This window comes from Myroides odoratimimus (assembly GCF_001485415.1).
In the GTDB taxonomy this organism is placed as follows: domain Bacteria; phylum Bacteroidota; class Bacteroidia; order Flavobacteriales; family Flavobacteriaceae; genus Flavobacterium; species Flavobacterium odoratimimum.
Window position 1 is genome coordinate 1 of sequence record NZ_BCMQ01000028.1, and the last position, 44,580, is coordinate 44,580.

At 34.6% G+C, this 44,580-nt stretch carries 33 protein-coding genes and 1 pseudogene; 25 read left to right on the forward strand and 9 right to left on the reverse strand.

The features are described from left to right. From MODO_RS16445 to capB, 6 genes are all read left to right on the forward strand, one after another. The coding region (locus MODO_RS16445) for an XAC2610-related protein (RefSeq protein WP_235811671.1) at window positions 1-903 on the forward strand (903 nt) is incomplete at its 5' end. Between the two features lie 89 nt (window positions 904-992). Continuing rightward, a complete protein-coding gene (locus tag MODO_RS16450; protein ID WP_059051428.1) occupies window positions 993-2,978 on the forward strand; it encodes an alpha-ketoacid dehydrogenase subunit alpha/beta in 1,986 nt (661 codons plus the stop codon). A 33-nt stretch (window positions 2,979-3,011) separates the two neighbouring features. Continuing rightward, window positions 3,012-3,965 carry a phosphoribosylaminoimidazolesuccinocarboxamide synthase gene (locus MODO_RS16455; RefSeq protein ID WP_006259386.1) on the forward strand — a complete coding sequence of 318 codons (954 nt, stop codon included), beginning with the start codon at window positions 3,012-3,014 and terminating at the stop codon, window positions 3,963-3,965. A 10-nt stretch (window positions 3,966-3,975) separates the two neighbouring features. Beyond that, entirely contained in the window at window positions 3,976-4,611 is a 636-nt protein-coding gene (locus tag MODO_RS16460; protein ID WP_006259384.1) for a nitroreductase family protein, read from the forward strand. Window positions 4,612-4,837: 226 nt separating this feature from the next. Beyond that, window positions 4,838-7,234: an alpha-ketoacid dehydrogenase subunit alpha/beta gene (locus MODO_RS16465; protein WP_006259383.1), complete on the forward strand. Its 2,397-nt coding sequence runs from the start codon at window positions 4,838-4,840 to the stop codon at window positions 7,232-7,234. A 238-nt stretch (window positions 7,235-7,472) separates the two neighbouring features. Further along, complete coding sequence (capB, locus tag MODO_RS16470; RefSeq protein ID WP_006259382.1) at window positions 7,473-8,738, forward strand: cysteate-C-fatty acyltransferase; 1,266 nt, start codon at window positions 7,473-7,475, stop codon at window positions 8,736-8,738. A 62-nt stretch (window positions 8,739-8,800) separates the two neighbouring features. Here the strand turns inward: capB and punC are convergent, their stop codons facing one another. The 4 genes from punC to MODO_RS16490 form a co-directional block, all read right to left on the reverse strand. Further along, on the reverse strand, window positions 8,801-9,976 hold the full coding sequence (gene punC / locus MODO_RS16475) for a purine nucleoside transporter PunC (protein ID WP_006259381.1): 1,176 nt from the start codon (window positions 9,974-9,976) through the stop codon (window positions 8,801-8,803). Between the two features lie 181 nt (window positions 9,977-10,157). Then, window positions 10,158-10,820: a chloramphenicol acetyltransferase gene (locus tag MODO_RS16480; RefSeq protein ID WP_006259380.1), complete on the reverse strand. Its 663-nt coding sequence runs from the start codon at window positions 10,818-10,820 to the stop codon at window positions 10,158-10,160. Window positions 10,821-10,826: 6 nt separating this feature from the next. Further along, window positions 10,827-11,606: an enhanced serine sensitivity protein SseB gene (locus tag MODO_RS16485; RefSeq protein ID WP_006259379.1), complete on the reverse strand. Its 780-nt coding sequence runs from the start codon at window positions 11,604-11,606 to the stop codon at window positions 10,827-10,829. 117 nt (window positions 11,607-11,723) lie between these two features. After that, a complete protein-coding gene (locus tag MODO_RS16490) occupies window positions 11,724-12,815 on the reverse strand; it encodes a M42 family metallopeptidase (protein WP_006259378.1) in 1,092 nt (363 codons plus the stop codon). A gap of 81 nt (window positions 12,816-12,896) precedes the next feature. Here MODO_RS16490 and MODO_RS16495 point away from each other — a divergent pair, with 81 nt between their 5' ends. From MODO_RS16495 to MODO_RS16515, 5 genes are all read left to right on the forward strand, one after another. Further along, complete coding sequence (locus MODO_RS16495) at window positions 12,897-13,592, forward strand: DUF4294 domain-containing protein (RefSeq protein WP_006259377.1); 696 nt, start codon at window positions 12,897-12,899, stop codon at window positions 13,590-13,592. A 47-nt stretch (window positions 13,593-13,639) separates the two neighbouring features. Continuing rightward, window positions 13,640-14,725, forward strand: a complete 1,086-nt coding sequence (dnaX, locus tag MODO_RS16500; RefSeq protein ID WP_006259376.1) for a DNA polymerase III subunit gamma/tau — start codon at window positions 13,640-13,642, stop codon at window positions 14,723-14,725. A gap of 71 nt (window positions 14,726-14,796) precedes the next feature. Beyond that, complete coding sequence (locus tag MODO_RS16505) at window positions 14,797-15,528, forward strand: DUF8439 domain-containing protein (protein ID WP_006259375.1); 732 nt, start codon at window positions 14,797-14,799, stop codon at window positions 15,526-15,528. Window positions 15,529-15,568: 40 nt separating this feature from the next. Further along, window positions 15,569-16,399: a CvfB family protein gene (locus MODO_RS16510; RefSeq protein ID WP_006259374.1), complete on the forward strand. Its 831-nt coding sequence runs from the start codon at window positions 15,569-15,571 to the stop codon at window positions 16,397-16,399. Window positions 16,400-17,041: 642 nt separating this feature from the next. After that, window positions 17,042-17,950 carry a helix-turn-helix transcriptional regulator gene (locus tag MODO_RS16515; RefSeq protein ID WP_006259373.1) on the forward strand — a complete coding sequence of 303 codons (909 nt, stop codon included), beginning with the start codon at window positions 17,042-17,044 and terminating at the stop codon, window positions 17,948-17,950. A 199-nt stretch (window positions 17,951-18,149) separates the two neighbouring features. Here MODO_RS16515 and MODO_RS16520 read toward each other — a convergent pair whose 3' ends face one another. From MODO_RS16520 to MODO_RS16535, 4 genes are all read right to left on the reverse strand, one after another. Next, on the reverse strand, window positions 18,150-19,526 hold the full coding sequence (locus tag MODO_RS16520) for a RagB/SusD family nutrient uptake outer membrane protein (RefSeq protein ID WP_230456713.1): 1,377 nt from the start codon (window positions 19,524-19,526) through the stop codon (window positions 18,150-18,152). 10 nt (window positions 19,527-19,536) lie between these two features. Continuing rightward, window positions 19,537-22,584, reverse strand: a complete 3,048-nt coding sequence (locus MODO_RS16525) for a SusC/RagA family TonB-linked outer membrane protein (RefSeq protein ID WP_006259371.1) — start codon at window positions 22,582-22,584, stop codon at window positions 19,537-19,539. 294 nt (window positions 22,585-22,878) lie between these two features. Then, window positions 22,879-24,240, reverse strand: a complete 1,362-nt coding sequence (locus tag MODO_RS16530; RefSeq protein ID WP_006259370.1) for a sensor histidine kinase — start codon at window positions 24,238-24,240, stop codon at window positions 22,879-22,881. A gap of 210 nt (window positions 24,241-24,450) precedes the next feature. Further along, a complete protein-coding gene (locus tag MODO_RS16535; protein WP_006259369.1) occupies window positions 24,451-25,125 on the reverse strand; it encodes a response regulator transcription factor in 675 nt (224 codons plus the stop codon). Window positions 25,126-26,249: 1,124 nt separating this feature from the next. Between MODO_RS16535 and MODO_RS16545 the strand changes: the two genes are divergently transcribed. From MODO_RS16545 to MODO_RS16560, 4 genes and pseudogenes are all read left to right on the forward strand, one after another. Further along, window positions 26,250-26,729, forward strand: a complete 480-nt coding sequence (locus MODO_RS16545) for a hypothetical protein (RefSeq protein ID WP_006259367.1) — start codon at window positions 26,250-26,252, stop codon at window positions 26,727-26,729. Window positions 26,730-27,142: 413 nt separating this feature from the next. Then, a complete protein-coding gene (locus MODO_RS16550) occupies window positions 27,143-27,829 on the forward strand; it encodes an RHS repeat domain-containing protein (RefSeq protein ID WP_230456714.1) in 687 nt (228 codons plus the stop codon). A 64-nt stretch (window positions 27,830-27,893) separates the two neighbouring features. After that, window positions 27,894-28,208, forward strand: a pseudogene (locus tag MODO_RS16555) (endonuclease toxin domain-containing protein); the annotation flags it as partial. Next, window positions 28,208-28,654 (forward strand): contact-dependent growth inhibition system immunity protein, encoded by a 447-nt coding sequence (locus MODO_RS16560; RefSeq protein ID WP_006259364.1) that lies wholly within the window; start codon window positions 28,208-28,210, stop codon window positions 28,652-28,654. The pseudogene MODO_RS16555 and the gene MODO_RS16560, both read left to right, overlap by 1 nt. Window positions 28,655-28,736: 82 nt before the next feature. On the opposite strand, the gene MODO_RS16565 is transcribed toward MODO_RS16560, so the two are convergent. After that, complete coding sequence (locus tag MODO_RS16565; protein WP_006259363.1) at window positions 28,737-28,961, reverse strand: hypothetical protein; 225 nt, start codon at window positions 28,959-28,961, stop codon at window positions 28,737-28,739. Window positions 28,962-29,070: 109 nt separating this feature from the next. On the opposite strand from MODO_RS16565, the gene MODO_RS16570 reads away from it, so the two are divergent. The 10 genes from MODO_RS16570 to MODO_RS16615 all read left to right on the forward strand — a co-directional run bounded on the left by MODO_RS16570 (window position 29,071) and on the right by MODO_RS16615 (window position 44,395). After that, window positions 29,071-29,601 (forward strand): hypothetical protein, encoded by a 531-nt coding sequence (locus MODO_RS16570; protein WP_006259362.1) that lies wholly within the window; start codon window positions 29,071-29,073, stop codon window positions 29,599-29,601. Between the two features lie 329 nt (window positions 29,602-29,930). Next, window positions 29,931-31,040 (forward strand): sensor histidine kinase, encoded by a 1,110-nt coding sequence (locus MODO_RS16575; protein WP_006259361.1) that lies wholly within the window; start codon window positions 29,931-29,933, stop codon window positions 31,038-31,040. A gap of 32 nt (window positions 31,041-31,072) precedes the next feature. Beyond that, window positions 31,073-31,834, forward strand: a complete 762-nt coding sequence (locus MODO_RS16580) for a LytR/AlgR family response regulator transcription factor (RefSeq protein WP_006259360.1) — start codon at window positions 31,073-31,075, stop codon at window positions 31,832-31,834. 166 nt (window positions 31,835-32,000) lie between these two features. Continuing rightward, window positions 32,001-33,182 (forward strand): efflux RND transporter periplasmic adaptor subunit, encoded by a 1,182-nt coding sequence (locus tag MODO_RS16585; RefSeq protein ID WP_006259359.1) that lies wholly within the window; start codon window positions 32,001-32,003, stop codon window positions 33,180-33,182. A 43-nt stretch (window positions 33,183-33,225) separates the two neighbouring features. Beyond that, the gene (locus tag MODO_RS16590; protein ID WP_006259358.1) at window positions 33,226-36,387 is read left to right on the forward strand and encodes an efflux RND transporter permease subunit; all 3,162 of its coding nucleotides are present in this window, start codon (window positions 33,226-33,228) and stop codon (window positions 36,385-36,387) included. A 7-nt stretch (window positions 36,388-36,394) separates the two neighbouring features. Continuing rightward, the gene (locus MODO_RS16595; RefSeq protein ID WP_006259357.1) at window positions 36,395-37,810 is read left to right on the forward strand and encodes an efflux transporter outer membrane subunit; all 1,416 of its coding nucleotides are present in this window, start codon (window positions 36,395-36,397) and stop codon (window positions 37,808-37,810) included. Between the two features lie 142 nt (window positions 37,811-37,952). Beyond that, the gene (locus tag MODO_RS16600; protein WP_006259356.1) at window positions 37,953-39,101 is read left to right on the forward strand and encodes an efflux RND transporter periplasmic adaptor subunit; all 1,149 of its coding nucleotides are present in this window, start codon (window positions 37,953-37,955) and stop codon (window positions 39,099-39,101) included. Window positions 39,102-39,415: 314 nt separating this feature from the next. After that, window positions 39,416-42,253, forward strand: coding sequence for a TonB-dependent receptor (locus MODO_RS16605; RefSeq protein ID WP_036471185.1), 2,838 nt, complete (start codon window positions 39,416-39,418; stop codon window positions 42,251-42,253). A 64-nt stretch (window positions 42,254-42,317) separates the two neighbouring features. Continuing rightward, a complete protein-coding gene (locus MODO_RS16610) occupies window positions 42,318-43,310 on the forward strand; it encodes a metallophosphoesterase (RefSeq protein ID WP_006259354.1) in 993 nt (330 codons plus the stop codon). Window positions 43,311-43,315: 5 nt separating this feature from the next. Beyond that, window positions 43,316-44,395, forward strand: coding sequence for a phytase (locus MODO_RS16615; RefSeq protein WP_006259353.1), 1,080 nt, complete (start codon window positions 43,316-43,318; stop codon window positions 44,393-44,395). Window positions 44,396-44,580: the final 185 nt, after the last annotated feature.

Consider the following 44,580-nt stretch of genomic DNA (forward strand, 5'->3'; position numbering starts at 1 on the left):
CAAATAATCCTTTCCTTTATTTCTCTTAAAATCAACTGTTTAATAATTTTGTCGTGTACTAAGGCTTTTGATATGTATTTAAAAGTATTTGAAGACGAGATATCAGGATATTACTATTATCTAAATAATGGAACTTTTATTGATATTAATGGAACTGTGAGTCATGGAATTTTAGAGTTTAAAGAAGAGTTTGGTAATACATTCAGAGGGCACTTTGATTATGATAAAGGAGAGGTAGTAGGTGAATGGACTAATGTGAGCAATGGTGCTGTAATGCCTTTTGTAATGGCTAACCCTAAAGGTAAGGGGTACCCTCAGAAACAGTATAAAGCGTTTTTAAATAAAACTGATTATTCGAACGATACTTATAATGTAACTGAGATAGCTGAAATAAGTGATAAACATGAGGTTAAACGAATAGAAATTGAGTCTGTATTTTGGTATTATAAGGACGAACCTAATTTTAAGATTTATTTACAAGATTATAATTTTGATGGTTATTTAGATATTTCAGCATTTCATTTTTTACCAGCGTATCCACCAGTCAAATTTCAATTCTTATTGTATAATTCCAATAGTAAAGAGTATGTTTTTGATGAAGTATATAATGATTCTATTTATACCTCTGTACCTGGAACAGATTTTAGAAAGAAGTTATTATACGAATATGGAGAAGGTAGAGGAGGAACTGAAAAAGTTTATAAGTTACATGAGAATAAGCTCTATGCTGTTTTTGGAACCTATATTGGAACAAGAGAAATAGATGATTCTTTTAATCCGCCAACATGGTATTATAAGATAAAGAATGGGAAAGAAATAGAAATAACAGAAGAAGAGTTTAATCAAGTTTATGGTAAGAATGTTTTAAAGTTTTTTGAAAGTAAGTATTGTTATGAGTTGTAAAAGTGATTATAGAATAATGTAATTACTTGTTTAGAATTAATTTGTTTAGTAGGGGCAAATGCTTATTTTTAGAGTCTATTAAACCAATTATGAAACAATTACATTACGACCGAAAAAACTTAACAGACCAAGAGTTACTTGGACTTTATAAAAAATTACTCAAACCTAGAATGGTAGAGGAAAAGATGCTTATCCTGATCAGACAGGGCAAAGTATCTAAATGGTTCTCCGGAATAGGGCAAGAGGCTATCAGTGTAGGAGTGACTGCTAGTTTAGAGCAGGACGAATACATTCTGCCTATGCACCGAAACTTAGGGGTGTTTACCTCTAGAGATATTCCTTTACACCGCTTGTTCTCTCAATGGCAAGGAAAGGCAAATGGGTTCACTAAGGGACGTGAGCGCTCTTTTCACTTCGGTACTCAAGAGTATCATATCGTGGGGATGATTTCTCATCTAGGGCCTCAGTTGGGTGTAGCAGATGGTATTGCCCTAGCGCATACCTTGAGAAATGAGAATAAGATAACAGCAGTATTTACAGGTGAAGGAGCTACTTCTGAAGGAGACTTCCACGAGGCGCTGAATATTGCTTCTGTGTGGGACTTACCTGTTCTTTTTGTAATCGAGAATAATGGTTATGGACTGTCGACTCCTACGAATGAGCAGTATAGATGTGAGCATCTAGCAGATCGTGCGATAGGATATGGGATGGAAAGTCATATTATAGATGGGAATAATATCTTAGAAGTATACCAGCGGATCAGTGCACTGGCACAATCTATGCGTGAGAATCCTCGTCCTGTATTGATAGAGTTCTTGACCTTTAGAATGCGTGGGCACGAAGAAGCTAGTGGTACAAAGTATGTGCCTCAAGAACTGATGGATATGTGGCAACTAAAAGACCCTGTGGAGAATTACAGAGCTTATCTAAAAGAAATAGGCGTACTGACAGATGCTTTAGACGAACAGATTAGAGAAGAGTTTAAACAAGAGATAGACAAGGACTGGAAGGCAACACAAGAAGAGCCTGCTATAGTAGCGGACTTGGCTACAGAGCTGAATGATATGTATGCTCCTTATCAGTATGAAGATATACAACCAACAGCAGAAGTAGCTAATATTCGACTGATAGATGCGATATCAGAAGGGTTAAAACAATCTTTTGAACGCCATGATAACTTAATCATCATGGGGCAAGATATTGCAGAATACGGAGGTGCATTTAAAGTAACAGATGGTTTCGTAGAGCAGTTTGGCAAAGGGCGTATTCGCAATACACCTATCTGTGAGAGCGCAGTAGTCTCTGCCGCGATGGGGTATTCTATCAATGGAGGAAAAGCGATTATGGAGATGCAGTTTGGCGATTTTGTATCTACTGGGTTTAATCCGATTGTAAACTATTTGGCAAAGATACATTACAGATGGAATGAGAAGGCAGATGTGGTCGTGCGTATGCCGTGTGGTGGTGGTACACAAGCAGGCCCATTCCACTCACAGACCAATGAAGCTTGGTTTACAAAAACACCAGGACTTAAGGTAGTGTACCCTGCTTTTCCGTATGATGCAAAAGGGCTAATGGCTACTGCTATTAATGACCCTAATCCTGTGATCTTCTTTGAGCACAAACTGTTGTATAGGAGTATTTATCAGGATGTACCTAAGGATTATTATACACTGCCGTTTGGAAAGGCGAGTGTGTTGAGAGAAGGGGCAGATGTGACCGTAGTGACCTTTGGAGCAGGAGTGCATTGGGCGATGGAAGTGCTAGACAAGCACTCTGATATTAAGGCTGATTTGATAGATTTACGAACTTTACAACCTTTAGATGAGGAAACTGTATTTAAATCAGTGAAAAAAACAAATAAAGTTATAATTTTGCAGGAAGATTCCTTATTCGGAGGAATTGCAAGTGATATGTCGGCGATGATTATGGAGAATTGTTTTGAAGACTTAGATGCACCTGTAAGAAGGGTAGCCAGTTTAGAGACAGCCATACCATTTGTGAAAGCTTTAGAAGATCAATATCTGCCTAAGGACAGATTTGAAACAGCGCTATTAGATTTGATAGCCTACTAGAATAGAAAAGAACTACACAACTATAACAAGAATATGAATAACACAATCACAAAAACGGGTTTTGAGTTTCCAAATCAAAAGTCAGTTTACCGCGGAAAAGTAAGAGAAGTTTATAATATAGCAGACGACTTATTAGTTATGGTTGCTACAGATAGATTATCGGCTTTTGACGTTATTATGCCTAAGGGAATTCCCTTTAAAGGACAAATCCTAAATCAGATAGCAACCAAGTTTATGGAGATGACAAGTGACATCGTTCCTAACTGGTTAGTAGCTACACCTGATCCTAATGTAGCGGTGGGGCATGTATGTGAGCCGTTTAAGGTGGAGATGGTGATCAGAGGTTATCTAGCTGGGCATGCTGCTCGTGAGTATGCAGAAGGAAAGAGAGTGTTATGCGGAGTGACCTTGCCTGAAGGGGTAAAAGAGAATGATCAATTGCCATCACCTATTATCACTCCATCTACTAAAGAAGATTTAGGAGCTCATGATGTAGATATCTCGAGAGAAGATATCTTGGCAAGAGGGATTGTCTCTGAAGAAGATTATTTGGTATTAGAGCAATACACACACGCACTGTATCAGAGAGGAAGTGAGATAGCAGCAGAGCGCGGTTTGATCTTAGTGGATACTAAATATGAATTTGGGAAGACTAAAGACGGAAAGATTGTGTTAATCGATGAGATACATACGCCAGATTCTTCTAGATACTTCTATGCAGAGGGCTATGAAGAAAGACAAGCAAAAGGGGAGGCTCAAAAGCAATTGTCTAAAGAGTTCGTCAGACAATGGTTAATCAGCAATGGCTTTCAAGGAAAAGAAGGACAGGCAATACCAGAGATGACGGATGAGTATATCAATAGTGTATCAGATAGATATATAGAGCTATATGAGAAGATTATAGGAGAACCATTTGTGAAGGCTGATATCTCTAATATTAATGAACGTATAGAGAATAATGTTTTAGCTTTTTTGGCTAAGAGATAATTAATAAATTATGGAGTTACTAAAGAGTTTACAGTGGCGTTATGCTACTAAGAAATATAATAGTTCAGTTAAGATAGCAGACGAAAAAGTAATGCAGATCATCGAGGCAGCTCGTATGGCACCTACTTCTTCTGGGTTACAACCTTTCGAGATGATCTTAATCAAGAATCAAGAGTTAAAAGAGAAGCTATTACCTGTGATTATGAATCAAAGTCAGGTGGTGGATAGTTCACATGTTTTGGTTTTTGCTGCTTGGGATGCTTATACAGAAGAGCGCATTGATGCTGTATTCGATAATGTAGAGAAGACGAGAGAGTTAGCTCCTGGTGCTATGAATGATTATAAAGGATTTATCAAAGGTAACTTTGCAGCAATGTCACAAGAGAAGCAAGCAGAGCATGCAGCTCGTCAGGCTTATATTGCTTTTGGTATGGCTATTGCAGCTGCGGCTGAGTTAAGAGTAGATGCTTCACCTATGGAGGGCTTCTATAATGATCAGTTAGATGAGGCATTAGGTTTAGATAAGAAAGGACTGAGAAGTGTAACTATTTTAGCGATAGGAGAAAGAGATCATGAAAATGATTGGTTATTACCTATGAAGAAAGTACGTTTTGCACTAGAAGATATTTTAACAATTATCGAATAATAGATATCCCCTCTTTGTAGGGGATATTTTTTTATATGTGATTACGAAATTCATAATATCGTTTTGTTAAAAATACTTTAATTTTTACTTAGTGTAATTTTTTTACTGTTTTTTTGATTGATTATCAAAAGATGTATGTATTAATTCAATATAATGAAGAAGTATGTACTAGCTTTTTTAGTGATATTATTTTATATTCGTAACAAGTAAATTAGTGTATTTTACAATGAGTCAAAAAGAAACAAAAACGGCTCTTTCTTACGATGATTTTAAGAAAGAAGTAATTCAAGATTATAAGATTGCGAAACTAAGTAGAGAATGTAGTTTACTTGGTAGACGTGAAGTGCTTACTGGAAAAGCGAAGTTTGGAATTTTTGGAGATGGAAAAGAGGTGCCACAGCTTGCTATGGCGAAGGCTTTTCAGAATGGAGACTTTAGATCTGGATATTACCGCGATCAGACTTTTATGATGGCGATAGGACAATTGACAGTAGAACAATTTTTTGCAGGACTTTTTGGACATGCTGATTTAGAGAATGATCCGATGTCTGGAGGTCGTCAGATGGGAGGGCACTTCGCTACTCACAGCTTAGACGAGAACGGAAATTGGAAAAAATTAGTTGACCAAAAAAACTCAAGTGCAGATATATCACCTACAGCTGGGCAAATGCCTAGATTATTAGGATTAGCTCAAGCTTCTAAATTTTATAGAGAGTTTGCAGATGCTGATAAGGAAGGAAACTTTTCTGTAAATGGTAATGAGGTAGCATGGGGTACGATAGGTAATGCTTCTACTTCAGAAGGATTATTCTTCGAGACTATCAATGCTGCTGGGGTATTACAAGTACCTATGGTAATGAATGTGTGGGATGACCAATACGGTATCTCTGTACACGCAAAATACCAAACTACAAAAGAGAATATCTCTGAGATATTAAAAGGATTCCAAAGAGATGAGCATGGTAATGGATATGAAATCTTACGTGTGAAAGGATGGGATTATGTAGCTTTAGTAGATACTTATAACCAAGCTTCTAAAATAGCTAGAGAAGAGCACGTACCTGTATTAGTACACGTACAAGAGTTAACTCAACCTCAAGGACACTCTACATCGGGTTCTCATGAGAGATATAAGAGTCCAGAGCGTTTAGCTTGGGAAGTAGAGCACGATTGTATCGTTCAGATGAGAAACTGGATGATTACTTCTGATATTGCTACTGCGGAAGAGTTAGATGAGCTAGATAAACAACTTAAAAAAGAAGTACTAGAAGGCAAAAAAGCTGCTTGGAAAGCTTATGTAGATCCAATCATCGCTGAGCGTAATGAATTAGTAGCTTTATTAGGTACTGTAGCTGCATCTAGTGCAAATAGAGTATTTATAGAGAAGATGGCTAATGATTTAGCTGGTATTAAAGAGCCAATCAGAAGAGATGTAATCACTACAGCTCGTAAGGTACTGAGAATGGTGATTAAAGAATCAGGTAAAGGTGCATTAGTGCAGTATATCGATGATTTCTTCGCTAAGAACCAACCTAGATATAGCTCTCACCTAATGACGGGTACAGCTACAGCTATTGAAGAGGTACTGCCTACTTATGATGCAGATGCTACAGAAGTAGATGCTCGTGTAGTACTAAGAGATAACTTCGATACTATCTTAGAAAATCATAAAAATGTGATGATCTTCGGAGAGGATTCTGGTAATATCGGTGACGTAAACCAAGGATTAGAAGGACTTCAAGAGAAACATGGATTAAATAGAGTAACAGATACTGGTATTAGAGAGGCTACTATCTTAGGTCAAGGTATCGGTATGGCAATGCGTGGGCTAAGACCTATCGCTGAGATTCAGTACTTAGATTACTTATTATATGCTATCCAAATCATGAGTGATGATTTAGCTACTCTTCAATATAGAACAGTAGGTCGCCAAAAAGCTCCATTGATTGTTAGAACACGTGGTCATAGATTAGAAGGTATCTGGCATTCAGGATCTCCTATGGGGATGATTATAAATGCAATCAGAGGAATGCATGTATTAGTTCCAAGAGATATGACAAAAGCAGCAGGATTCTACAATACTTTATTAGAGAGTGATGAGCCTGCTTTATTAATCGAGTGTCTTAATGGATACCGCTTAAAAGAGAAAATGCCTAATAACTTAGGGCAGTTTAAAACTCCTATCGGTGTAGTAGAGACAATCAAAGAAGGAAAAGATATGACAATCGTATCTTATGGTTCTACCTTAAGAATTATAGAGCAAGCTGCAAAAGAGTTGTTAGAAGTAGGAATAGATGTTGAGATTATAGATGCTCAGTCTTTATTGCCATTTGACTTGAACCACGATATCGTGAAGAGTCTTGCTAAAACAAATCGCCTGTTAGTTATCGATGAAGATGTGCCAGGTGGTGCTTCTGCTTATATCCTTCAAAAAGTGTTAGAAGAACAAAAAGGATACCGTCACTTAGATAGCGATCCTCAAACATTGACTTCTAAAGCACACAGACCTGCTTATGGTACAGACGGAGATTACTTCTCTAAGCCATCATCAGAAGATGTTTTTGAAAAAGTTTATGCAATGATGAATGAGGTAAATCCTAATTTATACCCTGCATTATATTAAAAATATGAAGTAAAAACCTCCCATATTGGGAGGTTTTTATTTTAAAAACACTTTTCATTAGATGTTTTGTGAAAAAAATGGTCATTTTGTTCGCGTTTTTATATTGAGATATTATATGTAAAATGCATTTAATACTATCACAGTTAGAGGGGTTTCGGTTCAAATAGTTCCCTATTTATTATGAAAGCATACAAAATATCATTATTTTTGCAATTGTTTTTTTAAACATAGTTATATTATGGTAAACGATTTATTTGACAGAATACAGAAAAATAAAGGGCCTTTAGGAAAATGGGCATCTCAAGCGGAAGGATATTATGTGTTTCCTAAGCTAGAGGGACCTTTGTCAAATCGTATGATGTTTCATGGAAAAGAAGTTATTAACTGGAGTATCAATGATTATTTAGGTTTATCTAATCACCCAGAAGTTAGAAAAGTAGATGCTGAAGCAGCTGCTGAATATGGAGCAGCTTATCCAATGGGTGCTCGTATGATGTCTGGACATACTACAATGCACGAGCAATTACAAAATGAATTAGCAGCATTCGTACAAAAAGAAGCAGCTTATTTATTAAACTTTGGTTACCAAGGGATGGTTTCTATCATCGACGCTTTAGTAACGAAGAATGATGTAATCGTATACGATGTAGATTCTCACGCTTGTATTATTGATGGTGTTCGTTTACATATGGGTAAACGTTTTACTTATAAACACAATGATATCGAAAGTATCGAAAAGAACTTAGAGAGAGCAACTAAAATGGCTGAAACTACAGGTGGAGGTATCTTAGTGATCACTGAGGGGGTATTCGGTATGAGAGGTCAACAAGGTAAATTAAAAGAAATAGTAGCTCTTAAAGAGAAATACAACTTCCGTTTATTAGTTGATGATGCTCATGGATTCGGTACTCTAGGTGCTACAGGAGCAGGAGCAGGTGAGGAGCAAGGATGTCAAGATGGTATCGATGTGTACTTCTCTACTTTTGCTAAGTCTATGGCTTCTATCGGAGCTTTCGTAGCAGCAGATAAAGATATTATTGATTATTTAAAATATAATTTACGTTCTCAAATGTTCGCAAAATCATTACCAATGATTTTCACTAAAGGAGCATTAAAACGTTTAGAGCTTTTAAGAACTAATCCTGAGTTAAAAGCGAAGTTATGGGAGAATGTAAACTTACTTCAGAATGGATTAAAAGACAGAGGATTCAACATCGGTGATACAAATACTTGTGTTACTCCTGTGTACTTAGAAGGAAGTATTCCTGAGGCAATGGTTATGGTAAATGACTTGAGAGAGAACTATAATATTTTCTTATCAATCGTTGTTTATCCAGTTATTCCTAAAGGAATTATCTTATTGAGAATGATTCCTACAGCAACTCATACTAAAGAGGATATCGATGAGACATTAAAAGCTTATGAAGCTATCCGCGAGAAGTTAGAGAATGGTACTTACAAACAAATTGCAGAAGCAACTACTGTAGATGTATCTAACGCATAATATGTAGATAGAATATATAAAAAAAAGGAACCTAAATATTTAGGTTCCTTTTTTTGTGTCTATTATTTTGAACTTTTTGTCAATCGGTAGGCTATGTATATTAGTGGAATAGTTCCGGTCATAACTAATACAGTAGTAAATAAAGCGTCTTCTGTAAATAGAGAAACTATGGAGCTAGCGATAAAACACATTCCTAATTGAATAGTGTTTTGCAGAGCAGCTGCTTTACCTGAGTTATTAGGATATAGCTTTAAAGCTTCTGAAACTACAATAGGGTATGATGCTCCATTGACAAAAGCCATTAAACAAAACGGGATTAATAAGGTAGTCAGGGTAGGAGTAGTAAACACTGCTAATGCTGTAAGTGAACTAATAGCGATAACAAATAATGCTATAAAGAAAGGCATTAATACGTCTCCATTTACTCTAGAAGATAGTGTTCTGTATCCAAAGCCACCTACTAAGAAGGCAATGGTCTGAGGTACAAAACTAAAGCCTATTTCGCTTTCATTGTATCCCATTTCTTTTAAGAAGAAAGGTGATCCTGTCAGCCATGCAAAGAAGGCAGCAGAGCACAATGCATAGATAAGTACATTACCTACGTATTTTTTTGACTTAAGTATTTCGAAATAAGAAATACTCTTTGCTTCAACTTGTACTGTTTCTTCTACTTTCTTTTCTTCTTTTATAGTGAAAGTGTATAAAATCAGAAGAACAGATATAATTGCTAATGTGATAAAGATAGATCTCCATCCGAAATGATCTAATAAGTATACTCCTAATAAAGGCGCTAGAGCGGGTGATAGGGCTACTAAAGGCATAATAGATGCAAATACCTTATTCGTCTCGCTAGAAGGATATTTTTCTATAACTAAGGCTTGCCAGCTAACAGCAGCAGCACATACTCCGATAGCTTGTATTAGTCTTAATACGATAAAGGCGATTACGCTATCTGTAAAGAAAATTGCTAAAGAGGAAATAGTGAATATACTAAGACCTATTATAATGGTTTTTGGTTTACCGACTTTGTCAGATATTGGTCCCCACATTAGTTGTGCGATAGCGTATCCAGCAAGGAATAAACTTAAGGTAGCGCTAATATTACTTTTAGTGGTGTCAAGATCAATACGCATCTTGTCAAATGCTGGTAAGTACATATCTGTTGCTAAAAACCCTATGATACTTAACCCTACTAGATATACTAAAAAGAAAAAACTATTCTTATGTTGTTGTGGCATATATTAAAAATTTTAGAATCGGCAAAAGTACACTAATTATATACGCGACAAGGGGGTTATTTGTCTAAGAAGGATAAATTAACAGAGACTATGAAGGGATTGATAGGGTAGTTGTTTGATAATGAGGTTTATTGAAGTAGGGAGGAAATAAAAAAAGGATTACCTCTTGTAGAGATAATCCTTATAATATCCAGTTTCTAGCATCGTTTGCGATATCTTGTATGTCTTGTAAGAACATGGAAGTGTGATATCCGTCTGCTATAGCATGATTGACATATATAGATAATGGTATTAAAACCTTATCATGCTCTTGATAATACTTGCCAAAACGAATAATTGGCTTTAAAAAATCAGAGTCATGAGAAGTATCTTGACTAATGCTCTCAAAGCTAATCCAAGGAACGCAAGAGATGGGAACAAAATTAGCAGGTAGACCTTCTTTTATCTTTATTCCTTTAACATCCTTGTACTTCTCGATATCAGAGATGATATTGTGGTGAAAAGCTTTAAAGTCATCAGCGTGTTCACTCCATAAATCAGAAAATGTTTTGTCATCTTCGTGAAAGAGGGTGTATTGTGGGGCTAAAAAATTCCATGTGCCTAGTTGACCTTCATGTATACAAGTGCGAAGCTCCTCACTGTTGTTAAGTGCTTTCATGATGATATATAAGAAGGTAGGAAAGAACTTGTATCCTTTACTTTTGTATAGACTGAATACTTCTGTAATTTCTATTTTAATACTTACCGTATATTTTGTCTTTAGAATATTTCGGTAATATTCATAGTAAGGAGTCCTGTTCCACGATTCTAAGTCGATAGGGGTGAATTTAGCTTCCTTTGCCATTGTTTGTTATTTTGTGTAGAAAGGAGTGGCGTGATTATAGAAATAATCGCTAAAGTTTCCATTCTTTTCTAACTTGATAATATCTATATATTCCTCTTTCGTTAAATGAGGTTTACAGAAGTTAGAGATTAAATCTGCTACTTCTTTAAAATCAGTTAATTCTTTAGCGCACTCTATCGCGAATACATAATGAGCATTTTTATCTAAGATCTCATTAAATGTCCAACCGATATAAGCTGCGTTAATAAGTTCGTGCTCAGAAAAGGCAGTTTTTAACTCTTCTAATAAAACAGTAGGTTCAGTCTCTGGTGCTCCTATTTTTACATTCATCTGAGCTTTTAATACAGGGCTACTTAAGGTGTTGAATATACTACCGTTCAGCATTTCTGCTATTTCTTCTACGACTAATTCTTTGTATACTTTAGAAAAAGGATTGACAATGATAGTAGCTCCTAGTGTCATTTCTAAGAAGTCATTTCCTCTTACTTTCATATAATCCATTTCTTGATGTATAGCACTAGCATCGTATATTCTATCTGGATGTGTAAATACAGGAATACAGTTGTTCTCAAAAGCAATAATAGGAGGTGTAGGATCCATGCTACCATCAGTCTTACCTTCTAAAGCTCCTTTTTCAACGAGCACATAAATATCATCTTTTAAAAAACGATTGTAAAATACAATTCTATATTCTGGATTGGTACCTGCTTGCTCAATGATTTGTGCAAGAGTTAAGTTTGTATTTAGTTTTGCAACTTTATTTTTGTTGCGATTGTAATTGGACATTATCTAAATGTATTTTTATTCAAAGATAGAGGATTTAATCATATTCCTTTGATTTGTTTGTATAAAATTGGTAGATAATTCATAAAAAATAAGGCAGCGAATGGCTGCCTTACTATGTTATTTAAAGTACGAAAAAGTTTCGTTATTCTCTATTTTAAGTAGTGTTTCGTAGATTAGTTTGATTGTGTTTTCAACATCATCTCTGTGAACCATCTCTACTGTAGTATGCATATATCTTAGAGGAAGAGAGATAAGTGCTGAAGCAACACCTCCATTGCTATAAGCAAAGGCATCTGTATCTGTACCTGTTACTCTGCTCATGGCATTGCGTTGGAAAGGAATATTGTTATACTCAGCTGTTTCTTCGATTAACTCTCTTAAGTTATTTTGGATAGCAGGAGCATATCCTACTACAGGACCTCTACCAATCTTATTATCCCCTTCGATATTCTTGTCTACCATCGGTGTATTAGAATCATGACAAACATCTGTTACGATAGCTACATTAGGTTTAATCGTTTGTGTGATCATTTCAGCACCTCTTAATCCTACTTCTTCTTGAACTGCGTTTACGATATAAAGTCCAAAAGGTAGTGCCTTGTTATTCTCCTTTAATAAACGAGCTACTTGTGCAATCATAAAACCACCCATTCTGTTGTCAATAGCACGACATACAAAACGATTATTGTTTAAGATAGTGAAAGTGTCAGGGTATGTAATCACACAACCTACATGTACTCCTAATGCTTCTACTTCAGCCTTAGAGTCACATCCTAGGTCAATAAAGTTTGTTTCTATTTTTGGAGATTCTTCTTTTCCAGCTCTATTTCTGATGTGTATAGCAGGCCATCCGAATACACCTTCTACAATTCCTTTTTTAGTATGGATATGTACTCGTTTAGAAGGGGCGATCATGTGATCACTACCACCATTTCTAACTACGTGAATAAAACCTTCTTCAGTGATATACTTAACGTACCAAGAGATTTCGTCAGCGTGTCCTTCTATCACAACTTTATAAGGAGCATCAGGATTGATTATTCCTACAGCAGTACCATAAGTGTCTGTAATAAAAGTGTCTACATAAGGTTTTAGATATTCCATCCAAGTCTTTTGGTTATTTGACTCATGTCCAGTAGGAGATGGGTTATTTAAATATGTTTCTAAAAAAGCTAGTGAACTGTCATCTAGAATTGTCTTTGTACTCATGATTTTATTTTTTTGCTAATTTACCTAATACTATTATTATTACTCAACAAAAAGAGATAATTTTGGAGTATAATTTAGGTTATGAAAAAGCTTTTAGTAATTAGTTTTGTGTTTTTTGTGCAATACCTTATTGCACAAGATAAGAAGCTAGTTGAAGTACCAGAGATACCGCATGAACTCATAATAGAAGGAGATACTATACAGGAATATACTATTCCTGAGATTTATATTGGGGTAGATATTAAAGACGAGAAGTATCGACGTGATATGATTATTCTTCGCAATAGATTGCGTAGAGTATATCCTTATGCAAAGGCAACAGCAGAGAATCTAGTGATTCTTAATGCAAACCTAGATAAGATGACTAGTAATAGTGATAAGCGTAAATATATAAAACGCTCTCAGAAATATCTAGAAGAACAGTTTACAGCGAGATTAAAGAAACTGTCTCGTAATGATGGGAAAGTGCTGATTAAGCTTATTGATCGTCAGACAGGACAGACTGTATATAAATTGATTAAGGAGTTTAAAAGTGGGTGGAAGGCTTTTTGGTCTAATACTGCCGCCCGAACATTCAGTTTAGATTTGAAGTCGGAGTATCATCCAGAACTTTATTTGGATGACTTTTATATAGAAGTACAGTTACAGTATTTGTTTTATACTTTTGAGTTAGAAAGCAGAGAGCCTCATAAGCCTATTCACTTAAATGAACTTAGAAAACAGTGGTCAAACAAGATAGGTAAAGATGAGTTTTTCCCTGCTGAGTTAAGAGAATAATTTCTGTATTCTAAAAAATAAACTACCTTTGCGATAATAAGAGACCTATGGAACAATTTATCGTATCTGCCCGAAAATATAGACCCCAAACATTTAGAGATGTAGTAGGCCAACAAGCTATTACAAGTACTCTAGTTAATGCTATTGAGAGTAATCACTTAGCACAGGCTTTGTTATTTACAGGACCTAGAGGAGTAGGTAAGACGACATGTGCTCGTATTTTAGCTAGAAAGATAAACCAAGAGGGATATGATGATCCAAATGAGGACTTTGCATTTAATGTATTTGAATTAGATGCTGCGTCTAATAACTCAGTGGATGATATCAGAAGTCTTATTGATCAAGTGCGTATACCACCACAGACTGGAAAGTATAAGGTGTATATTATAGATGAGGTGCACATGCTATCTTCTGCAGCGTTTAATGCTTTCTTAAAAACATTAGAAGAACCGCCTCGTCATGCTATTTTTATATTAGCAACTACCGAGAAGCATAAGATCATACCAACTATCTTATCTAGATGTCAGATATTTGATTTTAAACGAATCACTATTGCTGATGCGGCTAATCACTTAGCTGATGTTGCTAGAAGTCAAGGAGTCAACTTTGAGGATGATGCCTTGCGTATTATAGCGCAGAAAGCTGATGGTGCTATGCGTGATGCATTATCTATATTTGATAGAGTTGTTTCTTATTGTGGTAGAAACTTAACAAGACAAGCTGTTGCTGAAAATCTTAATGTATTAGACTTTGAATATTATATTCGTATCACTGATTTTGTTTTACAGAATAATATTCCTGCATTATTACTAGCGTATAATGATATCTTATCTAAAGGATTTGATGGACACCATTTTGTATCTGGATTGGCTTCTCACTTTAGAGATTTGATGGTTTGTAAAACACCTGAGACAATCAATCTATTAGAGATTGGAGATCATGGAAAACAATTGTTTTATAATCAGTCACAACAAACATCAATGCCTTTCTTGTTACAAGCAATAGAGATAGCGAATGATTGTGATTTAAAGTATAAATCAAGTCAAAACCAGAGATTACTAGTAGAATTGTGTCTAATGCAGTTAGCGTCTTTATCTTTTGAAGGCGAAAAAAAAAAGATAAACAATTTATAATACCAGCTTTAGCGCTTAAAGAATTACTTCATAATAGACAATTTACAAGTAATTTAGATGAGTTAAATGCTTTGGCAAGTGTAAGTAAAAACACATCTGTACAAGAGGTAAATAGTATTCACCAATCAGCTCAAAACATACAAGTGCCTAATAATGTACCTGTAGTAGAGCAAGGTGGTTATGCTCAAAGTGTAAATAATCAATATGATAATACAGTTGCTCCTCAAGGAGCTCAAACTGTTGAGTCAAATCATCTAGTACAACCTCAGGCAAGTGAGTCATTAAATAATCAGTCACTCAATATAGAAAGTAATACTAATCCTATAGCAGAACAACCTAAAAGAGCTTCTGCCTTATCGTTGACTAGTATTCGAAACAGAAAAGAGTTGGCTTCGTCTCTAGAAAAAGTTGTAATTAACCCTGATGACTTACCTAAACAGGCTTTTACCTATGATCAGTTAATGGGAGAATGGAACTATTATATAGATCGTTTGACTAGAGCAGGATTAATGCTAATGGCTTCTTTAATGCGAATGGCTCAACCTACTTTGTATGAAGCTCGTATTGAATTAGAATTGCCAAATGAGGGTTCTAAATTGAGTTTTGAAGAGAATAAGTATGACTTGGTTAATTACCTTCGCAAAAAATTACAGAACTTTGCAATTGAATTAAATATTACTGTAAACGAAGAGATTAAGCTAGTTAAGAGAGTATTAGACTCAAAAGATAAGTACCAACATTTTATAGAGATTAATCCTGAAGTAGAGGTATTGAAGGACATTTTTGACTTAGAATTAAAGTAAAAGTGAACTTAAGTTCACAATATAAAAGATATACAAGAATATGATTAAAATAGGAGATGATAATAAATTAAAGGTTGCTCGTTTAGCGGGTATTGGACTTTATTTAACAGATGGTGAAACAGATATTCTTTTACCTAGTAAATACGAACCTGAGAATATTAGAGTTGGAGATGAGATGATTGTCTTTGTTTACTTAGATCAAGAAGAAAGACCAGTAGCTACTACTTTAGAGCCTAAAATATATGTAAATGAGTTTGCGTTATTAAAAGTAAGCTACATTAATGAATATGGAGCCTTTATGGATATGGGGTTAGAAAAGGATTTGTTCGTTCCATTTAGAGAACAAGCCCGTCCTATGAAAGAAGGGAATAGATATCTGATCTATATGTATCTTGATGATCAAAGTAAGCGATTGGTAGGTTCTAGTAAATTAAAGCAGTTTGTCGATAATAAGGATATTACTGTAGAAGAAGGAGAAGAAGTAGAACTAGTTGTATCTCATATTACAGATTTAGGTATTAATGTAATTATCAATGAAAAACATGCTGGTCTTATGTATAAGAATGAAGTGTTTGAAGAGTTACACACAGGAGATCGTATCATAGGGTATATTAAATCTATTCGTCCTGATGGAAAAATAGACGTTAGTAGAAACAAATTAGGTTTTGATGGAGTAGTAGACAGTGCTACAATTATTATCAGAGAATTAGAGCACAACAGAGGTTTCTTAGGGCTGAATGATAATAGTCATCCAGAAGATATCAAGACAGTTCTAAACATGAGTAAAAAGACCTTTAAAAAGGCAATAGGAACTCTTTATAAAGAGAAGAAGATAGAGATAAAAGAAGATGGTATTTATCTAGTGAGATAGTATCTGAGTTATATAGTATAAGAAGAGGGAGTCATGGGTAAAGTGACTCCTTTTTTATACCTGTATATTGTGGTTAGTAGTTTCTTTACTCAATAAATTACTTGCTTTACTTTTTTTTAGATTATGAAGATTGGTAAATTAATATGTTTGTAATGTTCTTTTAGATGAGCGAATTGTTTTTTAATTAGGAGCGAACATTGTATAGAAGTATCATTACTATCAACCATACTTAGTATAGAACGTGCATATTGTGAGTTGTATAACTTGTGATGCAATTTCTAGTAGAGTGTTGGCTAGCTAAGAATTTAGAGTGTCCCCATAGCGTCTATATTTAAAATAGACGCTATTTTTATTAATAAAGGTGTAATCAAATAACCTTATCGTTGCCTGATTTAAGCTATTTATAAATGTGTTAATACATAGTTGAAGTAGCTGGTTATGAATAAATATTTCAACTATTCTCAAATTGAGATTACTGGGCTTAACTAAGAAAAAAGACACTTTCACCCAATTTTTGAATACCTTGTATTATAATAGGATTACTTTTGTATCCCAATTAGATAGTTTTTTTTATTAGAGAAAAAAGCTAATTTAGTTATTTATAAAAAACACAACTATCACTTAATTTTAATTGGGGTTAAAATGAAGAAATTACGCTATTATTTTTTGGTATTAAATTACCTGAATCAAAATCATTATCCTTCGCGGGAAAAGCTTTTAGAGTACTTAGCAAGTTATGACATTGATATTAGTGAACGTACACTGTATCGCGCACTTAGTGACTTGTCTACAGAGTTTGGGGTAGAGGTATCACTAGATAATGCTAAAAAAGGGTATTATATTGCTCCTAAATATTTGGCAAGAGCAAATCAAGTTTTATTACATTTAAAAGATCTGGTAACTACAGATATACTTAATTCGAGTAATGGATCTAGGGAGTCAGCTTCTACTTATATCGATCCAGTATCTAAGAAAGGAGTATTGCCAATAGATACGATTAGAATGATCTATACAGCAATGACGAAAAATCAAAAAATATCTTTTACTTATACTAATCAGTCAGAAGGAGAGCCATATCGTGTGAAAATAGCACCTATACTGTTTAAAGAATTTGAAGATGCGTGGTATGTTGTTGCGTTAGAAGATAATGATTACCATACTTACTTTTTAGATACTATATCAGATGTGATGATTGAGAACGAACGTTTTAAAGGATGCTCAGAGTCAGCTAGAACTAAGTTTAGTGAAATTATAGGCTTAAACTTTACCGATCAAGATGTTCACGAAGTAGTCCTTTCATTTGATAAGAGTCAAAGAGCTGTTTTAAATTCTTGCCCACTTCACTCATCTCAGGTAATTACAGAGAGTGTATGTGGAGAACGTATTTTAGCTACTTTATTAGTAAAACCAAATTATGAGTTGAAGCAACAAATCATGAAGTTTGGTAAATATGTGAAAGTCGTTTCACCAGAAAGACTAAAGGAAGAAGTTATTGAAGAATTGCGTTTTGCTTTAGAGCAACACCAAGACGAATATATAAAAATACATTAGTTTGGGGGAATTAATGTAGAAGTTGTAACTGTATATGATAAGTTATTATTAAGTCAAAATATACAGATATAACGGTTAGTTTGTTTCGAAAACAATAGCAGGTGGGGGCCTGCTATTGTTGATTTATACTTTAGAGTATGAATCGAGGTTTATTGTAAATGAAAAAGGCTATTCTGTTTAGGAATAGCCTTTTTTAGTATTAGTATTTTAACGCTGGATTAGCTTGTACTTCTTTTTGTGGAATAGGTAGTTGATAGTATTCATCAAAAGCATTAATTATCGTGTTATCAGTATCTACTGCTAGATCACGTGAATCTCTTTCTAATGGCAAGCCTAATCTTTTTAAATCAAAATAGCGATGTCCTTCGAAGGATAATTCTAAGAAACGCTCTTGTAATACATCCTGTAGCGTCACAGTAGTAAAGTGAGTATTATCTTTAATTCTATTGTCTCTAAGCGTATTAATATCATTAGTAGCACTGGTATTATTACCTAGTTTTAGATATGCTTCTGCGCGTATAAGATACATTTCACTGATGCGAAATACTTTGTAATCATTAATACGATCGTTGAATGCGCTACCATCATATTTACTGATGACTGCATCATCTTCTATACCGAAGAAGTGTTCATACCTTTGGTCATTTTCTGAGTCAAAATGATCTCTTAGCTTCTGTGAAGCATAGTACAGTGTTTTACCATTGCTGAAGTCATACCAGAATATGTTAGGTCTAATGTTGTCATCATTGTTGCGCTTCAGTTTAAAAATAACCTCAGCATTAGAAGTGTCCTCCCATATTCCTTCAAACTCTTTTGCCGTTGCTAGTGGATATTTATTAATTAGCAGAGTACTATATCTTTCTGCTTTTGTATAGTCATGTGAATATAATGCCACACGTGCAGTTAAAGCTAAGATAGCATCTTGACTTAAGCGAATAGTGGTATCTTTATTAATATGCTGTTCTGCTTCCACTAGATCATTCTCTAGTTGTTTATAGAAGTCTTGTATTGTTTGTTTACCTGGCTTCCCATATACATCAGAACTCGTCTTATAAGGGATTGTATAAGCTGTCATCCCTAAGTATTCAGACTGTCCAAACATACGGTGTAGTTCGAAGTGTATTAAAGCTCTTAGACCGTGTAATTCACTCTTTAGTTCCTTTAGTTTTTCTACTTCAGCCTCATTGCTAGTAGGCACTTTATGGATGTTTTCTAGTAGTGTGTTAATCTTGTACACGCTGTGGTAGTAATCTATCCATATCTGTTGTAGAAGGTCATCGTCTGCGCTAAAAGTCCATCGGTTAAGATTGACAGCATAAGAGTTTACCCCAGCATTACTAGGAGCTAGTTTACAATCATCTGCCATGATCGAACCGATTAAGGTATTGTATTCTAGGTTTAGCTCTGTATAAGCTCCTAATACTCCAAACTCAAATTGCTTAACCGAACTGTAAATATGTTCTTCATTTACAGCATCTTTAGGGTCTATATCTAGCATACTATCACAACTCTGGAAACTAATAGCTCCTAATGCTAAGCATAGTATTGCACTGATTTTATATATGGTTGTTCTCATTGTCATTGCTTTAAAAAATTACTTTTACACCTGCTGTGATGGTACGTGGTAATGGGTATTCATATTGGTACCAGTTATTGTCATCTTCAGGATCTTGTCCTTTGAAGTTTGTCCAAGTCAATAGGTTTTGCCCTTGAGCGAATATATTGATCTCTTTCACTATTTTATTCCATTTACCGAAGTCTTTAAATCTATAGTTTACACTTAAGTTTCTAAGTTTTAAGTAATCTGCTTTTTGTAGCTCTCTATCAGTCATATAACGAGCGTATTTTGCACTAGGATTATCGCTGACATCACCAGGGTTTTGCCACATATCTAACATACTTGTAGACTGGTTATAGATACGGTAAGTTTGGTCTGCGGATGTTCTGTAAAACTCTCCTGTGTTAAGTCTATACATTCCTTTAATAAAAGAGAATAAGGCGCTTACTTCTAAGTTTTTGTATTTAAAGTTAGTTGTAAACCCTCCTTTGATAGCAGGGTCAAACCCTCCTTTAACTAATACAGCATTATCAGGATCATAAGTAGTCGTGATATTACCTTCTTTGTCATAATAGAGTGGAGCACCTGTCTGCTGATCTACACCAGCCCATTTCACCATATAGAAATGTCCTATTTGCTTGCCGACTTGATGGATAGAGTAGTCTTCTGTGATGATTTCATCCTCATCTCCTAGGCTCAAGATTTTATTCTTGTTATAAGCAAAGTTAACTCCTAAGTTAAAGGTGAAGTCTCCACTTCTTACCACATCTCCAGACAGTTTTAATTCAATACCACGGTTTCGAATTTTACCCATATTATCTGCTATGGATTCAAACCCCGATGTACTAGAAAGAGATCTATCTAAGAATAAATCACTCGTAATACGGTTATAGAAGTCTATTTCTCCAATTAATCTGTTTTCAAATAAACCGAACTCTAACCCTAAGTCTAGAATCTTATTCATTTCCCAGTTGTACTGATTGTTCCCTGGCGTTATAGGGTTAAGGGCAGTACCTCCGTTGTATTGACCAGGGCCATAAAGACGGCGGTACCCGAAGTCACTAGCGAAGCCATTAGCATTACCTGTTAATCCATAACTAGCTCTTAAACGTGCCATAGAGATAACATCTATATTCTGCATAAAGTCTTCTGTTTTCATATTCCAACTACCTCCCACAGCATAGAAGTACTTATATCTGTTATTACGAGGTACACGGGATGAACCATCTCTTCTTAAGCTCGTAGACAACGTAAATCTGTTCTCATATGAGTATCTCACTAAAGCAACTTGAGAAAGTAATAAGTTCTCAGAAGCTCTACCCTCTATCTTAGGAATGAAGTCATTCTCAGGTGTACCTGGTGTGATACCACCTGCGGTATGGTCTAGCCCATCTATTAACCCATATCCTGTAAAGCCGTGATAGTTATACTTCTGTCTATTCATCTCCATTAAGGCTATCGCTTCTATCTCGTGTGCATCCCATCTGTATTTATAGTTAGCCCCGAAGTTAGCCATTAGCCCGATGTTAGTCTGATCACCTTGACTATACATTCCTTTACCACCTTCTTCTACTAGGTCTCCGAAGTACGTATCAGGTTTGATGATATGTGTATTACTTAGCTTAGTATAATCAACCCCTATTGTACTAGTAAGTTTAAAGTCATCTGTAATATCAAAAGCAAAGTTACCTGCTAATACACCTTTCTGCTGTTTTTCTCTTCGGCTAACATCGTTATACATTGCTAAAGCATTTGTACCAAATCTATTCGTACCAGGAGTAAGTTTTCCATCTTCATCATACGGATTCTCATAAGGTAACGCGAAGTACATAGAAGCTACAGGATTTGTCTCGCTTACATCAAAGTCAGACTCTGAAGTTTGACTATTAATATTCGCTAAGTTGAAGAAGAAGTTAGTACTCAATCTACCAGACTTATGGTGAATATTACTATTCACATTGAACTTTTCTATACCTGAGTTGTATAATACACCATCTTGTTTGAAGTAGTTTAATGAAGTATAGTGTTGAGTCTTATCATCGCCCCCTTGGAAGCTTAAGTTATGAGATTGATTAATCCCTCTTCTCATTAACTTCTTTTTCCAATCAATATTAGTCTGTCTAATCTCAGCTAATCGTCTATCTCCTTCTATATAATCAACATCTGTCTTAGCTACCTGTACACCATTTACTGTCTTATAAGGGTTGTTTCTAGAATATGCCCATCCAGGTAAGTCTTGGTCTTGAAGCATTTCTTCGAACTGAAGACGTTGGTTCGTATTCATCATATCCCATTTGCTGTTATTGGCTTCAGAATACCCGTATTGAGTTTGATAAGTTACCCTTAATCCATCAGAGTCATGTGCCCCTTTCTTAGAAGTGATTACGATCACCCCATTAGCTCCTCTAGAACCATACTGAGCAGTAGCCGCTGCATCTTTTAGAACAGTGATATCTTCAAAGTCTTCAGGATTCAGAGCAGAAAATGTAGCAGGAGAGATAGGCATTCCATTTAATACATAAAGAGGATTCGTGTTCTCATCCTGAAGAGAACCGATACCGCGGATAGTCACCCTACCAGGAGTACCAGGTTGCCCAGAAGGAGAAGCCACATATAACCCAGGCACTTGTCCTTGTAAGGCTTGATCCATAGAACTCACTTGTGATTTATTGATCGCTTGAGCTTCTATTTTACTGACAGCTCCTGTTGTTTTAGAACGAGACTGTTTAGTATATCCTGTTACGACAATTCCTTCTAATAAATTATCCTCTACATCTAAGTCTATAAATGAAGGATAATCTCCCACCTTTATTGTTATTTCTTTATCTGTATATCCGATATAAGTTAGGCGTAGTTTTATCTCTTTTAAGTCTGTATTGTCTAATTCGAATTGTCCATTGTCTAAAGTAATATCTACTTTATCATTTGTAATGTCTTCGATAGTCACGCCAGGTAGCGGAATTAGCGTTTCCGCATCTCTCACCACGATAGGTGCTTTTTTATCCTGTGCATAGCTAGTCACTGTCGCTGACAGTACTAAAGCTAGGGATAACAATGATCTTTTAGTGATATGCATAAAATAAATTCTTGTCTATTTTTTTACTTTCTTTTTAACAAGGCAAACTTATTTCACGATAATTAGGACGGTCTTAAAGAGATGTGAATAGGGGATTAAAAGGAGATTAGAAAATTTTAATGTGAGATTGGGTTTAACAGTTTTCATCTGATGTTTAATAGTTAAATACTCTTAGAGGGCCTACCAAGCTCCTTCAACAAACAACTCCACAACATCACAAAAAAAACAGCGAGTATAAAATCTTATACTCGCTGTTAGGTTGAATTATAATTTAGATAATGATTGAGATGACTACTATTGATGCAGTTTCGGAATCATTAAGGTCACTTTAGTACCTACTGTTAGTTCTGATTCTATGGTCAATGTGCCTTTGTGCAATTGTACTATTTTAGAAGCTAACGATAGACCTAGTCCAGTTCCTTTTATCCCGAATGCATTACTAGAACGGTAAAAAGGAAGAAATAGTTTGTCTAGATCCTCTTTTTTTATCCCAATGCCTTTATCTTCTACTATAATAATGATATTGTGGGTATCAGTATCCAGTGTTACTTCTATAGGTGCATTGTGAGAAAACTTGTTGGCATTCAATATAATATTAGAAAGGGCTAGCTCTAATAAGTTGCCGTTGCCATTAAAGAATAGCTCGTGTAAGTCTTCTTCTGTGCTGATGGTCAGGTTTAGGTTTAAGTCTTTTTGAGCTGCTATAAGGTGGTCTATCATCGTCCACCAGAATTCTTCAAAAGCATGTCTATGTAATGGATACACAGAACTGTCTAGTTGTGATAATGCCAATAGATTATTGATCATCTGATCTATGTGTATTGCATCGTTCACTACCCCTTGTAGTACCTTTACGTACTCCTGTTCTGTTCTGCTCTGACGTAGCGCTATCTCAGCATTCCCCATAAGAGAAGCGATAGGCGTTTTTAGCTCATGCGAAGCATGAGACACGAATGCCTGTTGGTTGTCAAAGGATTCTTGTACTCGATTAAAGAGATCATTAATAGTCTCGCTTAACGTACGTATCTCGTCTTTAGACATATCCTGTGTAGGGATGGGCTGAAATAAAGTATTTATATTCTTCTTCGCGAAGTACTTATTAATTCTGGTAATCGGGATTAGAAAATAACCAGCGAATAAACGCGAGAGGAAAAAAGTAATAAGTAAGGCAATCACTAGACTGATCAGCATAACTGTTCTTAACTGTTGTAATGCTGCTACTCCTTTTTCATTAGTTGCTTTAGCCATCACGATAAAGTCCCCAGAATTATCTCTATAGAAAATACCTACCACGTACTCCTGATCAAGTTTAAAGTATATCTTCTTTTTTGCAATAACCTCTTCTAGTGTCTTTTTATCCCATTTTAGATCCCCTTCTTCTATAAAGGTTGGATCTAGATTAATATCATAGATTCTTATTTTCTCTAGAGGTAATGTACGAGGATATTTGCGCAAGACCTCATCGAACTCTGCCTTAGTGAAGTTGTCTTCTGCTAGATAGTTATGGCCTACTGTGAAGGCGCGATCTTCTAATTGTTTAAAGAAGGTATTTTGCCAATGGCTAGATACTACAAAATAGACTGCAATTAGCACTCCCAATAAGAGAATTGCAAATAAGCCAGAGAACTGTAGTGAAAGTCTATTGCGTATTTTCATTATTCTGTTTTTTTGTGAAATAGTCTTTTTGTGAAATAGTGAAACCGTGAAGGTGTGAAATCGTTTTTTTGTGATGTTGTGATGTTGTGAAACTGTTTAGGCTATTGTATCAATCATTAGACTATTACTTCATCTAAGTACATTATGCTCGTAGGGCAATACTGTAAACCGAAAACTGTAAACCGTTAACCGTTAACTGTAATCCAAAAACTATTCATCCTTTAGTATATACCCCATACCGATAACTGTATGTATCAGTTGTGTGTTGTACTCTTTGTCTATTTTGCGTCTCACATAATTTACATACACATCGATGAGGTTCGTCCCTCTATCGAATCCGATACCCCAGACCGCCTCAGCTATCTGTGTTCTCGTTAATACTCTATTCTTATTCACTAAGAAGTATTCTAGTAAGGTATATTCTTTTTGGGTTAAAACGATTTCTTTATTTGCTCTCGTTACTGTCTTTTTATACGTATTCATGATTAGATCCGCAGCTTTATACTCTAGAGTAGGCATAGCCATTGTATTACGACGGGTCAGTGCCTTTATTCTCAGCAATAATTCTTCGAAGTGAAAAGGTTTCGTCAGGTAATCATCTGCCCCCATATTAAATCCTTTGACCTTATCATTTAGCGTAGATAAGGCAGTCAACATGAGGATGGGAATATCTCCTTTGTATTTTTTTATTTGTTGACAGATTTCGAATCCGTTCATATAGGGAAGAATGACATCTAGAATAATCAAATCAAACTCTTGTTCCATCGCTAGTTGTAATCCTATCATCCCATCGTAGGCAAAAGCCACCTGATGTTGGCTCTCCTCTAGACCTTTTCTAATGAAGTTAGATACGCTTACTTCGTCTTCTATTAAAAGTATGTTCATAGCTCTGATTTTATTGCAAAACTAAATCATAAATCAAGCCATTTTTTAGGATTAGAGAAATTTAATGTTAGATGAAGTATATCTATTTTAATAGATTTAGAGCAGAGTAATGTTTATAAAAGTTCTAAATATGAGAATATTAAAAGCAATCTAAAATCTAAAAACAGGACAAATCACAGATGTTAAAAATATTAACATATCAGTGTTTTTTAGTGATTTGAAACACACGGTAAAGCCAATGATAGTAAGGCTTTTGGGAAGGTTGTTTGGGCGTTGTTCGGAAGTTCATTGCAAAGTGTTCGGAAAAAGGGGGTGTTTTCCGAACACCTTCCGAAAAAACCACAACGGAGACCGCATGAATACTCGATTCGTAGTGAATTTATGATGTTAAGAAACTTGTTAAAATTTTAAAAGCTGTGATTTGTGCTTTCTTTTTGGTGAGATGTACCAGACTTTGAATAGAAGAATATTCTCAATAATAGCCATTGAGTCAAAGCCTTTACTGTAGGCAAAGGTAGTAAAAAAATAGATAGGAGAAAAGAGGGTGTAGGAGGAAAAATGAGTAGTGTTAAATTATAGTGCTCAATTTGAATTGTGTAATTCTGATAAGGTTTTTTTAGATAACTTTATTGAAAGATAATAGTGTGAAACGAATAACATTTGGATTTGAATACCCTTAATGCAGCTATGTGAAATGGTTGTTTTATGACTTGTAGTTAATAGATATGAATGTTTATGATTGATAGTAACATGTTAATAAACGATTTTAAGGCGCTTATAGAAGAGCGTTTAACTTATGCTGTGCTCTCAATAATTAGTTTTGAAGAGTATAAGGTTTTGTGTATGCTTTTTTCACAGAATTAGATAGTATTAGAAATAGGGGATTAGAGAAAGTTTGTATAGATCAGTTTTTAAACAGTTATTATAGCTATGTGATGGTAAGCGGTGATGATGATGTGATGTTGGAGAGAAGATTCACTAGTATAATGGAAGAGTTAACAGAGCTCTGTGCATCTCCTTTCTTTTGGAAAACGGATTTCACTATATATATGGAAAAATGGGAAAGTTTTTTTAAAAGTAGTTGGTTTAAAAATGTTTAATGTGTGAGAATAAAAGAACGAATTATGAAATACTTGATTATCTTATTAGTGAGCATATCTCTATTAAGTTGTAAAAATAATAGTAATCGGTTAAAGTCCTCTAAAGAAGAAAAACTAAGTGAACTAGTAATAAAAGACAGTACTTTTAAAAGGGTGTTTGAGAAATCCATAAAAGAGATTGAGTTTGATTTGGTAGATGAGGATGTTAACCAATATATAATTGATTTTCATGTCGATTATGAAAATAGGAGTAATTTAATACTTGCTATTCGAAATTGTCCACCTACAACAGTGATTGATTTAGTGTATTTAAAGCAGTATCAAGGCAAAAAAGTTTATGTATATTATAGTAATTCTTCTAGGGTTAGACAAGCTGTTAGTAGATTTATTGATATAACTGATAAGCCTATTAAGTCAGTAACACTAGAAATACAACCTAGTGAATTTGAATGTATTTACTTAAGAGAGTTTATCGTGCATAATGACTCTTTAATTTCACTTTAAGAGTTAAGAGAATTGGGTATGAGTTAGGTAGTAATAGACTGTCTACTGTAAGGGATGCTACAGGAAATCAAGAGGGTTTTAAGCAAGTCAATACTAGTGGAGCAGATTATGGGTTTGATGACTTCGGTAACCTTACTAGTGATAAGCATAAAAAAATCAGTAAGATTAGGTATAATCACCTAAACTTACCTGTAGAGATTAACTTCGGAAGTGATAAAATAGAGTATCTTTATACAGCTAGTGGAGAGAAGGTAAAGAAGAAAGTCACAGAGAAGGGCGTCGTTACGCTAACGGATTATTTAGATGGATTTCAGTATGTAAAGGGCAAGCTTAGTTTCTTCCCTACAGCAGAGGGATTCTTTAATGCAGAGAAGAGTGCGTATGTATATCAGTACAAAGATCACTTGGGCAATGTGAGACTCTCATATAGTGATGCAAATAAGAATAACGCTATAGAGTCTAATGAGATCATTGAGGAGACGAACTATTATCCTTTTGGGTTAGCCCATAAGGGCTATAATCAGAAGAATGATGGGCTGATGAAGGATTATAAGTATCAGTTTCAAGGACAAGAGATTCAAAAAGAGTTAGGGTTAAATATTTATTTTTTCAGGTTTAGGATGTCAGATCCTTCTATAGGAAGATTTTTAAACATAGATCCTTTATCACCTAAATATTCTCAGAACTCTCCTTATGCTTTTGCTGAAAATAATGTAACAAGTGGAATAGACTTAGAAGGTTTTGAATTATCTTTTAATTTACAAGGAGACAGAGTTACGGTTCAGTATGGTCCTCGAGTTACTGGAGGTGTTAATGGAAACTATACTTCTCAAGAGTTACTAAGTTTAATGACTCAGAGACAGGTAGAGTATGATCGTATGTTTGGTAAAGTAATGGCAAACGACCCAAGGGCATTACCTAAATCTGAGATTAGATTACCAGCTAATAATCTAGATTACGTTAGATATAATGATCCTAGTTTTACTCAGGCTGATTGGGCAGGTCATGGTATGGAGTATGCTGCAAGTGGAATAGGTTTTACTTTAGCTTCTAAAGGGATTATGACAGGGGTAAAGGCATTAATGCCTAAAAAAGTGTAGGGTCTTACCTTCCTTTAGAACGAGGAAGAATAATAGAGCAAATGTTGGGGTAAATCCAGAAAAGGCTAATAATTTCCCTGTAATAGACAAAATAGAAAATGGTGTGGCTACTAGTATAAAGAGTATGGTTCTAACAGGGTATCAAGGAAAGAATGCTGTATATAATACATTGAAAGGATATATAGATAAGTTAGCTAGATTTACAAACGCAAGGCAGGGGACACTTAGTGTTAAAGAGGGAACAAGTTATACTAGTAAAACATTAGAACTTGCTGTTCAAACAGGAAAAGGAAGTACTGATCAATGGGGACAGATTAACCGTGCAATTAAATATGGATTAGATAATGACATTAATATAACAATTAGAGTTATAAGATAATGAAACAATTAGTTGATATAATTCTATTTAAAGATAAGAATAAATATATAGTACATCCTTTTTTGATAGTGAAGGATAGTTTTAATTTTACTATACCTCCATTTACCTCACTTGAAAATCCTAGTATTAGGGTACTTTTAGATACTGTTTTATATACATTGAGTTTTAGCAAGGAAGGAAAAAGACCTGAAGGAGATTTAAAAAAGATGGAACAAGAGTTTCTTGAAGGAATAGGAGTGAAGACAATGGCTAAATTATATAAAAACTCAATACTATTATCTGTATCAGCAAATGATACTGAGATTGTTTTTAGTGCTATGCATAATAAAGGAAGTAGACATGGTTTTATCGGATTAGAAAAAGATGAAAATATTATTATGTCTAAAGATTCTTCTAGAGAGGAGTTAGAGAAAGCACTTGAATTAGCGCTCAGTAGATGTATATGAGTTTTACTCCTTATTCTTATGTGGGTAATTAACTTTTAATAGCTGTAGATTCAGAAGGAAAAAAACAATTATATACAATCGATTAGAATTTAGTGGTTTGTTTAAAATTATTAAGGAGTTGAGAGAAGTTAGGCTCTGATATGGTTTTGACAGGAGCGATAGCTCTAAACTCAGAATCAGAGAAGTATCTACATAATAATAGATAGATAACTTTTCCTTTTTCATCATAATCTATTAATAGTTGCATTGGTCTATCATCAGCCTTAGGCTCATTAATTATTTTGTCCCATTCTTCGTTTCTATTCATTTTATTGTTTTCGGATTTAATATTAATGTTATCAGAATGTTATGTTTTTAGTCAGGAGTGTTTTGATGCCTTTTAATTGATTAATTTTAAGGTAACCAATACAACTACTATGAATGAGTTTTTACGTTATCGATTTCTGATAGATTCAGGAGTTGATGTGCTTTTTAAGCATGAGATAAATGGCTTAAGGCATACTTATAACTTTTCGGATGATTACTTTCGTTTTTTGTTGGTCAGTAGTCATACTGCTTTGATGAGAACTGTTGCTTCAGTGTCTTTCTTTACTTTTACTACTACAGATCATGTATTGTCTATTCAGGAGATGAATGAGGACTCTATCTTCTCTTCGTATATCTTTATTATAGGGAGATGGGATGAGCATACCTTGATAGGAGAATTGTTAATAGGGGAGCATAAAGGGGCTATTGTACTATTAGATGAGAATCAGTACTGTGATATTGATAGTGTAGAAGAACTCTTAGAAGATACAGATTTAGATATAGAATATATCCTACAAGATGATATACAGACATTAACAGCATTATTATCAGAAGAGGTAGGTGTGATTAGTGTATTAGATTATTCTTTTGTAGAATTTTTTGAGAATAGGTTAGTAGGTCTGACAGAGTTGAGATGTTAGGGTTAGAAGTGTCTTTTAATTAAATAATTTGTTTTGTTTCATTTTACCAGAGGTAGTATAGCTAGTTGATGTTATACTACTTTTTTTGTTATTATATATTTGGCAAATGGGTATGTGCTATTTGTATAAATCTCAGCTGATTTTATCTAATTGTGTTTTTTTCGTATTAATTACATGATTTTTGGAAATTAAAATGGGTAATATGGATAAAGAATACAAGTAGGTGTAGTATTTTTCCGTTTCAAGATAGGATATATCATTTTGAGTAAGGTAAGGTTCTAAATGTGGAAATATAGATTTACTTTTGTTATAGAATTTAATTAAGGAAGATGTCGACCAAGAAAGTAAAAGAGGAATCACTGTTTTTAAAACACTATCGATTAATGGTAGTGCCATTAGTTTTTTTACTTTACTTATTCTCTCATTTTTTACTTAATCCTTATGACGCAGATTGGTTCAGAATGGATGTGGAAGAGATGTGGGAGTCAGCCTTTGTTCTTTTTCTATACTGTATGGCCATTACAGAGGTGAGCCTTTGGTTGAGTAGAGCTTTGAACAAGTTTTTGCCTTGGGATAAACAACCAGTGATGCGTGTAGTAGTACAGTTCTTCTTACTACTTATATTTATCTTTACAGTGTATTTTGCTATTAATTTTGTGTATGTCTATCTATCTCCTTACGAGTCTTTTGAGTTAATAGATTTAGAGGCAAAGATAGATTTATGGCAGTCATTAATCATTAGTTTAAATACAGGGATTTTTATCAGTGCTATTCACACAGGTTATTTTTTGATTAATAATTGGAAAAAGTCCATGGTAGATGCTGCAGAGCTTAAATTAAAAGCAGAACAACTAGAACGTATCGCGAGTCAGTCAGAGTTAGAATCACTAAAGATGCAACTAGACCCTCATTTTTTATTTAATAACTTTAGTACATTATCGGAGTTAGTAATAGAAGATCAGGATATCGCTGTGAAGTTTATAGATCACTTATCACTAGTATATCGTTATATGCTATCTAATGTGAGAAAGAACACCATCAGTCTGTCAGAAGAGTTGACTTTCGTAGAATCTTATTTCTACTTAATTAAAGAAAGAATGGGGGCGAAAGTACAGTTAAATATCAATGTGCAAGAGGAGGATAAAAAAAACTTCTATGTGGCACCCATCGCTATACAGTTATTAGTAGAGAATGCTGTGAAGCACAATAGTGCTTCTAAAGAGAGTCCACTAAGAATAGATATTTATGTAGAAGAGGATTATGTTGTGATTCGCAATAATATTCAAGAGTTAGTCGTAACCTTACCTTCTTCTAAAGTAGGGTTGATGAATATTAAAGAACGCTATCGTCTGCTAAGTAAACACAAGGTTCTTATTCAGAAAGCGGATAAAGATTTTGTGGTAAGGTTGCCTTTGTTACTAAATAAGAATGATAAATAATTAGAAATAATAGCTTAAGAAAGAAAATATACATGATGAAAGTTTTGATCGTAGAGGATGAGGTAAGAAATGCTAATAAATTATCTCGTTTATTGCAGGTATTAGATTCTACAATAGAAATCGTAGCTGTAATAGAAAGTGTAAAAGAATGTATAGAATGGTTGCAGCATCATGAGGAACCGTCCTTGATCATGATGGATATTAGATTAGAAGACGGTTTGTGTTTTGAGATATTCGAGCAGATAGAGATAAAAGCACCTGTGATATTTACGACTTCTTATGATGAGTATGCTCTAAAAGCATTTAAGGTGAATAGTATAGACTATATCATGAAGCCTGTAAGGGAAGAAGAGTTAGAGCAGGCATTGAATAAGTTTAAAGCACTTAGAAGTTCTCCTGTATTAAGTGATTCGATTAAAGATATATTAGGTAGCTTACACAAGAAAGAAGCTTTTTACCGCTCTCGTTTTTTGATTCCTTATAAGGATGGTTTTAAGACTGTGAAGGTGGATGAGATTGATTTTATTTATTCAGAATTAAAGATTACACATCTAGTTTTAAAGGATAAAACTACTGTAATCGTAAGTCAGACCTTAGAGGAGTTAGAAGAAGAGCTGTCACCTGAGATATTTTTTAGAGCGAATAGACAACATATCGTGAGTGTAGATAGTATAGAGCATGTACAGAACTACTATAACGGGAAATTAAAAATAGGCTTAGTAAAAGATCCTCAGAGAGAGGTAATCGTAAGCCGTGAGAAGGCACCATTACTTAAAAATTGGTTAAATTCATAAAGCTACATTAGTAGCTTTTTTTGTGTCTATGTGTAAGTATAAGAGATAGTTTATTCAGGTAAGTAAGCCCTTTTGACGCTTCAGGTTCGAATTTTTACGCTTCGAACTAATTCTAGAAGTAGGAGCGGTATAATTTTTGATTTTTGTTGTGTAAAAAGCGTTAGAAATGAATAAAATTTATAGAAGTACGAAAGTTTTGTTTTTAGGAGGCCTATTATTTGGTTTATCTGTATTTTTCGTTAGCTGTAATAAGCAATCAAGTGAAGGAGATGCAGGGCAGCCTTCATTAGAAGTTAGAACAAGTGTAGTAGAGAAGGGTGATGCTCTTGTATTAAAAAAATATACAGCATCGTTAGAAGGAAGGGTGAATGTAGAAGTACGTGCACAAGCTTCGGGTTATATTGATAAGATTCTTGTAGAAGAAGGAAGTTATGTAAAGAAGGGGCAGGCATTAATCTTAATAGACGCTCAACCGTATCAAATACAACTAAATAATGCAAATGCTAGTCTAAAAGCAGCTCAGGCAGCTCTCGTAAATGCTCAATTAGAAAAAGATAAAGTACAGTCTTTATTAGATAATTCTTTTGTATCTCCAATACAGTTAAAAACTGCACAAGCGGTGTTAGATAACGCTAAAGCAAACGTGGCTCAGGCAGAGGCGGCTGTGGCAGAAGCAAAGTTAAACTTAAGCTACTGTACGATTAAGGCTCCTGTAGATGGATTCTTAGGACGTATTACTAAGCGTGTAGGAAACTTAGTGACAGCTGGTGAAGTAGAGGAACTAACTACGATGTCTGATATCTCTCAGATGTTCGCTTATTTCTCATTGACAGAAGCAGACTACTTTAATCTAGTAAAAGAGAATGGTGGTTCAGAGAATGTACTGAAGATGCCTATAGAATTAGAATTAAGTAATGGAGATAAGTATCCTATAAGTGGTAAGGTAGATGTAATCAATGGAGAGTTCGATGCAGGTACTAATTCTATCAGTGTACGTGCAGTATTTGATAATCCAGATCGTTTATTGAGAAATGGAGGGACAGGTATTGTGAACCTTATGGCTACACATAAAGATGCTGTACAAGTACCTATAGCTGCTACTGCAGACTTACAAGATAAGATCTTTGCTTATGTAGTGAATAAAGACAATACAGTTGATCAAAGACAACTTAAAATTATCGGAAAGAACTTGCATACTTATTTTATCGCTGATGGTGTGAAAGAAGGAGAAACCCTTGTAACAACAGGAGTAGATAAACTGCAAGATGGTATGACTGTGACGGTATTATCTGCAGCAAAAAATGCAGGAGGTAATACAAGTACAGAAACTGCTAAAGCAAGCGAGTAAGTAGGCTCAAAGATTCTTTATTTAATTAAAACAAACAGATCAAATGCTTAAAAAGATAATACATAGACCTGTATTAGCTACAGTTATATCTCTTATCATTGTTATATTAGGGGCAGTAGGACTTACACAGTTACCTATGGCACAGTTCCCTGATATTGCACCTCCGAGTGTAACTGTAATGGCTTCTTATCCGGGAGGTAATGCTGAGACAGTATTGAAATCAGTAGTGACTCCTTTAGAAGAGGTAATTAACGGGGTAGAAAATATGACTCATATAGAGTCAACAGCTAGTAATGATGGTACAGCAGCTATCACAGTATTCTTTGATTTAGAAACTGATCCTGATCAGGCGGCAGTAAACGTACAGAACAGGGTAGCTCAGGTGACAGGTATCTTACCTGCTGAGGTATTACAAGCGGGGGTAATCACTCAGAAAGAACAGAGAGGTATGATCATGGTAGTAGACCTTATCAGTGAGGATGCTGCTCTATATGATGAAACCTTCGTACAGAATTATGCTCGTATCAACTTAGTACGTGAGTTAAAACGTATTAAAGGGGTAGGTAACGTACAGCTATTCGGTGAGAAGGATTATGCTATGCGTATATGGCTAGATCCACATAAACTGGCAAATAGAGGATTAACTCCTGCTGATGTAGAGCGTTCTATCCAAAGTCAGAGTATGGAAGTAGCTGCAGGTAACTTAGGTCAGAATGCAGGAGGAGCAGTACAATATACATTGACATACCCAGGTAAATATAATACTCCTGAACAATTCGAGAATATTGTAGTACAGGCAGATAAAAGTGGTAATGTACTTTATTTAAAAGATATCGCACGCATCGAGTTTGGTGCAGTAGCGTATGATGAGGAGAATAAAATCAATGGACAAGAAGCTGTAACAATGGCTGTGTTCCAGACAAAAGGATCTAATGCAAATGAGATTCAAACTCAAGTGTACAAGGTATTAGAAGAATTAACTCCTCAGTTGCCAAAAGGGCTAAAATACAATGTAACGTTCGCTAATAAGACACAGTTAGATGAATCTATAAATCAGGTAAAAACAACATTAATAGAGGCATTCTTATTAGTATTCCTTATTGTTTATATCTTCTTACAAGATTTTAGATCAACTATTATTCCTGCGATAGCAGTACCAGTATCATTAATCGGTACCTTCTTCTTCTTGAATATGTTAGGGTTCTCGATTAATATGTTGACGTTGTTTGCATTAGTACTAGCTATTGGTATTGTAGTGGATGATGCCATTGTAGTAGTAGAGGCAGTACACAGTACGATGGAACTCGAGGGCTTAGATGCCAAAGAGGCAACTACTAAGGCCATGAGTGAAATCTCAGGAGCGATTATCTCGATTACTTTAGTAATGTCAGCAGTATTCTTACCTGTAGGGTTTATGGAAGGACCAGTGGGAGTATTCTATAAGCAATTTGCATATACACTTGCGATAGCGATTATGATTTCTGCTGTAAATGCCTTGACATTGAGCCCTGCTTTATGTGCCTTGTTATTAAAGAATCATCACCATGATTTAGAACATACGGGAGAGGTAAAGAAAGATGGGTTTAAGAGAAGGTTCTTTAGATCGTTTAATGCAGGATTTACAGCATTAACGAATAGATATATAAAAGGAGTACATTTCTTAATCAAAAGAAAAGTATTGAGTTTCTGTATTCTAGTAGGTTCTATAGTAGGAATGGTATTCTTAATGAATACAACTCCTAAAGGGTTTATTCCTAATGAAGATCAGGGATTTGCGATGTTTGCTCTATCATTACCTCCTGGGTCATCTATTGATAGAACAGCACAGGTCTTAAAAGAAGGGGATGAGATCATGAGAAAGAACCCTGCTATTAAGTCTGTAACCACTATTTCAGGATTCAACATTTTAGGTAATGCAGCCAGTCCAGCTTATGGTATGGGATTCATTTCTTTTAAAGCTTTAGAAGAAAGAGGAGAGGTAACTGACATCAATGAGTTGATTGCACAGTTAAATCAAGAATTATCATCATTAAAAGAAGGTGATTTCTATGTGTTTGCTAACCCAACAGTTCCAGGATTTGGAGATTTTGATGGATTAGAGATGGTAGTTCAGGATAGACGTGGTGGAGATATTACAGAGTTTGCAAATGTTGTAAATCAGTTTAATCAAGATCTAAGTGAGACTGATGAAGTGCTAAGTGCCTTCACAATGTTTAAAGCAAACTTCCCAATGTATAAAATCGTAGTAGATCCTGTAAAGGCAAAGATGCACGGAGTGGAAGTAAGTGATATGATGAGTGCAGTACAGTTGTTCTACGGATCAGCACAAGTAAATGACTTTAACCGTTTTGGTAAACAGTTTAAGGTATTTGTACAGGGAGATGCTCAATTTAGAGCAGATGAAGAATCTTTTAAAACTATCTATGTGACAGCTGGTTCGGGAGAGATGATTCCTATTAGTTCTTTAGCGCACTTAGAAAAAGTGTATGGACCACAAGCTATCAGTCGTCATAACTTATTTAACTCTATCGCTGTAAATGGTATTATCAACCCTGGTACAAGTACAGGGGATGCAATGGCGGCAGTAGAGAAAGTAGCGGCAGAGAAGTTACCTTCAGGATATAGTATTGAATGGTTAGGACTGAGTAAAGAAGAGAAGAAATCTGGAGGACAGATGGTGTTTATCTTTGGATTATCTATCTTGTTTATCTACTTTATTCTTTCAGCTCAGTATGAGAGTTATATCTTACCATTAGTAGTATTGTTATCACTACCAGTTGGTATTATGGGAGTATTCTTAGCCATAGGTTCAGTAGGTATTGCTAATAATATTTATGTGCAAGTAGGGCTCATCATGCTGGTCGGACTGCTCGCGAAGAATGCAATTTTGATTGTAGAGTTTGCTGTTCAGAAAAGACAAGGGGGGATGAGTATTGTAGACTCAGCATTAGAAGCTTCGCGTTTACGTCTTCGTCCTATCTTGATGACATCATTTGCTTTCGTAGCAGGTCTAATTCCTTTGATGTTCGTTCAAGGTTCGTCAGCACAAGGTAACCACTCTATTAGTATTGGTACAGCAGGAGGGATGGTATTAGGAGTTATTCTAGGAGTATTCGTTATTCCTTTCCTTTATGTCGCATTCCAGTACTTACAAGAGAAAATTAGTGGTAAGCAACCGGACGTTTCTGAAGTTGTAGAAAACTAAGAGATTAATGGTAGTTCAAAACAAGAAAACAATGAGAAAAATAGTATATATAGCGATTGGTTCGACATTATTAACTGCTTGTAAAGTAGGTAAGAATTATGAAAGACCAACTGTAGACACACCAGAGCAGTTTTATCAAGAGACTGCTTCTGATACTACAGCTAATAATCTAGCGAAGTTGAGTTATTCGGAATTCTTTAAGAACACTGAATTAACGAGTTTGATTGAATCTGCATTAGAGCGTAATGCTGATTTACAAGTTGCTGTTAAAAATATCGAACAAACAAGGTTGTTATTCACTCAGTCAAAAATGGCGCTATTACCACAGTTGACAATGAATGTAGCCGGTAGTAGAACAGAGTCTTCTAAGAATAGCCAATTGGCGGCTAGTGGGGCAGGACGTGTTAATGATGATTTTACAGCAAGCCTTGATTTATCATGGGAGTTAGATATATGGGGGAAGCTTAGAAGGGAGAAGGAAGCTGCATTAGCGACTATGATGCAGACGGAAGAGGTAAAGAGAGCTATCCAAAATAGATTAGTAGCTGAGGTAGCTACTAGTTATATCAACTTACTAATGTTAGACGAACAGCTCGAAATAGCGATAGAAGGTATTGCACTTCGTGAGAGTACATACTTATTAACTAAAAAGATGTTCGAGGTAGGTAACGAGACTATTGTAGCGATGCAACAAGCAGAGGCACAGTGGTTAGAATCAAAAGAATTATTACCTCAGATAGAGCAAGAAATTGCCTTACAAGAAAGTGGATTGAATTTGCTTTTAAATAATTATCCGCAGGCTATATCTCGCTCTGTTACGATTAGTGATTTAAATTTTTCAACAGATTTAAATACAGGAGTACCTGCGGATTTTTTAAGTACTCGTCCAGATGTACAAGTAGCAGAATATGCTTTAAAAGCAGCTAATGCAAAAGTAGGAGCGGCTCAAGGGCAGATGTATCCTAATTTAATAATATCTGCTCAAGGAGGGTTAAATGCATTTGAAAGTTCACAGTGGTTTAAGACACCTGCTTCTTTATTTGGTATGTTTGGTGGTGGTTTAATACAGCCTATATTTAATCAGAAGAAGTTAAGAACAGCTTATGAAATCGCGGTTGTAGAACGAGAAAAAGCAGGTATAGAATTTAAAAATAAAGTTATAGTTGGTTTTACGGATGTACATAATGCATTGGTAAAAATCGATAAACTATCTCAAAAAGAAGAGATGATGCAAAAGCGAGTGAATATTCTAAACACTTCTTTAGCTAATATCAAATTTATGTTTGAGATGGATAAGGCATCTTACTTAGAGGTTATTAATGCACAGAGTTTAGCATTGCAGAGTAGTTTGAGTTTTGCAGAGTTAAAAAGAGATCATTTAGCGTCGCTAGTTGATTTATATAGAGCTTTGGGAGGACATTAGTATACTCTAGTAGATTTTTGATTGAGGATGAAACCAATATTGTTTACAATATTGGTTTTTTTTATTGTAATTTAGATGTTTGGATTGTTTTTTTTCAGTCCTTTGCATCAGTTAGTTATCTTTGTAAGGATAAGAGTGGGTTATGAATAAAAAAAATGTAAAACTTCAGCAGATTATAATGACACTTCTAAGTATTGTATTCTTAGTAGGGGTAGGTTATTATGGAAATAAGGATAAAGGTGAAGAAAAGGAGGTGACTGAATCTAAAACGATTGTAGCCACTGAGGAAGTAATTCAACCTGAAAAAGAAGTAGTCTTAGAAGAGGAAGAGGAGAAAACAGAAGAGGTAAAAGAGGTAGTAGCTCCTACAGTCTTAGTGTTGAATAGTAAATACCATACTTATACAAAAGAGTATACAGCTAAGGTGAAAATGAAATTTAACACACCTGTCAAGGAGTCTATAGAAGGGAAGGTAGTGTCACTTTTTATAAAAGAAGGACAGGCAGTCTCAGAAGGACAGGTAATCTATGAAGTAGAGGTGGGGAGTCTACAGGTCTCTAAGAAAGAGAAAGATAAAGAACAGAGTGAATACAAAGGGCTCAAGAAAGATTTAGAACGTGCAGAGAATAGATTACAAAAATTAGCTAGAAGAGACAGTGTCGCTTTTGTTAAACAACGTGAAGTTGTGGAAGAGTTGCGTAAGAATGTAGTTGAGCTAAGTGATAAAATAAATGCATCAGATACCAAGTATAGTAGATATGCTGTTAAGTCTGAATATAGTGGTGTAGTAAAGAATATCACTGTAAAAGTAGGCGATATATTGACAGCGAATGATAAGCATAGTTTATATACTATAGTGGGCTATGATGTGTTTTTTGAAATACCTACTAGTGATATGGTACAATGGAAACAAGGTATAACAGGACAGAATACCCTTGTAAGCTCATTTGAAACTAAGGAAGGGCAACGCATTCCTATCAAAGTAAATCTTAAGAATGATACAAATATTTTCTTTTTAGATAAATCACCTCAAGTGATAGAAGGTTTAAAACTAAATGGAGAAGGGATTGCAGAGAATAGAGTGGTGATTTCGTTAGTGTATAAAGATGTTATAGAGATACCTTATTCTGCTATAAGTTTAACTAGTGAAGGTAAACAGTTCATAACGATTAAGGGTGAGAATGGTGTGGAAAGTAAGAAGGAAATAGTTCCTATCAGAAAATATACTTCGTATGCTTTAGTTAATGATCCTGCCCTAGAAGGTGTGTCTATTGAGAATAAAAGTAATTAATTAGATAAGTTTTTTTATGTATAAACAAGCCCTTATAGATATCCTATAAGGGCTTGTTGTTTTCAGTAAATTAACGTTGGAATAGATAATTAATAAATCGTTAATGTTGGTTTGATTGGTAATTTTAGTAATTGTGTGTGGATTTGTTGAATTAAAGTATGTTTATTTAGATATATGGTTTTTTATTGATTCTATTTTCGTTTATTTTATATCTATTTTAAAATATAGTAATTTGTTTATTAATAATATTAACTAAACATTGACTTGATAGGTTGATACTAAGTTTGCTAGCAAAACTATTCAATGTTATTATTATGAAATTAAAGTACTTATTTTTCTTATTTGCAATTTGTTTTGCAATACCAATACAAGGACAAAATAATAGTGTTAAAAAAGGAATTGTGTCAGGAAGAGTAATAGACTCTGGTGATAAGAGTTCATTACCAGGTGCAGCTGTTTTATTAGATAATGGCAAGCAATATACGGTAAGTAACAATAATGGGTATTATGAATTTTTAAATATTCCAGAAGGGAAATATGTCTTATCAGTAAGTTATATTGGCTATACTTCAGTAGAACAAGAAGTAGAAGTGAGTTCAGGACATAATAAAGTTATTAATTTAAGTCTTTCAACAGATGTAGAAACCTTAGAAGGTATTGTAGTAATAGGAGAACGTTTAAAAGGACAAGCTAAAGCATTAAATCAACAGATGAATAATGCTAATGTTACTAATGTTATTTCAGCAGACCAAGTAGGGCGTTTCCCTGATTCTAATATTGGTGATGCTCTAAAACGTGTACCAGGAATCACAATGCAAAATGATCAAGGAGAAGCTCGTAATATAGTTATCCGTGGTTTAGCTCCTAGTTTAAATTCTGTTACATTAAATGGGGACCGAATTCCTTCAGCAGAAGGAGATAATAGAAATGTTCAGATGGATTTAATTCCTGCGGATATGATATCTTCTATAGAAGTAAATAAAACCTTAACACCTGATATGGATGCTGATGCCATAGGAGGATCTGTTGATTTGATTACTCGTGCTTCACCTTATGGAGAGCGTATTTCGGCAACTCTAGCAGGTGGACTTAACCCTATAAGAGACAAAGGAAATTATATAGGAAGTTTTGTGTATGGTAATCGTTTTTTAGATTCTAAATTCGGAATGATCTTAAGTGGTTCTTATAATAGTAATAATTTTGGATCAGATAATGTGGAGGGAGTATGGAGTAAGGATAAGTATGACAATATTTATATGAGCGAATATGACATTCGTAAGTACGATGTACAACGTGTTCGTCGTAGTTTCTCAGGTGCTTTTGATTATAAGATTAATGATAATCATACTATCTATGCTAGTGCAATGTATAACTGGAGAGATGACAGAGAGAATCGTTATCGTGTGCGTTACAGAGGTATTAAGCCAGAGTATGATCAAGACAACAATATCACTGGGTTTACAGGCGATATAAGAAGAGAAACAAAGGGAGGACTTGATAATAATAGAAATAAAAACACTCGTTTAGAAGATCAAAGAATCCAGAATTATGCATTAAGTGGAACGCATTTATGGTCTAGTAATTTAGATATGGATTGGTCTGTTAACTATTCACGTGCATCAGAAGATCGTCCAGGAGAACGTTATATAGATTTTCAAAATAAGAAAGTTGCAATGCAAGAAGATTTAACTAATGGAAAATATCCACTAGTAACTGCATTAGGAGATCGACCAGATAATTTTTCATTGAGAAAGTTATCAGAAAATGATAATTTCACAAAGGATAGTGAGTTTGGTGCTAAATTGAATTTTCGAGTTCCTTTTTCTGTTATTGAAGATCAAAAAGGACGTCTAAGATTCGGAGGTCGTCTTCGACTAAAAGATAAAAAGAGAGAGAATATGTTCTATGAGTTCTCTCCAATAGGAACGAATACCATTGGCAATTTAGCTACTGTACCTGGTAGTTATTATGATGGATCTGGTTTTCAACCAGGTAGTAAATATGTTCCAGGACATTTTGCTTCAAATCAATATTTAGGAGGATTAGATTTATACAATTCTAATTTATTTAAGAAGGAGGCAGTGCCAGGAGAATATTTAGCTTTAAACTATAAAGCTAAAGAAAATATATATGCAGGATATATTCGTTGGGATCAAGACTTCAATGAGAAATTATCTATGATATTGGGAGCTCGAATTGAACATACAAGTATAGATTATACAGGTAATCATATTGTAGATGAAAGCGACTTAATAGGAGAGGTTAGTAATACAAATAATTATACTAATGTATTGCCTAGTGTTACTTTTAAATATCAGACAGATTCAGATTGGATTTATAGAGCAGCCTTTACGACTGCTTTAGCTAGACCTGACTATTATGCCTTAGCTCCATATATTAATGTGGTATCTCAAGATAATATGGTATCTGCAGGTAATCCAGACTTAAAGGCAACTTATGCTTATAACTTTGATTTAATGGCAGAAAAATATTTTCAATCTGTAGGAATGTTTTCTGCTGGTGTTTTTTATAAGAACTTAAAAGATTTTATCTATAACTATAGATCTGATTCTTTTACACATGAGAACTTTAACGAGTTGTTTCCCGGACAAGTTAATCCTATTCAATCAGAGGACAAATGGAAGTTTATGCAACAAAGAAATGGAGACCAAGTAAACTTGTTTGGAGTAGAGGTGGCTTTTCAAAGACAATTTGATTTTATACCTGGTAAATTTTGGAAAGGTCTAGGAGTCTATGTGAATTATACTTATACATATACAGAAGCTAAGGGAATAGCTAATGAAGATGGAGAGATAAGAAAAAACATGGAGTTACCTGGTGCAGCGCCGCATATGTTTAATGGTTCGTTGTCTTGGGAGAATGATCGTTTCTCAGCCCGTGTATCATTAAATTACTCTTCAGATTATTTAGATGCATTAGGAGGAAATAGTTTTGAAGATAGTTATTATGATAAACAATTATTCTTGGATGCAAATGCTTCGTATAAAATAACTTCATATTTACGTGTGTTTGCTGAAGCAAATAACTTGACTAATCAACCCCTAAGATATTATCAAGGAGTGAGTCATAGAGTAAAACAAATGGAGTATTACCAACCTAAATTTACTTTAGGACTTAAGTTTGATTTCTAATAAATAAATATCTATAGAAATTAGGGCGAAGAATATTCGCCCTAGTTTTATTATACAATCTATCATGAAAAAAATAATATATAGTTTATTATTAGCAGTTTGTACTGCTACAATACAAGCACAGACTCCTTTTGAATATGAAAAAAGTACGGGGTATACAGGAAGTAATATTCCAAGTTTAACTCACAAAGAGAATAGTTTTAACTTTATTGTCATGGGAGATTTTGGACGTGTAGGGGATTATTACCAGAAAGATGTGGCTAGAGAAATGGGAAATGCAATGGTAGTATTAGATGGTGAATTTGTAGTATCAGTAGGTGATAATTTTTACCCAAATGGAGTTGCTAGCACAAGCGATTATCATTGGATATCTTCGTTTGAGAGTATATATACTAATCCATCTTTATATGCTGATTGGTATGTAGCTTTGGGAAATCATGATTATTTAGGTAATGTTCAAGCACAAATAGATTATACTAATATTAGTAGACGTTGGAATATGCCAGACCGTTATTATAGTAAAGAGTTTAAATTAGATAATGGTGAGAAGGTATTGTTAGTAGTAATGGATACAAATCCATTTATAGAAAGTTATCACAAGAGAAGTAAATACGGTGATTTACGACAACAAGACACCGAACAACAAATGAAATGGCTTGAAGAAACTTTAGGTAAAGAAGATGATACTATAAAATGGAAGATTGTAGTAGGACATCATCCAATGTACAGTGGAGGAAAGCGTAAAGAAAATAAAGATACACAAGGTTTTGCTTTAAAGTTTGCGGATTTTTTTGATAGACATAAAGTAGATGCTTATATATGTGGACATGAACATGACCTGCAAATTATCAAGCCTAAACATCGTTATACCACACAATTTCTTTCTGGTGCAGCGAGTGAAGTTCGAGCTTCTGGAGATATGGAGCATACCATTTTTGCCGCTGCAGAACCAGGTTTTATGACTTTCACTATTTTAGATAATGAATTAATAGTTCAGGTAGTTCAAGCAGGTAAGAAAGAAGCAAAGGTTTTATTTACACATCAAATAAAAAAGTAGAAATAATGAAATATAGATTTTTATACTCTTTAGCGGTCTTAGGATTATTGAGTAGTTGTAAAGATAAGTTAGCTCCTATAGCCCCAGATGCTATTCAGCCAACAATTGTTACAGAGCAAACAGTTTTTGATACAGATGATCCTGCTATTTGGATTAATCCAATAGATCAATCTAAAAGCTTAATTATAGGAACAGACAAAGAAGATGGAGGAGGAGTATATGCATATGACTTACAAGGTAAAATCGTACATAAGTTTATTGATATGGCACGTCCAAATAATGTTGATATTGCTTATGGTTTTTTGTATAAAGATATGGTGATTGATATTGCTGTTGTTACAGAGAGAAATGCAAATGCAATAAGAATTTTTAAATTGCCAGAGTTAACGCCAATTGATCAAGGTGGTTTAAAAGTTTTTGAAGGAGAAGTAGAGGATGGGTATAATGAACCAATGGGAATCGCTTTATATGAAAAGAAAGAGGATGATAATAAGCAAATCTATGCTATTGTAGGACGTAAAAGTGGCCCTTCTAATGAGTATTTATGGCAATATGCTCTGCAAGCGAATAAGGAAGGTCAGATAAATTTGGTGTTAAAAAGAAAGTTTGGTGTTTATAGCGGAAAAAAAGAAATAGAAGCTATTGCAGTAGACCAGGAGCTAGGTTACGTCTATTACTCTGATGAAACAGCAGGATTGCGCAAATACTATGCTGATCCAGAAAAAGGAAATGAAGAGTTGGCTTTCTTTGTTAAAGGTGATGCTAAGAGAGATCATGAAGGAATAGCTATTTATAAAAAAGATGCTAATTCGGGGTATATTATTGTTTCAGATCAACAAGATAATTCAATTTTAATTTATCCTAGGGAAGGTGAACAGGGAAACCCTCATGAACACAGATTAATTGCTAAGATACCTGTTTCTGCAATTGAATGTGATGGCTTAGAGGTAACTTCTTTAGGGGTGAGTAATATTTTTAATCAAGGTATGCTGGTAATGATGAGTAACGGTAAAGTATTTCATTATTATGATTGGAAAGATATTCAAGAGAGAATAAATAAAGTAAGTAAAAAAGAAACTAATTAAGTATAAAATTGAAAAACTCGTTTTAGTAAGGGATTTTCAATGCTGCTTTGAATACAACAAAAACGTCAGCTTATTTATGTTAGGCTGACGTTTTTTTATTCAGTTAAATTTATTCATAATAAAGGGATCAACGTTAAAAGTTGGGGAGGAAAGTGTAAAATAATATCTTTGTGCTATGATGGATA

Excerpts from the sequence above, each read along its gene's own strand:
- MODO_RS16450 (WP_059051428.1), top strand. The coding sequence starts at position 993 with ATGAAACAATTACATTACGACCGAAAAAACTTAACAGACCAAGAGTTA.
- MODO_RS16455 (WP_006259386.1), top strand. The coding sequence starts at position 3,012 with ATGAATAACACAATCACAAAAACGGGTTTTGAGTTTCCAAATCAAAAG.
- MODO_RS16460 (WP_006259384.1), top strand. The coding sequence starts at position 3,976 with ATGGAGTTACTAAAGAGTTTACAGTGGCGTTATGCTACTAAGAAATAT.
- MODO_RS16465 (WP_006259383.1), top strand. The coding sequence starts at position 4,838 with ATGAGTCAAAAAGAAACAAAAACGGCTCTTTCTTACGATGATTTTAAG.
- capB (WP_006259382.1), top strand. The coding sequence starts at position 7,473 with ATGGTAAACGATTTATTTGACAGAATACAGAAAAATAAAGGGCCTTTA.
- punC (WP_006259381.1), bottom strand. The coding sequence starts at position 9,976 with ATGCCACAACAACATAAGAATAGTTTTTTCTTTTTAGTATATCTAGTA.
- MODO_RS16480 (WP_006259380.1), bottom strand. The coding sequence starts at position 10,820 with ATGGCAAAGGAAGCTAAATTCACCCCTATCGACTTAGAATCGTGGAAC.
- MODO_RS16485 (WP_006259379.1), bottom strand. The coding sequence starts at position 11,606 with ATGTCCAATTACAATCGCAACAAAAATAAAGTTGCAAAACTAAATACA.
- MODO_RS16490 (WP_006259378.1), bottom strand. The coding sequence starts at position 12,815 with ATGAGTACAAAGACAATTCTAGATGACAGTTCACTAGCTTTTTTAGAA.
- MODO_RS16495 (WP_006259377.1), top strand. The coding sequence starts at position 12,897 with ATGAAAAAGCTTTTAGTAATTAGTTTTGTGTTTTTTGTGCAATACCTT.
- dnaX (WP_006259376.1), top strand. The coding sequence starts at position 13,640 with ATGGAACAATTTATCGTATCTGCCCGAAAATATAGACCCCAAACATTT.
- MODO_RS16510 (WP_006259374.1), top strand. The coding sequence starts at position 15,569 with ATGATTAAAATAGGAGATGATAATAAATTAAAGGTTGCTCGTTTAGCG.
- MODO_RS16515 (WP_006259373.1), top strand. The coding sequence starts at position 17,042 with ATGAAGAAATTACGCTATTATTTTTTGGTATTAAATTACCTGAATCAA.
- MODO_RS16520 (WP_230456713.1), bottom strand. The coding sequence starts at position 19,526 with ATGAGAACAACCATATATAAAATCAGTGCAATACTATGCTTAGCATTA.
- MODO_RS16525 (WP_006259371.1), bottom strand. The coding sequence starts at position 22,584 with ATGCATATCACTAAAAGATCATTGTTATCCCTAGCTTTAGTACTGTCA.
- MODO_RS16530 (WP_006259370.1), bottom strand. The coding sequence starts at position 24,240 with ATGAAAATACGCAATAGACTTTCACTACAGTTCTCTGGCTTATTTGCA.
- MODO_RS16535 (WP_006259369.1), bottom strand. The coding sequence starts at position 25,125 with ATGAACATACTTTTAATAGAAGACGAAGTAAGCGTATCTAACTTCATT.
- MODO_RS16545 (WP_006259367.1), top strand. The coding sequence starts at position 26,250 with ATGAAATACTTGATTATCTTATTAGTGAGCATATCTCTATTAAGTTGT.
- MODO_RS16560 (WP_006259364.1), top strand. The coding sequence starts at position 28,208 with ATGAAACAATTAGTTGATATAATTCTATTTAAAGATAAGAATAAATAT.
- MODO_RS16565 (WP_006259363.1), bottom strand. The coding sequence starts at position 28,961 with ATGAATAGAAACGAAGAATGGGACAAAATAATTAATGAGCCTAAGGCT.
- MODO_RS16570 (WP_006259362.1), top strand. The coding sequence starts at position 29,071 with ATGAATGAGTTTTTACGTTATCGATTTCTGATAGATTCAGGAGTTGAT.
- MODO_RS16575 (WP_006259361.1), top strand. The coding sequence starts at position 29,931 with ATGTCGACCAAGAAAGTAAAAGAGGAATCACTGTTTTTAAAACACTAT.
- MODO_RS16580 (WP_006259360.1), top strand. The coding sequence starts at position 31,073 with ATGATGAAAGTTTTGATCGTAGAGGATGAGGTAAGAAATGCTAATAAA.
- MODO_RS16585 (WP_006259359.1), top strand. The coding sequence starts at position 32,001 with ATGAATAAAATTTATAGAAGTACGAAAGTTTTGTTTTTAGGAGGCCTA.
- MODO_RS16590 (WP_006259358.1), top strand. The coding sequence starts at position 33,226 with ATGCTTAAAAAGATAATACATAGACCTGTATTAGCTACAGTTATATCT.
- MODO_RS16595 (WP_006259357.1), top strand. The coding sequence starts at position 36,395 with ATGGTAGTTCAAAACAAGAAAACAATGAGAAAAATAGTATATATAGCG.
- MODO_RS16600 (WP_006259356.1), top strand. The coding sequence starts at position 37,953 with ATGAATAAAAAAAATGTAAAACTTCAGCAGATTATAATGACACTTCTA.
- MODO_RS16605 (WP_036471185.1), top strand. The coding sequence starts at position 39,416 with ATGAAATTAAAGTACTTATTTTTCTTATTTGCAATTTGTTTTGCAATA.
- MODO_RS16610 (WP_006259354.1), top strand. The coding sequence starts at position 42,318 with ATGAAAAAAATAATATATAGTTTATTATTAGCAGTTTGTACTGCTACA.
- MODO_RS16615 (WP_006259353.1), top strand. The coding sequence starts at position 43,316 with ATGAAATATAGATTTTTATACTCTTTAGCGGTCTTAGGATTATTGAGT.